The 57,671-nt window shown below is 46.4% G+C and carries 59 protein-coding genes (1 of these 59 only partly in view); 33 read left to right on the forward strand and 26 right to left on the reverse strand.

Annotation, left to right across the window (positions count from 1 at the left end; translation table 11 throughout):
* Positions 1–309, reverse strand: partial view of an oxygen-dependent tRNA uridine(34) hydroxylase TrhO gene (gene trhO / locus P403_RS0106990; RefSeq protein WP_084157649.1) — the beginning only. It extends 609 nt beyond the left edge of the window; only the first 309 of its 918 coding nucleotides appear in the window; it begins with the start codon at positions 307–309; its stop codon lies off the left edge, out of view.
* Between the two features lie 239 nt (positions 310–548).
* On the opposite strand from trhO, the gene P403_RS0106995 reads away from it, so the two are divergent.
* Both P403_RS0106995 and P403_RS0107000 read left to right on the forward strand, forming a co-directional pair.
* Entirely contained in the window at positions 549–1,193 is a 645-nt protein-coding gene (locus P403_RS0106995) for a TVP38/TMEM64 family protein (RefSeq protein ID WP_029331981.1), read from the forward strand.
* 633 nt (positions 1,194–1,826) lie between these two features.
* Positions 1,827–2,681: a sulfite exporter TauE/SafE family protein gene (locus P403_RS0107000; protein ID WP_029331982.1), complete on the forward strand. Its 855-nt coding sequence runs from the start codon at positions 1,827–1,829 to the stop codon at positions 2,679–2,681.
* 416 nt (positions 2,682–3,097) lie between these two features.
* On the opposite strand, the gene P403_RS0107005 is transcribed toward P403_RS0107000, so the two are convergent.
* Positions 3,098–4,474 (reverse strand): alanine/glycine:cation symporter family protein, encoded by a 1,377-nt coding sequence (locus P403_RS0107005; RefSeq protein ID WP_029331983.1) that lies wholly within the window; start codon positions 4,472–4,474, stop codon positions 3,098–3,100.
* Between the two features lie 174 nt (positions 4,475–4,648).
* On the opposite strand from P403_RS0107005, the gene P403_RS0107010 reads away from it, so the two are divergent.
* A complete protein-coding gene (locus P403_RS0107010; RefSeq protein ID WP_029331984.1) occupies positions 4,649–5,866 on the forward strand; it encodes a PucR family transcriptional regulator in 1,218 nt (405 codons plus the stop codon).
* A 131-nt stretch (positions 5,867–5,997) separates the two neighbouring features.
* Positions 5,998–7,122: an alanine dehydrogenase gene (ald, locus tag P403_RS0107015; RefSeq protein ID WP_029331985.1), complete on the forward strand. Its 1,125-nt coding sequence runs from the start codon at positions 5,998–6,000 to the stop codon at positions 7,120–7,122.
* Positions 7,123–7,233: 111 nt separating this feature from the next.
* Here ald and P403_RS0107020 read toward each other — a convergent pair whose 3' ends face one another.
* The gene (locus tag P403_RS0107020; RefSeq protein ID WP_029331986.1) at positions 7,234–7,881 is read right to left on the reverse strand and encodes a diacylglycerol/polyprenol kinase family protein; all 648 of its coding nucleotides are present in this window, start codon (positions 7,879–7,881) and stop codon (positions 7,234–7,236) included.
* 117 nt (positions 7,882–7,998) lie between these two features.
* On the opposite strand from P403_RS0107020, the gene P403_RS0107025 reads away from it, so the two are divergent.
* Entirely contained in the window at positions 7,999–8,619 is a 621-nt protein-coding gene (locus P403_RS0107025) for a DUF1836 domain-containing protein (protein ID WP_029331988.1), read from the forward strand.
* A 43-nt stretch (positions 8,620–8,662) separates the two neighbouring features.
* Here the strand turns inward: P403_RS0107025 and P403_RS0107030 are convergent, their stop codons facing one another.
* Together P403_RS0107030 and P403_RS0107035 are read right to left on the reverse strand one after the other, a co-directional pair.
* On the reverse strand, positions 8,663–9,139 hold the full coding sequence (locus tag P403_RS0107030; protein ID WP_029331989.1) for an LURP-one-related family protein: 477 nt from the start codon (positions 9,137–9,139) through the stop codon (positions 8,663–8,665).
* 171 nt (positions 9,140–9,310) lie between these two features.
* A complete protein-coding gene (locus P403_RS0107035; protein WP_029331990.1) occupies positions 9,311–9,835 on the reverse strand; it encodes a restriction endonuclease in 525 nt (174 codons plus the stop codon).
* Between the two features lie 191 nt (positions 9,836–10,026).
* Between P403_RS0107035 and P403_RS0107040 the strand changes: the two genes are divergently transcribed.
* Genes P403_RS0107040 through P403_RS0107050 form a run of 3 tightly spaced genes read left to right on the forward strand, consistent with a single transcriptional unit; the run spans position 10,027 to position 13,984 of the window.
* Positions 10,027–12,165 (forward strand): PAS domain-containing sensor histidine kinase, encoded by a 2,139-nt coding sequence (locus tag P403_RS0107040; RefSeq protein ID WP_029331991.1) that lies wholly within the window; start codon positions 10,027–10,029, stop codon positions 12,163–12,165.
* Positions 12,162–13,247: an SDR family oxidoreductase gene (locus P403_RS0107045; RefSeq protein WP_029331994.1), complete on the forward strand. Its 1,086-nt coding sequence runs from the start codon at positions 12,162–12,164 to the stop codon at positions 13,245–13,247. Before P403_RS0107040 ends, P403_RS0107045 begins: the two co-directional genes overlap by 4 nt.
* The gene (locus tag P403_RS0107050) at positions 13,244–13,984 is read left to right on the forward strand and encodes a sugar nucleotide-binding protein (protein ID WP_029331996.1); all 741 of its coding nucleotides are present in this window, start codon (positions 13,244–13,246) and stop codon (positions 13,982–13,984) included. Before P403_RS0107045 ends, P403_RS0107050 begins: the two co-directional genes overlap by 4 nt.
* A 75-nt stretch (positions 13,985–14,059) precedes the next feature.
* On the opposite strand, the gene P403_RS0107055 is transcribed toward P403_RS0107050, so the two are convergent.
* A complete protein-coding gene (locus P403_RS0107055) occupies positions 14,060–15,451 on the reverse strand; it encodes a TrkH family potassium uptake protein (RefSeq protein WP_029331997.1) in 1,392 nt (463 codons plus the stop codon).
* A gap of 160 nt (positions 15,452–15,611) precedes the next feature.
* Between P403_RS0107055 and P403_RS0107060 the strand changes: the two genes are divergently transcribed.
* From P403_RS0107060 to P403_RS0107070, 3 genes are all read left to right on the forward strand, one after another.
* Positions 15,612–15,851 carry a hypothetical protein gene (locus P403_RS0107060; RefSeq protein WP_029331998.1) on the forward strand — a complete coding sequence of 80 codons (240 nt, stop codon included), beginning with the start codon at positions 15,612–15,614 and terminating at the stop codon, positions 15,849–15,851.
* A 100-nt stretch (positions 15,852–15,951) separates the two neighbouring features.
* A complete protein-coding gene (gene motA, locus P403_RS0107065) occupies positions 15,952–16,737 on the forward strand; it encodes a flagellar motor stator protein MotA (RefSeq protein WP_029331999.1) in 786 nt (261 codons plus the stop codon).
* Entirely contained in the window at positions 16,712–17,485 is a 774-nt protein-coding gene (locus P403_RS0107070; RefSeq protein ID WP_029332000.1) for a flagellar motor protein MotB, read from the forward strand. The genes motA and P403_RS0107070 overlap by 26 nt, the downstream gene beginning before the upstream one ends.
* Positions 17,486–18,136: 651 nt before the next feature.
* Here the strand turns inward: P403_RS0107070 and P403_RS0107080 are convergent.
* The 6 genes from P403_RS0107080 to P403_RS0107105 form a co-directional block, all read right to left on the reverse strand.
* Positions 18,137–18,670 carry a DUF420 domain-containing protein gene (locus P403_RS0107080; protein WP_029332003.1) on the reverse strand — a complete coding sequence of 178 codons (534 nt, stop codon included), beginning with the start codon at positions 18,668–18,670 and terminating at the stop codon, positions 18,137–18,139.
* A 3-nt stretch (positions 18,671–18,673) separates the two neighbouring features.
* Positions 18,674–20,101 carry a dihydrolipoyl dehydrogenase family protein gene (locus P403_RS0107085; RefSeq protein WP_029332004.1) on the reverse strand — a complete coding sequence of 476 codons (1,428 nt, stop codon included), beginning with the start codon at positions 20,099–20,101 and terminating at the stop codon, positions 18,674–18,676.
* Positions 20,098–20,478: a DUF1499 domain-containing protein gene (locus tag P403_RS0107090; protein WP_029332005.1), complete on the reverse strand. Its 381-nt coding sequence runs from the start codon at positions 20,476–20,478 to the stop codon at positions 20,098–20,100. Before P403_RS0107090 ends, P403_RS0107085 begins: the two co-directional genes overlap by 4 nt.
* 98 nt (positions 20,479–20,576) lie before the next feature.
* Positions 20,577–21,962 carry a sensor histidine kinase gene (locus P403_RS0107095; RefSeq protein ID WP_029332006.1) on the reverse strand — a complete coding sequence of 462 codons (1,386 nt, stop codon included), beginning with the start codon at positions 21,960–21,962 and terminating at the stop codon, positions 20,577–20,579.
* Positions 21,959–22,651, reverse strand: a complete 693-nt coding sequence (locus P403_RS0107100) for a response regulator transcription factor (RefSeq protein WP_029332007.1) — start codon at positions 22,649–22,651, stop codon at positions 21,959–21,961. Before P403_RS0107100 ends, P403_RS0107095 begins: the two co-directional genes overlap by 4 nt.
* 23 nt (positions 22,652–22,674) lie before the next feature.
* Entirely contained in the window at positions 22,675–23,937 is a 1,263-nt protein-coding gene (locus P403_RS0107105) for a hypothetical protein (protein ID WP_029332008.1), read from the reverse strand.
* A gap of 126 nt (positions 23,938–24,063) precedes the next feature.
* Between P403_RS0107105 and P403_RS0107110 the strand changes: the two genes are divergently transcribed.
* Positions 24,064–24,870, forward strand: a complete 807-nt coding sequence (locus P403_RS0107110; protein ID WP_029332009.1) for a Cof-type HAD-IIB family hydrolase — start codon at positions 24,064–24,066, stop codon at positions 24,868–24,870.
* 157 nt (positions 24,871–25,027) lie between these two features.
* Here the strand turns inward: P403_RS0107110 and P403_RS0107115 are convergent, their stop codons facing one another.
* Positions 25,028–25,687: a uracil-DNA glycosylase gene (locus tag P403_RS0107115; RefSeq protein WP_029332011.1), complete on the reverse strand. Its 660-nt coding sequence runs from the start codon at positions 25,685–25,687 to the stop codon at positions 25,028–25,030.
* Between the two features lie 81 nt (positions 25,688–25,768).
* On the opposite strand from P403_RS0107115, the gene P403_RS0107120 reads away from it, so the two are divergent.
* On the forward strand, positions 25,769–26,491 hold the full coding sequence (locus tag P403_RS0107120) for a WecB/TagA/CpsF family glycosyltransferase (RefSeq protein WP_029332012.1): 723 nt from the start codon (positions 25,769–25,771) through the stop codon (positions 26,489–26,491).
* Positions 26,492–26,541: 50 nt separating this feature from the next.
* Here the strand turns inward: P403_RS0107120 and P403_RS0107125 are convergent, their stop codons facing one another.
* A complete protein-coding gene (locus tag P403_RS0107125; protein ID WP_029332013.1) occupies positions 26,542–27,174 on the reverse strand; it encodes an NAD(P)H-dependent oxidoreductase in 633 nt (210 codons plus the stop codon).
* A gap of 171 nt (positions 27,175–27,345) precedes the next feature.
* Positions 27,346–27,804, reverse strand: a complete 459-nt coding sequence (locus P403_RS0107130; RefSeq protein WP_029332014.1) for a MarR family winged helix-turn-helix transcriptional regulator — start codon at positions 27,802–27,804, stop codon at positions 27,346–27,348.
* Between the two features lie 170 nt (positions 27,805–27,974).
* Between P403_RS0107130 and P403_RS0107135 the strand changes: the two genes are divergently transcribed.
* A complete protein-coding gene (locus P403_RS0107135) occupies positions 27,975–28,229 on the forward strand; it encodes a hypothetical protein (RefSeq protein ID WP_029332016.1) in 255 nt (84 codons plus the stop codon).
* Positions 28,230–28,247: 18 nt separating this feature from the next.
* Complete coding sequence (locus P403_RS0107140) at positions 28,248–29,219, forward strand: LacI family DNA-binding transcriptional regulator (RefSeq protein WP_029332017.1); 972 nt, start codon at positions 28,248–28,250, stop codon at positions 29,217–29,219.
* A 60-nt stretch (positions 29,220–29,279) separates the two neighbouring features.
* On the opposite strand, the gene P403_RS0107145 is transcribed toward P403_RS0107140, so the two are convergent.
* From P403_RS0107145 to cbpA, 5 genes are all read right to left on the reverse strand, one after another.
* Positions 29,280–29,942 (reverse strand): C40 family peptidase, encoded by a 663-nt coding sequence (locus tag P403_RS0107145; RefSeq protein WP_051667324.1) that lies wholly within the window; start codon positions 29,940–29,942, stop codon positions 29,280–29,282.
* Positions 29,943–30,173: 231 nt separating this feature from the next.
* Positions 30,174–33,317 (reverse strand): efflux RND transporter permease subunit, encoded by a 3,144-nt coding sequence (locus P403_RS0107150; protein WP_029332019.1) that lies wholly within the window; start codon positions 33,315–33,317, stop codon positions 30,174–30,176.
* 38 nt (positions 33,318–33,355) lie between these two features.
* The gene (locus tag P403_RS0107155) at positions 33,356–33,916 is read right to left on the reverse strand and encodes a TetR/AcrR family transcriptional regulator (RefSeq protein ID WP_029332020.1); all 561 of its coding nucleotides are present in this window, start codon (positions 33,914–33,916) and stop codon (positions 33,356–33,358) included.
* Between the two features lie 174 nt (positions 33,917–34,090).
* Positions 34,091–34,855 carry a pyrroline-5-carboxylate reductase family protein gene (locus tag P403_RS0107160; RefSeq protein ID WP_029332021.1) on the reverse strand — a complete coding sequence of 255 codons (765 nt, stop codon included), beginning with the start codon at positions 34,853–34,855 and terminating at the stop codon, positions 34,091–34,093.
* A 64-nt stretch (positions 34,856–34,919) separates the two neighbouring features.
* Positions 34,920–35,558, reverse strand: a complete 639-nt coding sequence (gene cbpA, locus P403_RS0107165; protein WP_029332022.1) for a cyclic di-AMP binding protein CbpA — start codon at positions 35,556–35,558, stop codon at positions 34,920–34,922.
* Positions 35,559–35,893: 335 nt separating this feature from the next.
* Between cbpA and P403_RS0107170 the strand changes: the two genes are divergently transcribed.
* The 9 genes from P403_RS0107170 to queF all read left to right on the forward strand — a co-directional run bounded on the left by P403_RS0107170 (position 35,894) and on the right by queF (position 42,147).
* Entirely contained in the window at positions 35,894–36,511 is a 618-nt protein-coding gene (locus P403_RS0107170) for a DUF47 domain-containing protein (protein WP_029332023.1), read from the forward strand.
* A gap of 16 nt (positions 36,512–36,527) precedes the next feature.
* Entirely contained in the window at positions 36,528–37,532 is a 1,005-nt protein-coding gene (locus P403_RS0107175) for an inorganic phosphate transporter (RefSeq protein WP_029332024.1), read from the forward strand.
* A 132-nt stretch (positions 37,533–37,664) separates the two neighbouring features.
* Positions 37,665–38,480: a bifunctional hydroxymethylpyrimidine kinase/phosphomethylpyrimidine kinase gene (locus tag P403_RS0107180; protein ID WP_029332026.1), complete on the forward strand. Its 816-nt coding sequence runs from the start codon at positions 37,665–37,667 to the stop codon at positions 38,478–38,480.
* 64 nt (positions 38,481–38,544) lie between these two features.
* A complete protein-coding gene (locus tag P403_RS0107185) occupies positions 38,545–38,910 on the forward strand; it encodes a YojF family protein (RefSeq protein ID WP_029332027.1) in 366 nt (121 codons plus the stop codon).
* Positions 38,910–39,566, forward strand: a complete 657-nt coding sequence (gene bshB2, locus P403_RS0107190; RefSeq protein ID WP_029332029.1) for a bacillithiol biosynthesis deacetylase BshB2 — start codon at positions 38,910–38,912, stop codon at positions 39,564–39,566. Before P403_RS0107185 ends, bshB2 begins: the two co-directional genes overlap by 1 nt.
* Before the next feature lie 256 nt (positions 39,567–39,822).
* Positions 39,823–40,491, forward strand: coding sequence for a 7-cyano-7-deazaguanine synthase QueC (queC, locus tag P403_RS0107195; RefSeq protein ID WP_029332030.1), 669 nt, complete (start codon positions 39,823–39,825; stop codon positions 40,489–40,491).
* Complete coding sequence (gene queD / locus P403_RS0107200) at positions 40,475–40,930, forward strand: 6-carboxytetrahydropterin synthase QueD (protein WP_029332031.1); 456 nt, start codon at positions 40,475–40,477, stop codon at positions 40,928–40,930. The genes queC and queD overlap by 17 nt, the downstream gene beginning before the upstream one ends.
* Positions 40,927–41,643, forward strand: coding sequence for a 7-carboxy-7-deazaguanine synthase QueE (gene queE, locus P403_RS0107205; protein WP_034801026.1), 717 nt, complete (start codon positions 40,927–40,929; stop codon positions 41,641–41,643). The genes queD and queE overlap by 4 nt, the downstream gene beginning before the upstream one ends.
* Before the next feature lie 15 nt (positions 41,644–41,658).
* Positions 41,659–42,147: a preQ(1) synthase gene (gene queF, locus P403_RS0107210; RefSeq protein ID WP_029332033.1), complete on the forward strand. Its 489-nt coding sequence runs from the start codon at positions 41,659–41,661 to the stop codon at positions 42,145–42,147.
* Between the two features lie 90 nt (positions 42,148–42,237).
* Here queF and P403_RS0107215 read toward each other — a convergent pair whose 3' ends face one another.
* The gene (locus tag P403_RS0107215) at positions 42,238–42,522 is read right to left on the reverse strand and encodes a helix-turn-helix domain-containing protein (protein WP_029332034.1); all 285 of its coding nucleotides are present in this window, start codon (positions 42,520–42,522) and stop codon (positions 42,238–42,240) included.
* A gap of 257 nt (positions 42,523–42,779) precedes the next feature.
* Between P403_RS0107215 and P403_RS0107220 the strand changes: the two genes are divergently transcribed.
* The 5 genes from P403_RS0107220 (at position 42,780) to P403_RS0107240 (ending at position 48,807) form a co-directional block, all read left to right on the forward strand.
* On the forward strand, positions 42,780–44,435 hold the full coding sequence (locus P403_RS0107220) for a PTS transporter subunit IIBC (RefSeq protein ID WP_029332035.1): 1,656 nt from the start codon (positions 42,780–42,782) through the stop codon (positions 44,433–44,435).
* A gap of 92 nt (positions 44,436–44,527) precedes the next feature.
* A complete protein-coding gene (locus P403_RS0107225; protein ID WP_029332036.1) occupies positions 44,528–45,331 on the forward strand; it encodes an endonuclease/exonuclease/phosphatase family protein in 804 nt (267 codons plus the stop codon).
* A 175-nt stretch (positions 45,332–45,506) separates the two neighbouring features.
* Positions 45,507–46,919, forward strand: a complete 1,413-nt coding sequence (locus P403_RS0107230) for a sucrose-specific PTS transporter subunit IIBC (protein WP_029332037.1) — start codon at positions 45,507–45,509, stop codon at positions 46,917–46,919.
* A 113-nt stretch (positions 46,920–47,032) separates the two neighbouring features.
* Positions 47,033–47,869 (forward strand): PRD domain-containing protein, encoded by an 837-nt coding sequence (locus tag P403_RS0107235; RefSeq protein ID WP_268748762.1) that lies wholly within the window; start codon positions 47,033–47,035, stop codon positions 47,867–47,869.
* Between the two features lie 2 nt (positions 47,870–47,871).
* Positions 47,872–48,807 (forward strand): carbohydrate kinase family protein, encoded by a 936-nt coding sequence (locus P403_RS0107240; protein ID WP_034801030.1) that lies wholly within the window; start codon positions 47,872–47,874, stop codon positions 48,805–48,807.
* A 54-nt stretch (positions 48,808–48,861) separates the two neighbouring features.
* Here P403_RS0107240 and P403_RS0107245 read toward each other — a convergent pair whose 3' ends face one another.
* Positions 48,862–49,557 carry an alpha/beta hydrolase gene (locus tag P403_RS0107245; RefSeq protein WP_029332041.1) on the reverse strand — a complete coding sequence of 232 codons (696 nt, stop codon included), beginning with the start codon at positions 49,555–49,557 and terminating at the stop codon, positions 48,862–48,864.
* A gap of 161 nt (positions 49,558–49,718) precedes the next feature.
* On the opposite strand from P403_RS0107245, the gene P403_RS0107250 reads away from it, so the two are divergent.
* On the forward strand, positions 49,719–50,990 hold the full coding sequence (locus P403_RS0107250; protein ID WP_029332042.1) for a purine/pyrimidine permease: 1,272 nt from the start codon (positions 49,719–49,721) through the stop codon (positions 50,988–50,990).
* Positions 50,991–51,050: 60 nt separating this feature from the next.
* Here the strand turns inward: P403_RS0107250 and P403_RS0107255 are convergent, their stop codons facing one another.
* From P403_RS0107255 to P403_RS0107270, 4 genes are all read right to left on the reverse strand, one after another.
* The gene (locus tag P403_RS0107255) at positions 51,051–52,544 is read right to left on the reverse strand and encodes a peptide MFS transporter (protein ID WP_029332043.1); all 1,494 of its coding nucleotides are present in this window, start codon (positions 52,542–52,544) and stop codon (positions 51,051–51,053) included.
* A 231-nt stretch (positions 52,545–52,775) separates the two neighbouring features.
* The gene (locus P403_RS0107260; protein ID WP_029332044.1) at positions 52,776–53,411 is read right to left on the reverse strand and encodes an NAD-dependent epimerase/dehydratase family protein; all 636 of its coding nucleotides are present in this window, start codon (positions 53,409–53,411) and stop codon (positions 52,776–52,778) included.
* 14 nt (positions 53,412–53,425) lie between these two features.
* On the reverse strand, positions 53,426–54,634 hold the full coding sequence (locus P403_RS0107265; protein ID WP_029332045.1) for a glutathionylspermidine synthase family protein: 1,209 nt from the start codon (positions 54,632–54,634) through the stop codon (positions 53,426–53,428).
* Positions 54,631–54,960 (reverse strand): hypothetical protein, encoded by a 330-nt coding sequence (locus P403_RS0107270; protein WP_029332046.1) that lies wholly within the window; start codon positions 54,958–54,960, stop codon positions 54,631–54,633. Before P403_RS0107270 ends, P403_RS0107265 begins: the two co-directional genes overlap by 4 nt.
* Positions 54,961–55,104: 144 nt before the next feature.
* On the opposite strand from P403_RS0107270, the gene P403_RS0107275 reads away from it, so the two are divergent.
* The 3 genes from P403_RS0107275 (at position 55,105) to P403_RS0107285 (ending at position 57,404) form a co-directional block, all read left to right on the forward strand.
* On the forward strand, positions 55,105–55,551 hold the full coding sequence (locus tag P403_RS0107275) for a hypothetical protein (RefSeq protein WP_029332047.1): 447 nt from the start codon (positions 55,105–55,107) through the stop codon (positions 55,549–55,551).
* Between the two features lie 87 nt (positions 55,552–55,638).
* On the forward strand, positions 55,639–55,812 hold the full coding sequence (locus P403_RS16660; RefSeq protein WP_012371785.1) for a hypothetical protein: 174 nt from the start codon (positions 55,639–55,641) through the stop codon (positions 55,810–55,812).
* 35 nt (positions 55,813–55,847) lie between these two features.
* Positions 55,848–57,404: an ABC-F family ATP-binding cassette domain-containing protein gene (locus tag P403_RS0107285; protein WP_029332048.1), complete on the forward strand. Its 1,557-nt coding sequence runs from the start codon at positions 55,848–55,850 to the stop codon at positions 57,402–57,404.
* Positions 57,405–57,671 lie beyond the last annotated feature (267 nt).

Raw genomic sequence — 57,671 nt, forward strand, 5'->3', positions numbered from 1 at the left:
CTCATCTTCAAAACGCCATGTGACGAGCTCTTTTTTGTAACGGACGAAGATTTTTTTGAAGGTATGCTCTTCGACTTCATCGATTTTAAATTCAATGTCGCTAAAGCGCGGATCCGCTAGTAAATCTTGCATGTACTGTTCTGTTTGTTCGACCGTTCCAGAAAGTGTTCCGTTGATGCCTTCTGGTGCAATCAAGATTCTTCCTTTGATTCCGAGTTCCTTGCAGTAGGCAAGGTGCTCTTTTGTTACCTGTTCCGCATTTTCAATCGGAACATACTTATAAAATAATAGTACGCGATAAGGTTTCATAATCCTCATTGGCCCCCATGTCAGTTTTTTGCAGTAAAACGAACGTTGGCGAACGAAGCGTCATAGCTAATAGCTAGCTGGGAACGCCTGCAAAACGCACCCATTTAAGTATAATACCAACTCCGATTCAATTGTACAATCGACAAATCCATGACACTTACATCGTAATTCAATTCCCTTTCTGATGAGGAAAGAGGTAAAATAGAAATCAGCAGTTTATTTTGTAAGGAGGATTCCGAATGCTCCAAACTATCCGTCAATGGATTGAGCACATGATTGTATTTCTACAAGATCTTCCGGGTGGAGCTTCGACCGGATTGATTGCACCCTTCTTAGAATCACTATTCCCATTCCTCCCACTCGTCCTGATCATCTCCGCGAACGCGGCGACCTATGGTTTTTGGATGGGAGTGCTCGTATCTTGGGTCGGCAGCATGTTAGGTTCACTCGTCGTGTTTGCTTGTATCCGCTATTTGTTTCGTCGTCCAGTCACCCGGTGGCTTGAAAATCATAAGGCAGCACAACACTGGATTGAACGTGTCCGTCACATGAGTCCGATTTCACTCGGATTTTTCTTCTCGCTCCCGTTCATGCCGGCCTTTATCATTACATCCATCTCGGCGATGATTCAGTTATCACTCCGTACTTATTTAATCGCAGCTGGCGCCGGACGCCTGATTGTCGTCATTTTGTTTTCTTTGATTGGCAAAGAGTGGTCAAGTTTTTTAGAAAGACCTGTTCGTCTACTGTTTCTTTTCCTAATCCTACTTGCGATTTGGGGAATCAGTCGCGGTATGGAAGAATGGATTAAACGCCGGGCACTCGCACGTCGTACGAAAAACTTACGTGAACTAGAAAATGTAATTGAAGGTAAGCAAAAATAGACAATTCTCTCAAAAACACATGACTTACCCATGTGTTTAACTTATTTCACTATCCGGATGGAAGATCGCTTACATGTGATGTTCCATCTTTTTTTGGTTATGCCACCCTTCTTTAAGAATCAGATGTTATTTTAGTTCAGGATAGAACGATACTTGAACTACGCCTAAATCGACTTACGATTGAGGCTAGGTCTTTTGAATCATTTTCATTTGCTATAATTATATAAAAATACCGTTCAAACATTAGACATTATTGATAACGCTTACATTTAATTGGTAAGACCAATATTAGAATAATGTTCACGTTTCGACTCAATAAAATAGGATGGATTTTCCAACTTCTTCATTCCTATAATGAATCTATATTTACGATTCATCGACTCCCTAAGACGAGTACTCCTCTCGTCAGCAAGTCCGAGCATCGTCTCTCTTGCACCCTCGTTCAATGTCACCGGTATCATTGAGCGTACGTAATTTTTGGACCGGAATCGATGGAGCGGCACCTGTCACTCCATCAACAGAATAATCCCCTTAACGGCTCCTTCAACCCCCTTGAAGGAGCCGTTCCCTTTTACTTTCCGCTCAGCCCTTGCGATACTTAACATACTATGGATTGTGAAGGGATGGACCTGCATGGAATTTTATTATTTTTTACCGCTTGGATTTTTTATTGGCATTATCTCTGGCTTCTTCGGAATCGGGGGCGGAATCATTTTGACGCCCCTCTTGTTGATTCTTGGATTTACCCCGAGTGTCGCCATCGCGACAAGCCTCATGTTGACACTTGGTTCGACCGTCTCCGGAACACTCTCTCATCTTCGTCTAAAAAACGTTGTTTGGCGTGATAGCCTCGTCATCGGTGGTGTCGGGATTATCGGTTCGACGATCGCAACGCCCCTCGTCCTTCGACTCGAAGAAGTCAACGGGGCACACCTCGTCATCTCGATTGTTTACATTGCTTTATTACTCTATTTCGCGAATAAGTTCCTTCGTCCAAAGTCCACGAACGGTTCGCAAGGCGGATGGCGTAATCGTTACGTCGCTCTCGCATTTACCGGTCTGTTCGCCGGTTTCGTATCGTCGCTACTCGGTGTCAGTGGGGGCTTCATCATTACGCCACTACTCGTCGGAATCGTCGGTTATGAACTAAAAAGAGCGGTCGGGACAAGTATCGCTTCTGCCTTATTGATTGTCCTATCTGGACTTGTCAATTATACGGTGGCGAGTACGGATGTCGATTTGCTCGTCGGTGTCATGTTGATTATCGGCGCCTTACTCGGTGCACCGATCGGCGCCAAACAATTGGGACACTTCGAAAGTCCGTTCGTCAAAAAGTATTTAGGAATCTTTTACTTAACGGTCGCGACAAGTGTGCTACTTGAAGTGTTAGGCTTTAATACAGCTTCGTTAATCGTCTTAGTGACCCTTAGCGTCGTCTTCTTAGTGACGTTACTTGTATATAGCCGTAAACGTTCAACATCCTCTTAACTGTTTCTCATACCAATAGCCGTCCCCCGTAAAAAAGGGGACGGCTATCTCGGCGTGTAGACAAACTCTTACGAAGTGTACATATGCGGTATCGAGAGGCAATCCGTTCGCGGTTTTAAAGCGATTCGAGACGGATTGTGCTCTAAACCGCCTGCATGCGCGGATTTCTGTCACGATATCACCTAAAAAGCGTCACGTTTCGTTGACTCCTACGGGGAAAAGTGCGTTTTTAACGCGACTTGCTAGAGGCAGGCAAGACCCTGCTCGTTGTCCGCTAGGATCAAGGAGCAACGGCTTGCGCCTCGCCCGAGGAAAGCAACGAAAAAAGACGCTTTCTCTCCCGACAGCACGTTGTCTACAGTCTGTAATAGCCGTCCCCCGTAAAAAAGGAGACGGCTATTTTTTTCTATTTCTTGTTAAGCAACTTTTCGAATCATACCGGCTTCGTACTCTTTTGTATGATCAATGACGATTTTCGATAATAATAACATCCCGATTAAATTCGGAATCATCATCAGACCGTTCGCAATATCAGCGACCAGCCACAACAATTCTAAATTTGCGATTGCTCCATAACAGGCTGCTACTGCAAAGATGACTTGGTAGAGGCGATTGAATTTCGTCGCACCACTTAAATATTCAAGACATTTCTCACCGTAGACATACCACCCGATGATCGTCGAATACCCAAAGAAGAAAACCGAGAAGGCAACCGTCCATTGACCCAGTGGTCCAAGTACACTAGCAAATGCGGCCGATGTAAGTGCCGCTCCTGTCAATGAGCCGTCATGTGCGACACCCGATAACGTCCCTCCCGTCGGATCCCAAAATCCAGTCGTCATTAAAACGAGTGCCGTCATCGTACAAACGATCAATGTCACGATAAACGTACTCGTCATCGAAATCAATCCTTGTTCTGCAGGTCGTTCACTTTTAGCAGACCCGGCAATTAAAGCAGCCGTTCCCAGTCCGGCTTCGTTCGTAAAAATACCACGTGCGACACCGACCTGCATGGCAACCATGATGGAAACACCCGCAAATGCGCCGACTGGTGCCAGCGGCTGAAACGCATATTGTACAATCAGCCCTAACGCGGGAATGATTTGGTTCGCTTGAAGAACTAAAATAATGAGTGCCGCCACGATGTAGAGCAAACTCATCACAGGTACAAAAATCGTCGAGATTGAACTGACACGCTCAAGCCCACCACGAATCGAGAAATAGACTGCGACGGCTAGTACAACTCCAAAAGCAAGTAACGGGATGTGAAACGTCTGCTTCAATACCGTCGACATCGCATTCGCCTGGACCGTATTTCCGACGCCAAAAGAAGCAATCAAACCAAACAAGGCAAACGCAACCGCTAACGGCTTAAAACTTTTTCCAAGACCTTTCTCGATGTAGTACATCGATCCACTGACAATTTCACCACGATCGTTTCGCTGACGAAATAAAATCGCAAGCAAGCTTTCCGCATACTTCGTCGCCATCCCGACGAGACCAATCACCCACATCCAAAAGATTGCACCTGGGCCGCCCATCGTCAAAGCGACGGCAATTCCAGCGATGTTTCCATTCCCGATCGTCGCAGCAAGTGACGTCATCAGCATTTGAAAGCTACTGATTTCCCCTTCACCATGCCCCGTTTTCGTCAATGCGAGTTGAAACGCTTGTTTTAATCGGCGAAACTGTAATCCTCGAAGACGAACCGTAAAATATAAGCCCGTCCCGACCAATAACACCATGCTCGGGATTCCCCAAATCCATGATGAAATCATGTGTAACACTTCCATCGCACTCCAAATCCTCTCTATCTCTATCTCTATCTCTATCTCAGTTGACTCTGCCGCTCACCTTAGCATATTTTTGTTTATTCCTACAATATGAATCGATTGTTTTTGTGGTTATACACAAACGGTTGTATACTAAAGATAAGGAATACGATAGAGAAAGAAGGAACTTCATTTATGTTAGAAGCAACGTACCATTCCCTCGATGATTTAGCAGAAGCGATCGGCCTCGCACTCAATGCACCGATAACGATTGAAGACCGCAATCATCGTCTGCTTGCCTACAGTACGCATACGACTGATACAGATCCTGCCCGTGTCGCTACCATCATCGGCCGCCGTGTCCCGGAATCCGTCATCGATCAACTTTGGAAAGATGAGGTCATCCAAAGCTTAGCGGCTCAAGATGACCCACTCGTCATCACTGCCCGGACGAGCGTTGGTTTGAATGACCGCGTCGCCATTGCCATTAAACAAGATATGGAGATTCTCGGTTACATTTGGTCAATCGCTCGCAACACCCCCTTCACTGCTTCAGAGCTAGGCGATTTAAAGAAAGGTGCCATGCTTGCACAACGACAGTTGCTTGCAATCGACATGCAAAAAAAACGGCAAGAAGAACAGACGGAGCAATTCTTTTTTGAGTTACTCCACGAAGAGTTACCTGAAAGTGAAATCCTAAAGACGTTCTCAAAGCTTCATCTCGCTCCGCCGGGAATCAGTCGCTTAATGGTCATCCGTTTCCCGGAAGCCATTACGCCGCGTCTGGCCGATCGCCTCCGTTATTTATTGACGATTCAACAGACGGTACGTCCGCTGCTTTATGCATACGACACGACAGATTTTATTTTGTGGATCAGCACAAACGATCGCGACATTCAGCATGAACGCATTCAGTTCGATGCTTTTATCCAGTCATTCCGCCAACTACTCGCCGAACGTTTTTCTTATACAGAATTTGTTGTATCGAGCAGTGAAGTTTTCACCGGCGTGCAGTCGATTCCAGAACGTTACGAAGAAGCCGGTATCGTCTTACGTCTCAAAGACGCCTATCCTTTCGAACTTCAAAATGTGACGCGATACGAGCGACTCGGACTATTCCAGTTATTGCCTATCTTTTCAGAACGCCTACGGAGACGGACGGTTCGACTGGAAGAAATCGAACGTCTTCGCGCTTACGACTTGAAACACACAGCTTCTTTATGCGAAACGCTCGAGTGGTTTTTGCATTACGACGGAAACGTCAAACAAGTCGCCGCCCACCTTCACGTCCATCCGAATACGATCTTATACCGCATGCGGCGCATCGAAGAAGAAGCCGGCATTCGGATGGAATCATTACCTGAACGTTCGTTACTTTATCTTTACTTGAAAGCCGACCGTTACCTTTTGTGATTTCTCACAAACAATCCTCTTATTTTTTGAAAACACCGATAAAGTCGTACGCTTTCATTTCTCGTATACTGAGGGAGAAGTAAGTAGTTAAAGGGTTATTGGTTGTTCATTTGCGAAAGGGGATCGCTCTTATGATCATTGGAGTATTAAAAGAAATTAAAAACAACGAAAACCGTGTTGCGTTAACACCTGCCGGGGTAGCAGCGTTAACGATTCATGGACATCAAGTCATCGTCGAAACATCTGCTGGTATGGGGAGCGGCTTTACAAACGAGGAGTATCTCGAAGTTGGTGCACAAATCATCGAAACAGCGGCAGAAGTTTGGGCGACTGCTGAGCTTGCGTTGAAGGTCAAAGAACCAATTGCTTCAGAATATCAATACTTCCGTCCCGACTTAACCTTGTTCACGTATCTACACCTGGCAGCTGAACCAGAACTCACACGGGCACTCGTCGACTCGAAGATTACGGCAATCGCTTATGAAACGGTCGAAAAAAATCGGACATTGCCACTTCTGACACCAATGAGTGAAGTTGCTGGTCGGATGGCTTCACAAATCGGTGCACAGTTCCTTGAAAAACCGCATGGTGGAATGGGGATTCTACTTGCAGGTGTTCCAGGTGTCCGTCGCGGAAAAGTCACAGTCATCGGCGGTGGTGTCGTTGGGACGAACGCAGCGAAACTCGCAGTCGGTCTTGGTGCTGACGTGACGATCATCGACGTCAGTCCTGAGCGCCTTCGTCAACTTGATGATATTTTTGGTAACTCAATCAACACGTTGATTTCGAATCCGTATACGATTGCAGAAGCCGTCGCCGAAAGTGACCTCGTCATTGGTGCCGTCTTGATTCCAGGAGCGAAAGCACCGAAGCTCGTGACAGCAGAGATGGTTGAACGAATGAAACCAGGTTCTGTCATCGTCGATGTCGCAATCGACCAAGGTGGAATTTTCGAAACCGTTGACCGCATTTCGACACATGATAATCCAACGTATGAAAAATTCGGTGTCGTTCACTATGCCGTCGCGAATATGCCGGGTGCTGTTCCACGGACGTCGACACTCGCGCTTACGAACGCAACACTTCCTTACGTCCTCGAACTCGCGAACAAAGGAACACACCGTGCACTTGCTGAAAATGCTTCGCTTGAAAAGGGTCTCAACGTCGCGCAAGGGTTTGTCACGTACGAAGCTGTCGCACGCGATCTCGGTTACACGTATAAATCCGTTGAAGAGGTATTGCACCTTCACGCTTAATGGAAAACAGCAAAAAAGCAGCGAATTTCTTCTTTATAGAAGAAATTCGCTGCTTTTTGTTTTTACCTGAATCGCGCGGCGTCTTACCGGTGAAGCAAGTAGTAAGATCTATTAAAGCGCAAACGCAACGAGTGCACCGATTGAAAGCGGGATGAAAATATTATCTAAATCGCGATAGGATACGGCTTCAATCAAGGCAGCAATATTCGCAAGTAAAAAACCATAACTGATTGCGATCCAAGCCGGTAATGCATATATAAGAAACGTGGAAGTCAGGACGAGGAACGAGAATAAAAACATCGCAATGCTTCCTTCAAATGATCGTTTTATCGCCCCACGTGTGTAAAACGTCTTCCCGTAGCGTCGCCCTACTAAAGCAGCCATTCCGTCGCCCCACGCGAGCACCATGCTGCCGGCGACAAGTGCCATTGGTTCTCGTTCAAAAAAGAGTCCGACTAGAATCAGTAAAGAAATCGGGTAGTACACCGTCCCATAAGATATGCGTTCCACTTGATTCATTTGACCCGTCCCGCGTTTTAAAGTCAGCAAATTAACGACCGTGAAAAATAGTAACGGGACGATTGCGACATACCAATGTTCGAGCCAAGCGAGTGCTAAAAAGACCCAATGTCCGACTGCGATATGAATCCACTTCCGAACCGTTTCCGGCTCTGCTTCGACGCGTCGACCAATCGCTTCCAACAAGAACAAGATGAGACCAATGATGATGATGGTTCCAACAGCAGCAACCCATTCCATATGAATCCTCCTTCTTTTGCTCCATTCTATTGTACTTTGTCTGATTGCCGTTTGCTCTTTCGAACCTTCATTTGATAACATAAGGTCAAATGACGTCCGAGAGAGGAAGTATTCTGAATGTATGATGCTCAAGCCGTGCAAACGTTATCTAACTGCCTATCACATTTAAAAGAAGGAAAAGGGATTGGCACACTCGTTTCCGAGGATGAAGCGGATCTTCCGAAAGTCATCCAGCGCCTCAAACAATTTGATGCGACGAAAAATGGTTTATCGATTAACGAAATCGTCCATCTCGCGAATGCCTTGATTGGAGAACATATGTCTGCGACGACGATTCAAAATTGGACGAAGCGTGAAGTCCGCGACATCATCGGTGTTCCGCACCGCGGGAAAAAATACTCGATTAATCAGGCAGCGATCATCTACTTACTTGATGACTTAAAGCATCTCTTTTCCTTAGAAGAAACACGTGAATTATTAACGATCGTTTTTAAGAACCCGAATATCGATGAAGATGATTTAATTAGTCCGCTCGACTTTTATCTCGTCTATACACAGCATGCAGAGACGAGTGGACCGATTGAACTGACGGAGAAGCGTCTGAGACGCTCGTTAGAGCGTATCCATGCCTATCGCCCTGAAACGGTCCACGTCTTACAGCTCTGTCTGTACGCCCGTCGTATTTCGCACCTGACGCATGAAGCAAAACAGCGTCTCGAGCAAGTTTTACAATCTTGAAGTAAAAAGATGCCCTCCAGAATAAACTGAAGGACATCTTTTTTTATACAGCTGTAAGTGATTTATAGTTGACGGAGTTCGTCAAGCTTTTTAAGACGGACAGCAGTTCGTACATCGAGAGTTTGTCGGCATCTTTTACGAGACGATATTCATCGCCGTCTTGCAGCAATTCTGCGACGACTTCGCCTGCCGCACTTCGGACTGAGAATTTCCCTTTTGTCAGGTCGAAGGAAATGACATACGTGCCTCGCTCGTACACGTTATATTCACATTTCTTCGAGAAGAGTGAAAACTTCTCACGCATTTGACCTACCTCTTGACCATCATGGTTCATCACGACCCATTTCTTACATGTCGGGATGAACTTTCCAAACGCTACCCCTCTACCTTCACCATTCATTACTTGAACACGACCTGTCTCGTCGTGTTGAACCGCACCAATCATTTGGTGTGCTTCATCATAAATCGCGGCATGACCTTGCGAAAAAACGCAACCCTGCACATAGACAACTTTGCGCAACAGAAATTCTCCTCTCACTGCTAAAAAGTGCTGGTATTTCGTCCCCAGTATATTTAGACATCCTGAATAGTTTAACTTTCTTTATCTCTATGATATTTCGTTAACGAAAATGATTATTGCACCGTTTGAACAAATTGACAACCCCCTTTTGTCGACAATCATTCGACAACATCAGCGAAAGCCAATTTCTCGTGCAAACTCGAGCAATTCTTCTCGATCAATCAAGCGTACCCGATTCGGCTCCGCCAAGCGAAGTGCGGCGTCCGTATACGTCGAATTCGTCACGACCCATCCTTCATCCATGTCGTAAAAAGGTACTGCCGCGGCGACCTGTTGGACCGCTTCTAACCCGACCGGTCCACCATAACGTTTTGCTTGAATCGCTATTCTATACCCTTGTGCGTCTTCAATCAATAAATCCGCCCCAAAATCTCTTGAGGCCGGTGTCAGTTCAACACGATAACCGGCACCTTCAAATAGTTCGACGAGCCACTCTTCAAACTCTCTGCCTTCCATGCGGTCAATTCGATTCGCAAGTGAAGGGGTAAAGAAGGAAAGTAATAAAAAAACGATACATCCTACTATACTGATTCCGACAATTAAAAGTTCCCAGGAACTCGAAAAAAAATAAGTTCCGGCGACTCCGAGCACCGCGAACAGTAGTGCGATTATTCTGCGTTTCGTACGTGTTTGCATGACTTGATTCTCCCTCACTCTGAGTTGACTCGCATTCAATCGGTTTCTTTAAAATTAATATACTAAATTCTCTTTCGGTTTGCTTCCTCGAAAGGAACGAACAACGCAGATGGAGAATAAGTGTTGAGAGCAGATTACGTTTTTTAATAATCACCATGTACCGGACTTTATTTTTTGAAAGGAGGTCGCTTATGACTGAACACTCATCTACATCCGCAGAAGCACTTATCCGTGCGACCTTACGTGCCGTCTCAGAACCGCTCGCTTTAGTTGATCGGATGGGCCGAATTGACTTTGTGAATGATACCTTTCACGCCCAATTCCCTACCCACTCCAATGCCGAGTCACTGTTTTCACTTTTCTCACTCGACGAACCGTCTCTTCCATTATCTGTTTCGGTCCACTTCCGGGCAATCCCTTACGAACTCATCATCTCACCGATTGCGCAGACTTCCCTTTTCGTCGTTTCCGTTAAGTCGCTCGCGATCGACCGCTTACTCGAATCGACATTAGATGCTGCCCTACTCGTCACAGACGCAGACTTCCATATTACCTCGTTTAATGAAACAGCGAGTACCTTGTTCGGTTACGAAGAACACGAGCTAATCGGAAGATGTCCTTATGACTTACACGATCACGCAGAGTTTGATGAGCGGAAGCGACACTTGGAGCAGTTGAATTTAAAAGACTTGTCTCCAGCCGATGTCTTATTATTGCACGGACGTGATGCGGAAAACGAATGGGTGTATCACCGGAAAGACGGCTCGATCTTCTATGGTCGGTTGTATATGACCCGTTTAGCAGACGGACAATTTTTCTTGTTCATCGTTGATATGAGTGCCCAAAAACAAATTGAGTCACATCTGACGAAAAGTGAACGCCGTTTCCGTCTATTTTCCGAATCAATCGTCGAAGCGGTCATCTTCCACGACCGTGGTACCATTCTCGACGCGAACCGAGCAGCTGAAGTGATTTTCCGTACAAAACTTGAGCAGATCAAGGGACGCAATGCCCTTGATTTCATCCATCCTGACTTTCATGAAGAAGTCAGCCGGCGTATCGAACTTCACCGCAATGATCCGTACGAGGTCACCGGGCAACGGGCAGACGGAACACCTGTCGAAATTGAAATTTTCCCGCGTGAAATCATGTACGAAAAAACACGGATGCGTGTCACCGTCATTCGGGATATCAGTGAGCGTAAAAAAATCGAGAGCATGTTAGAACGTGAAAAAAATGCCATCATGCGTCAACGCGATATCACCCAATCGATTCTGCAAGCTTCAAACGAAGGGTTTTTACTGACAGAAGAAGATGGTAGCTTCATCTTCATGAACGTCAAAGCCCGAAAACTGCTCGATGTTCCAGGGATTGCACCAAGCAAGATTCAAGAGCGGATCAGTATGATTCCGAATCTCGATCTCGCGACCCGCTATGAGATGCTACAACAAGTCGAAGAACTCCTTGCCGGCAAGCATTCTGAACTGTCATTTCGGTTTACGCTACAACGTCCGAATGAATCCAATCATCTTTACTTCGAGTTTTATGCGACTTCAATTAAGAAGGAACGTAGTCGCATCTCCCGTCATGGTTTTTTATTCGTCTTCCGCGACCGGACAGAGGAGCAAAAAATGGACCAAGTCAAAGATGAACTCATCAGTACCGTATCGCATGAGCTCCGAACACCCCTCTCATCGATCCTCGGTTATTTGGAGTTGTTGCGCTATCGTCAGCTCACACCTGAAAAAACACAACGCTATGTCGAAATCATGCACGAAGAAGCCAAGCGGTTAACGACGCTCCTCAATGAATTTTTAGACATTCAACGGATGGAAGGCGGCAAACAACCGTACGATTTTAAATCATTCTCTTTACGTCAACTGCTCCTCGATACAACGGACGCTTTTGGTGAAACGGCCGAAACCCATCACATCGTGCTTGATGTAAAGGAAGATCCTGTCATGATTGTTGCCGATGAAAATAAAATTAAACAAGTCGTTTTGAACTTACTCTCGAATGCAATCAAATATTCACCATTTGCCGACCACGTCACGGTCAGTCTACACACACAAGGGGAGCAAGCCATCATTACTGTGACCGATCATGGTCTCGGAATTCCTCAAAATGCGTTCGATAAGCTCTTCACGAAATTTTATCGTGTCGATAATTCAGCCGTCCGTAAAATTGGCGGAACCGGTCTCGGTCTTGCAATCTGTAAAGAAATCATCGAATCACATGGTGGGGCGATTTCCGTCGAGTCGGAGCTCCATCAAGGGTCGACTTTCACGGTTGTACTCGATTTAGATTCAAGAAAGGATTATGCAAAATGAAACGGACTTATTTCATGACAGGATTCCCCGGATTCCTTGCTACCAAATTAATTGAACGTCTCGCTCTTGTGCCGGAGCAAATTGACCGGTTTTATTTGCTCCATCTACCGAGCGAACGAACAAGTGCCTTAGCAAAAAAGGAATCGTTACTCGAACACACGCGTCTTAAAGAAGCACAACTCGTTTTATTAGAAGGTGATATCACAACACCCGGATTAGGATTGAACACAGAGATGAAGCAACGACTGTCGACTGAAGTGACGCATCTCTTTCACCTGGCAGCTCTGTATGACTTGGCGACGCCGTTTGATATCGCTTTTCGAATTAACGTCATCGGAACATCGAACGTGACGCAGTTTGCTCATACGTTGCATTATCTTGAACGCTATGTTTACTTCAGTACTGCCTATGTATCCGGGCTCCGGACCGGGACTGTTCTTGAAGGAGAACTTCGTCATGCTGCCGCGTTTAAAAATGCCTATGAAGAGACGAAGTATTTAGCCGAAGTTCGCTTGCACGAAGAAATCGGTACGCTTCCCTATACAATCATTCGTCCGGGAATCGTCGTCGGGCATTCCGAGACGGGTGAGACCCCTAAGTGGGACGGTGTCTATTTCGTCTTAAACGCGCTGCGTCTGCTAAACAACGTTGCTCCGCTCCCGTATGCCGGCAGAGCCAATGCCCTCGTCAATCTCGTCCCATACGATTACGTCATCGCTGCGACGACTTATTTAAGTCATGCACCAAGCGGCGTCCGTCAAACGTATCACCTGACCGATCCGTTTCCACATGGTGCCCGTACGATTTATGAGATGTTACACAGCGCCTACTACAATTGCGCTCCGCGCGGCATCGTTCCGTTTCGCCTCGTGACGTCCCTGTTGACCCCGCGCATCGCTACGCGCTTACAGATGCAACGGCAGACGCTTGATTACTTCGTTCACCCTGTTCACTACGATACGACGAACACACTTCGTGATTTAGACGGGACTGGTATTGTGTGTCCTGATCTTGCTGAGTTTCTTCCACGACTTGTCGATTACTATAAAATTCAATATCCCGAAATGGAGAAAACACAATGAATGCTCTTGTTACCGGTATGAACGGTACAGTCGCACCTGTACTCGCAGACGTCTTACGCATGCATCAGTATGAAGTTACTGCTTGGGATCGATCGGTTGTCTCGACGACTGATCCCGCAATCATGGAAGCTTTTATTGATCAGGTCCAACCTGATCTACTCTTACACATCGGAATGGGTTCTGCTGAATTTGCAGAATCGTTGGCACGGCTATCTTTTGAGCGTAACATTCCCTTTCTCTTTACGAGCACGGCTTCTGTCTACGCAAATCATCAACAGGGACCGCATGATCCATCTGTCCTTCCGGAAGCAGACGATGACTACGGTTTTTATAAACGAACATGCGAACGACTTATCCAAGCAGTCAATCCTGATGCCTACATCGTCCGGATTGGCTGGCAAATCGGTCAGGTTGCCGGATCAAATAATATGATTGATTATTTAGAACGGCATGCCTCAACGGGTCCCATTCCGGCAAGTAAAAACTGGTATCCCGCTTGCTCCTTTTTGGAAGATACGGCGCAAACGCTCTATACAATCTTGACGACTCAAACACCTGGCCTTTATCTTGCCAATGGAAATTCGACCCATTCCTTCTTTGAAATCGCTACAGCATTAAATGTATCCCACGGTTCGAAATGGAAAATCGAAGAAGATAATACAATCCAGCGTGATGATCGAATGAAGGATACTCGGGTGACCATTGCCCCAATCTCAGATCGATTATCATTTATGTAAAAAAAGTGCCTCGCCATTCGATGCGTTATCGAACGGTGAGGCACTTTTCAGGAGACATCTGCTACTGACAGTCAATCAACCAATCAGCATATTTTCTTTCGGGTAACGAATCAAGCGATTGTGTTGCGTTGCGACCGTGAAGAGAATCGTCAAGGAACCGACACGTCCAAGCAACATCATGAACATGATTAGTCCTTTTCCAAAATCATTCAACTCTGATGTCACATTTAATGAAAGTCCGACCGTCCCGAATGCGGAGACCGTTTCAAAGAAGAGACCCGTAAACGAGATATTCGGTTGCGACAGTGCCAAGAGTGTTGTGATGACACCAATGAATAAAATACTGAAAATAGCGATTGCATAGGCTTTCGACACGGCCTGCGCCTGGATGGTCCGGCGCATCAGGACCGTTTCTCGCTGCCCACGTAGATACGTCCAGACATTTTTTAAGATGACGGCTGCTGTCGTGACTTTAATGCCCGACCCCGTCGACGCCGATCCCGCTCCGATATACATCAGAACCATCATTAAGCCGATTGAAAGTGGCACCATCGTCGTCAAGTCAATTGTCTGGAACCCTGCCGTTCGGGTCGTCACCACTTGGAAGAAGACAATATGTAGTGCTTGAAAGAACGAATAATTTTGAAGGGAACCGAGATGCGAGACCCACTCATATACCATCATCGCAACGGTCCCAAGACCATTGACGACAAGTAGTGACAAAATCATTAATTTCGAGTGTAATGAAATTTTCTTGAAGCTTCGTTTGGCTGAAACGTCCGCAATGACCGTGAACCCTAATCCCCCAATCATCAATAGAGCAGAAATCGTAAAAATGAATGTCGTATCTTGTTGGAAGGACGTCAAACTGTCTCCCCATAAGGCAAAACCGGCATTATTAAAGGCGGAGACCGCATGGAACAGACCATAATACAGTGATTTTGAGAGCGTATATTTGTATTGGATGAACAGATCGAGAGCAAGTAAGATCATCCCGATCAACTCCAGGATGACGGTCGTCAAGAGAATGTTCCGTACGAGTCGAATCGTTCCTCCCGGACTATCTAAGTTGAACATCTCTTGAATGATGATTCGCTGACGAATCCCGATTTTTCGACCTGTGACACTAAGTAGAACAAGTGCAATCGTCATGAATCCGAGACCACCGATTTGAATTAAAATCATTAAAATCAGTTGCCCCCACAAATTGTAGGACTCTGCGATGTTAATCGGCGAAAGTCCCGTCACCGTCGCAGCCGATGTCGCGACGAACAGACAATCAATTAAGGCAACGTTGCTATCGCTTTGCTGAAACCAGGGGATCCACAACAATAATCCTCCGAGCAAGATCGTCAATGTGAATCCAGTCGCGATGAAACGGGCTGGTTTATCAAATAATTGATGATACGTTCGTTCTCCAAAATCTCCAAATTTCGCTAAGCGTGTATGTCTTTTATGCGAAAACATGCGTTGACTCCTCCTAGATGAGATTACTCAATTGCATCTATCATACTCTCTCGAAAACATTAGTTCTATCGAAATTTGTAATCAACTAAACGTTTTCGTATTTTTTTGGTAAAATAGATAAAAGCAGACGTGTTAACTTTAAAGGAGGTTGAGGGAAACAGTGGACCCTAGGACGGCTGACCATTCGATTGAGGATGTCTCGAGAAGGCTAGAACGCCAATCACAATGGATGCCCGCACAGTTATATTATCAATTCGAGGAATTATTATCGTTACATCTGGAGCAACCGATTCTAAATGAATTGTATAATGTATTAAAAAAATACGACGTATTAACCGATATAGAGCGTGACGAACGAAACGAAAGCATTCAGTTGCTGATCGACGAAAACGGCGCTTAATTCTCGGTTTTTGGATTTCCGAGCAGAAGATGCGTCTTCTGCTCTTTTTATTTTTTCGTTCACGACCCTAACAACATGTGGAAAGGTGGCACAATCAACAATGGATATCGTGTCGATAATCGGTATTATTCTTGGACTCATCACGCTCGTCGGAGGAATGATTTTAAAAGGTGCTCCTCCAATCGCCTTACTGAACCCTGCAGCACTCGTCATCATTTTCGCAGGTACAGCAGCAGCCATCATGATTTCCTTCCCGAAGGAACGGCTCAAATTGATTCCAGCCCTGTTTAAAGTCATCTTCTTTGAACAAAATTTAATGACAAAACAAAATCTCATGCTTCAATTTTTGACACTATCGACGCAAGCACGTAAAGAAGGTCTCTTATCGCTCGAAACAGCGATTGAAGAAGTCGACAACGCGTTCATGAAACGTGGTGTCATGATGGTCATTGATGGTCAACCTTCTGAATATGTGGAAGATGTCATGACACGCGACCTCGAAAACATGACAGAACGTCACCATGCGAACGCGAATATTTTTACACAAGCTGGTACATATGCCCCGACCCTTGGTGTTTTAGGGGCCGTCATCGGTCTAGTCGCCGCCCTATCCGATCTGTCGGATATCGAGAAGCTCGGACACGCGATTTCGGGTGCTTTCATCGCCACCTTGTTCGGGATTTTCACCGGGTATGTTTTATGGTTTCCATTCGCGACGAAACTCAAGCAAAAATCTGCAAATGAAATTCAACTTTATGAAATGATCATTGAAGGTATTCTTTCGATTCAAAATGGCGAATCTCCGAAAAACTTGGAGGATAAGTTACTCGTTTACCTGACACCGAAGGAGCGTGCGACCTATGAAGCGGAAAAAGAAGCCGCATGATGAACACATCTCAGAAGGTTGGCTCATTCCGTATGCCGATCTTTTGACTCTATTACTGGCACTTTTTATCGTTCTTTTTGCTTCGAGTAATGTCGATGCCGTCAAACTAAAAGCGATGTCTCAATCCTTCAGTTCCGTCTTCAATGGTGGCTCCGGTATGATTACCAATAGCTCGCTCGCGACTTCACAAGAAGAAGAGGACGAAAAAAAGACGGATGCTCGGACGAAAGCTCAAAGTTTTGAAATCTCAGAGCTCGAAAAAATTAAAGCGCAGGCATCCGACTACATCAAAAAAGAAAAGCTAGAAAAAGATATTAAAGTCGAAATCACGAATGAAGGTCTCGTCTTCACGATTCGAGATCGTGCTCTCTTTTCTCCTGCGCAAGCTGAAGTCAAAGGTGACGCCATCCAAATTGCTCAAGGGATGAGTAACTTACTCGTCAAATCTGGACAACGTCAAATTCAAGTGTCTGGTCATACAGATAACATCCCCATTCGTACGGCACAATACCCGTCGAACTGGGAACTCAGTACGGAACGCGCCATCAGTTTCATGCGTGCGTTGCAAAAAAATCCAAAGTTAGAACCAAAACGTTTCACCGTCACAGGATACGGCGAATACCAACCCATCGCTTCGAATCAAACAGAAAGTGGACGGAGTCAAAACCGGCGCGTCGAAGTCCTCGTCCGCCCGTTACTTGATATCAAAGCAGCGAATTTACTAGATGAAACAACGGTCAAACCGTAAGAAACAACTAATTTCGAAGATGAAGATACACACGAAGGGATTGCCATCTAACATCGATGCGCAATCCCTTTAGACTGTAAAAACCTTTTGATGAAGCATGAACATGCTGCAGGAACACTGTCAGTTTGCTTCCCTGTCTCGCCTCGTCTTCCAAGCGCAATCGTCCGCGCCGCTACAGCAAAGCTGCAGGGTCGCGACCGATTGCTTTTTGCGGTTCTTAAGCGATTCGAGACGGATTACGCTCTAAATCGTCTGCAGCCCGGTTTGTCGTCACGGTATTGCCTAAAAAGCGTCACGTTTCGTTGACTCCTACGGGAAAAAAGTGTGTTTTTAACGCACTTTTAGAGGCAGGCAAGACCCTGCTTCTTGTCCGTTAGGATCAAGGAGCAACGGCTTGCGCCTCGCCCGAGGAAAGCAACGAAAAAAGACGCTTGATCTCCCGATGGCACGTTGTCTACAGCCTGAGTGCGTTTTTAACGCGACTTGCCAGAGGCAGGCGAGACCCTGCTCGTTGTCCGTTAGAATCAAGGAGCAATGGCTTCGCCTCGTCTTCAAAGAAGCAACTCACATTGCACTAAGTGAGGTACAAAAAAGTGAGTCCACAAACACAGACAAGCTGTGTGCAGACCCACTTAAATCGAACATTCATTTTTAGTAATATGGACGAATCATGATGTAAACAATGACACCCGTCAGACTGACATACAACCAAAGCGGCATCGTAAAGCGTGTCCATTTTTTATGTTTCTCGAAATTTTGATTGAGCGCATGCGCGAGCGACATCAAAACAAGCGGGACGATGACCGCTGCCAAAATGATATGCGAAATCAAAATAAAGAAATAGACCGGGCGAACGAATCCTTCGCCACCAAACTTCGTCGACTCACTCACGGCGTGATACGTCACGTAAGAAATTAAAAAGAGTGTCGTCGTCGTCATGGCACCACCGATGAAGCGACGGTGATTGATCCGGTTTCCGCGACGAATCGAAATCCATGCTCCAAGTAGGAGCATGAACGTAAAACTGTTAAAAATCGCATTGAAAAACGGTAACAACGTCCAATCAAAGCCATCACTCACCTGAAGCGGTGGCGCGAAAAAAAGTAAGGCAACAAGTAAGTTGATGACGAGCGTCAAAATAATGACGACCGGCACGAAATTACGCCGTTTAGCAGGTTCTTGCATGAATCATTCTCCTTGTTTCCAGTCAAAGTATCGTTTCAACCATTTCGGCAATGGACCGTCGAAGAGACGCTCACGCCAGTAAAGATCAGCCGCACGTTGCACAGCCGCACCACGAATCGGATACGGGTGGACGACACGTGACAATTGACCGACTTTATCTTTACGAGCCATCGCATAAACGACTTCTTGCATCCACTCGCCAGCTTGCTCCCCAATCGCATGAGCACCAATTAGTTTACCACGTTTGTTCGCAATCAATTTGACGCGTCCTTCTGTCCGACCATTGATGACGAAACGATCGACTTCATCGAGGCCTGTTTGATAAACCTTGATTTCGTCATATTTTTCGCGTGCTTCTTCTTCGGTCAATCCAAGATGGAACAGCTCAGGCGTCGTGAATGTGACCCACGGGACGGCACGGTAATCGGGCTTCGTCCGTAAACCGAACAAGGCGTTCGTAACGACCGTCTTCCCTTCAAGACCCGCGACGTGTGTGAATGGTAACGATTGAATCGTATCACCGACAGCAAAGATGTGCCGTTGACTCGTCCGAAGTGATGCGTCGACTTGCACGTACCCTTTTTGCACATCAACCCCGGCGCGATCGAGGCGTAAGGCTTCAATCCGCGGTTTACGTCCGACAGCGACGAGTACGGCATCCGTTTCGATGACACGTGATTCTCCATCCGTTTCGACCGTGACTTCAATCCCGCCCGATGCTTTTCGAACTTGCGTCACCGTCGTGTTCAGATGCAACACAAGCTCTTGCTCAATTTGGCGTTGCAAGACTTCAACCATCCCTTTATCTTCTTTCGGCATCAGTGATTTCGCACCTTCAATGACCGTCACTTCTGTTCCGAGATGCGCGTAGGCTTGTGACAGTTCCATCCCGATTGCGCCGCCCCCGATGACGAGCAGACGTTCTGGACGCTCCGTCTGTTCAAAAATCGTTTCGTTCGTCAAATATGGAACCGTATCAAGACCATCGATTGGCGGAATGATTGGTTGTGAGCCTGTCGAGATCGCAAATTTCTCCCCGACAACGAGTTGTCCTGCTACCTCGACTTCGTTTGCACTGAGGAAGCTTGCTTCACCGATATAGACATCTACGCCTAAGTCTTCGAACCGTTTTGTTCCGTCATGGGATTGAATGATGTTTCGTGCCCGGTCGACGCTCGCTTTCGTTTTCGAGTAGACCGCGTCACCATTTAATGTGACATTATATTTTTCAGCAGTCTGCTTCATGACATAGACATCATGTGCTGCTTCAATTAACGCTTTTGACGGGACACACCCGTAGTGTAAACAATCTCCACCGAGATGCGTATGACGTTCAATCAAAGCGACGTGCGCACCAAGACTTGCAGCACCAGCTGCAATAGTCATGCCTGCTGCTCCACCACCGATAACGACGAGTTGATAACTTTTCATTGTGAGTCCTCCTTCTGATAACGGTTAGCGATGTCTTCCATCCGCTTTCGGTTGACGCCCCAGTCGGAGTAACCGACGCGTGAGGCAGACCGGAAATGGACGAGATGCGTCGACTGATCCAAATAAAATTCGACATCATCCTTGAAGTGGAAAAATTTACTTGAGAAGACAGCATGGATATAGTCTGGTGTTTCTTTCACGATTTTAACTCGGTCGAGACTTTGTAAAATCCGCATGATTTGGAATTTCGAATCTTTCATCGTACCTTTGAACGGTAATGGGTCCATCTTTAACGCTTGTTGATCCGTTTGTGTCGATACCGCGTTCGGCTTTCCGTTTAGCGGACTTAATGCTCCATTTGAGACGCCAAGTGCCATGTCTGATTCCTCCGTTTCATTTCTTGAAAAAAATAAATACTATTCCCATTTTACTTTACCAGTTCGATTTCGAAAGCGCTTCTCATTCGACTCCCCCGTTATGCTTTCGTCACCGGAAGCAAGATTGTCGCGATAGCACCACCTTCTGGTTGATTATCGATAAATAGTTTTCCTTCATGTGCTTCAACGAGTTCACGGCAAATCGATAGACCCAGCCCGGTCCCACCTTTTCCTTTTTGAACTTGATAAAATTTTTCTGTGACATGACGTAAATGTTCCTTCGGGATTCCTGGTCCTTCGTCACTAAAGGACAAAAAGAGCACACGTTCTGAACGGACGAGACGGATTGTAATTTCGCCACCTACGGGCGAAAAACGAATCGCATTATCTAAGAGGTTCAAGAAGACTTGTTTCAGTCGATTTTCGTCATAGAGGCCGATGACTTGTGCTGGTAACTTCCGCACGATGGTGACTTCTTTTTCTTCGACCTTTTGACGCAGTTGGGCCGTGACGGCTTCGATGATTGCCGTCAAGTTGACTTCCTGACGGTATAAGACGAGGCGACTCGTCTCAAGCTTCGAAAAGTCGAGTAACTGTTCCACGAGTGAAATCAGTCGTTCCGTCTCCGAGTGGATGATGCCCATACCGAGTGAAGCTTCTTCCGGTAGACGCTCTTTCTCTGCGAGCAATGTCTCACTCCATCCTTTGATTGAAGTCAGCGGTGTCCGTAACTCATGTGATATCCCAGAAATAAATTCATCCTTCAACGTTTCTTGTTGCTTGATTTGTTGTCCCATGTAATTGATCGTCCGCGCAAGTTCTCCCAGTTCGAACGTATAGGCCTCACTGACTTTGACGTCGTAATGTTGCTTCGCGATTTGATCTGACGCCCCGATGACTTCTTGAATCGGTCGGACGATCGAGGAGACGAGTCGGGAAGAATAAATATAGGCGAGCCCCCAAATGAGGATTCCGAGCAGAAGGATTGCCAAACAAATCTCCATCACTCGCTGATCAATCCGGTTGAGCGACGTCGTATAACGTAATGCCCCTGTCGTCTGTCCGAACGAGACGACCGGTTCTGTCACTTCGAGCAGATGTTCATTCGTTGCAGCATTATCATAACGCTTCGTTATTGTTTCCCCAGCTTGGAGTTGTGTAATCTCTTCGTTCACTAATTTTCGTTTTGAGATGAAGCCGGTCGACGAATAGCGGGGTACGCCCTTCGCATCCAGCACCTCAATCTCAGCATCTTCATACGCATAGGAATCAAGGACGTCATGAATCGTCGCGTCTGAATCCAAGTAGTCATAGGCCAAGCCACTATTTGCGAAGAGGACAGCGCTTGCATTCGCATGCCGCTTCAAGACGTCTGTCGCCGTCACATAATAATAGTTATAAGTCACGAACGATAAAATTCCGATGACGAGCAACACGGTCACCGTAATAATCGTCATGAACCGCATCAATATCTGTCGTTTCATTTTTCGTTACGCCACTTGTAGCCGTGTCCCCACAACGTTTCGATAAACTGTGGTTCAGCCGGGTTTTCTTCAATTTTTTGACGAAGACGACGAATGTTGACATCGACGGTTTTTCGATCGCCGAAATAGTTTTCTCCCCAGACAGCATCAAGCAGTTCATCCCGTGACATGACTTGATCTTCATTTTTGATGAAATGACAAAGTAAATCGTACTCTGTCGGCGTCACTTCAACGTCGATGCCTCCTTTTTGGACACGTTTCGCGCCCAGATCAATCCGGAATGGTCCTGAAATCAACTCGCGTGGTTGCTTCCGACGACGTAACGTCTCGACGCGTCGTAACAACGATTGAATACGTGCCAGTAATTCGGCCGGGCTAAACGGTTTCGCGATGTAATCGTCCGCCCCGACACTAAGCCCCATGACCTTGTCTTCCTCACGCGTCCGCGCTGTTAACATGATGATTCCAACGACTTCATCTTGCGCCCGTGCTTGCTCACATACAGCAAATCCATCGACTTCAGGCATCATGATATCGAGTAACATGATATCGAATGTCTCTTGTTTAAATTGTTCTAACGCCTCTCGACCATTCTCCGCTTCAATCACTTCATACCCTGCCCGTTTTAAATTAATGACGATGAAACTTCGAATTGCGTGTTCATCCTCAGCCACTAATATTTTTGTCATGTTCGCTTCCTCCTACTTCGACTCTATTCGACGAGCGTTACGTTCGCTGCGTACTCTTCATATGGTTTTGTGACATCCACGACGTAAACATAGTCAATGCCTTCTTTGATTTTCTTTTTTTGTGGACTGGCAATGTATTGATTTTTCGGAATCACTTCGATTTCGAAATCAATCCCGTTCGTCTCCTGATTGATGAAGCGGATTCGATTATCTTTTTTATCAATCGTCTCTCGCGTCGCCCAGCGTGCCGGGAAGCGCATGACGAAATTGTATTCTAAATCGATGTATTGTTCTTCTCGGAGTTCAAATCCCGATTCGAGAAACGGGGCCACGTCCAAGCCGTTCCATGTGTAATAGGCCGTGATACGTGGTTTATCCTCACCAATAGGACCACTGCTGTTTTTTGGTGTGTACTGGTGTGCAAACTCTACGATTCCATCTTTATCGACGTCTTTCGGGTACGTATACATCGGTTCGACGATTTCTGCTTGATTGCCGAATGTATGCTGCACAAGCCGACCTTCGTCCAGTTGAAACAGCGCCACATGCATCGCGGCGTCACGTGTAAAGGAAATAAGCAGTCCTCTTTTTTTAGACACATCAATCGAATCAACTTCAAACAAATCATGATCCGCGAACAAATCACCCTCTTTTGTCACCAAAGACACCGCTTGGCGGTCAGATGGATTTAATACATCTTTGTAGTACATCACTTTTGCCGGTCGCCCTTTTTTCAAAAGAAGCATATCTTGTTGCTGATCTTGATTTAAGTCAGCAATCGTGACTCGATCGTATGTATCTACCTTCGTAATGTCTGCCGTTGGTTGAAGGAGATTTTTCAAGAGATAAACCGTATTCGTTTCAAGGTTCGATATACCAATCACGAATTGATTAGACGTTTTCATCGGATTCAACACAACATGCAGTTGGTCGATTGCCTTTCCTTCTGCAATCGGTCGTCGTACCTTTAATGACCAACTCTCTTGTTTACGCTCGTGAATCAATAAATGGATGTTGAAGTTTCCATTTACTTCAGTCCGATAGAAGGTGACTGCTTCTTGCAGACCATCCTGATTCAAGTCAATCAATTCATATAACCGTGAGATCGACTGATTTCGGGGGGCGATGATTTCTGCTCGTTCTGGAAGATCCTGTTCAATTTTTTCCTTTAACGCAGTCTCCCATTTCGGTAAGGCTGGATGTTGTAGTAAGGTCGCAGGGTGCGGCAGGCTCAGCCCACATCCGGCTAAATATAGGGTTGATAAAATAATGGCAACATATCTCATAGTGGTTGAATCCTTTCCATTCGTGCTCTAATCAAACTGTATCACACTCTTCCTAAGGAGAGTATATTGTCGAATAGGAGGCAACTTGATACGATAGAACAGATAATTGAAAGGGGCTTACACTGAATGGCTTACGAAATGATTGTGCTCGACCTTGATGATACATTGTTGACGAGCGACCATACGATTTCCAAAAAAACGAAACAGGCACTACTCGACGTACAACGTCGCGGAAAAAAAGTCGTCCTCGCGAGCGGACGACCTACTTATGCGATGACTGATTTAGCGAAGGAACTTGAACTCGAACGTTACGGAAGTTTCATCCTTAGTTTCAACGGTGCATCCATCATCAACTGTCAGACAAACGAATCACTGTTTTCGAGTACACTCAGCCCGGAAACGGTTCATGGGCTTTACGATTTAAGTCGTCGTGAAGGCATCTATATCCATACGTACGTCGGTCACGAAATTTTTACGGAGACACCGAACGAGTATACGACGCTCGAAGGTCAATTGACGGGGATGGACGTCATCACGGTACCGGACTTTAAAGCTGCCGTAACAGAGCCGGTCGTCAAATGTCTGATGCTTGCTGAAGAACAACGCTTAGCGGAAGTCGAACAACAACTTCAAGTCGAACTTGCGGGTCAACTCGCAGTCGCACGTTCTAAACCCTTCTTCCTTGAGTTCACAGAAGCTGGTGTGACGAAAGGCACGAGTTTGGAACTTCTCGCTCGTCACCTCGGTATTAAACAAGCAGACGTCATCGCCTGCGGGGACGGCAACAACGACTTATCGATGATTGAATGGGCAGGTCTCGGTGTCGCGATGGCAAATGCTGCCGATACCGTCAAAGAGCGCGCTCAGCATATGACGGCTTCAAACGATGAAGACGGCATCGCACTCGTCATCGAACAATTCATGATGGATTGAGTTTTCAGATGAAGATGCGATAACTACAAAAAAGCCGAATGCCTTCCCGCACTCAAAAGGGGGAAATCATTCGGCTTTTTTTAGTGAACCTCCTACCCAGAACAGAACTTCCTGTTCGTTTATCAACCGTCTAATCCTGGTTAGGATGTTTACCGGTTCATGAGATACACCAATCAATCGGTTGGCGCCCTTGTTCTTCAAGCCACTGATTGACACGCGAGTAAGGCCGACTTCCAAAAAAACCACGGTTCGCCGATAACGGGCTCGGATGGACCGACTCCACTATCAGATGACGCGAGGTATCAATTAATACTTTCTTACTTTTTGCATGATTTCCCCAAAGAATAAACGCAATCGGTTCCTCCTGTGCACTGAGTACTTCGATCACTCGGTCAGTAAAGGCCTCCCAGCCCTTTTTAGCATGAGATCCGGCCTTCCCATCTTCGACCGTCAACGATGTATTCAAGAGGAACACCCCTTGATCCGACCACTTTTCGAGATTTCCAGTCGTTGGTTGCGTGCATCCTAAATCGGTTACAAGTTCTTTATACATGTTTCGTAGCGACGGTGGAATCTTGACCCCGTCGTTCACGGAAAAGCTTAATCCGTTCGCTTGATTAGGTCCATGATAAGGATCCTGTCCTAAAATGACACATCGAACGGCTGACGGTGCGACCGCATCAAACGCATGAAAAATCCGATCCTTCTCCGGATAAACCGTTGTCTCTTGATAGGCCGATTGAACGAACGACCAAAGTTGTTGAAAATATTCTTTTTCTTTTTCTTCTTTTAAAATCGTTTGCCAAGCAGGATGCATACAACTCCACTCCTTTTTCGGTCTTAGGACCCTGTTTGTTTAGATGGGTTCTGCTATGATGGAAAATGAGGTGGATTAACAATGATTCAAACAACAGAACTCTTCGGGTTACCGTTCGTCAATGCCACACCATCGACATGGTATACCCATATTAAAACAGTCTTACACGACAATGAAAAAGCTTTTCTTGTGACGGCGAATCCTGAGCTCGTTCTCCGCTCTTTACGTGATTCGGAATACAACGCCATCTTGAAAAAAGCGACGTTCATCACACCTGACGGCATCGGTGTGACTGCCGCCAGTAAACGTCTAGGCAACCCGTTGCAGGCGACGCTTCCCGGAATTGAAACGGCACGGGAATTATTGCGAACGGCTGACAATTTACACAAACGTGTTTTCTTACTCGGAGGTCGCCCGGAAGTGATGAAATCGTTGATTAAACAATTATCGATTCGGTTTCCGAACATCCAGTTCGTCGGGACGTTTCATGGATTCGGGAAGGATCAGGAAGCTGCTGACGCCATTCGTTCTGCACAGGCTGACTTAATCCTTGTCGCGCTCGGGGCACCCAAGCAGGAGCAATGGATTGCTTCCGTTTATGATCTCGTCGATCGCGGCATCTTCATCGGGGTCGGTGGTGCCTTTGATGTTTGGTCCGGTCATAGCAAACGAGCCCCTAAACTGTTCCGCAAACTAAAACTAGAATGGCTCTATCGTATTTCGACACACCCTCGCGGTTTCGAGAAACTGAAGGACCTCGTTTTGTTTGCGTCGCTTGTTCTACGTAAAAAATCACACATCTAATCAAAAAAAATCCCTTTGTCCAGTCATTCGGACGAAGGGATTTTTTTAACTTACGCGTTGACCGTTGAGAACGCACGACCTAGTTCTTTCGCTTTTGCGATTGCTTCTTCTTTGATTTCTTCTGCTTTTTCTGGGTTCATCGCCATACCTTCGATGAAGAGCGCGTCGTATTCAGTCACACCTGTGAATGCGAGTGCTTGACGGAGATAATCGTCACCGAAGTTCAAACCAGAACCTGTGTAAACGCCGCCTGTTGCTTGGATGTGGAGTGCTTTTTTACCTTCCATCAATCCTTTTGGACCTTCAGCTGTGTAGGCAAATGTTTTTCCAGCAAGAAGAACGCTGTCGATGTACATTTTGAGACGTGCCGGGAATGAGAAGTTCCACATTGGTGTAACGAAAACATATTCGTCAGCTGCCATGAACTGCTCGAGGTGTTTCGTCATTGTACCGACTTTAGCGATTTCGACTTCTGAAAGCTCTTCGCCTGTCGCGAATTTGCCCCATGCGCTCAAGACATCTGTATCGATTTCTTGGACATCTTCGCTGTAGAGGTTAAGCACTTCTACTTCTGCATTTGGATTTGCTGCTTTATAGCTTTCAAGGAACGCTTCACCTGTTTGAAGGCTGAATGAATGTTCCGTAGATTTCGGGTTTACAGTTACATAAAGTAATTTAGTCATTTTTATTTCCCCTTTTTATTTAAAGTAATTTCTGTAACTAAACATACCAACATCACTTTCATTTGTCAATTCGTTTGATTTCAAAGTATTAACTCTATGAAAAGACAAACAAAAAAGATGAAATCTCACCTTTCAGTGACATTCCATCAAGATTGAATGGATCAGCTGACATTACGCTTTTTCAGAATGCGTATAATTATCTGCCCGGTACCCGATTCGTTTAAGTTGATCAATCAATTGTTCTTTTTCGCTAACCGTCAAGTCGCTGAATAAGTCGGTCAAAAATGCTTCATGTTTCGGGAACGTTTCTTCCATCAACGCTTGACCTTCCTCAGTCAATGTACCAAATGTGACGCGACGGTCTGTCGGGCAAGATTTTCGTGCTAGTAGTCCACGATTTTCAAGTTTATCTACTACGTAAGTGACACTTCCACTCGTCAATAAAATCTTGTCGCCGATTTGCTGGAGCGGTGTATCGCCTTTATGATACAACAACTCAAGCACGCCAAACTCTGAAGGATTCAATTGATGGGTCTTGATGTCTGCTTTTACTTGTTCCGTCACAGCATGCATCGTTCGCGATAAGACTACGAGCAATTTTAGTGCTAGTTTCGAATCTGTCGCTTCCATTTTACGTTCGCCCCTCTTTATCTTGATTCGCAAATAATCATAGTCCTCTTTTTTACATTGGTCAATTGCGGTCGAAATTCTCATGACTTCTTCTTCTTGAAATTGTTCTTGCCGTGGAACGCGTTCCATAGTCTATCGTCATGGTATACACTACTAAGGAGGTCTTCTATATGTCGCTTCATACACGATTAAAACGTCTCTACAAATGGAACGTCGCCTTCGAACTTGCGATTGAGCAACTCGGGACGCCGACCGGTTATTACCTTTGCAAACATACCTTGATTGAACAATATCCTCATTTAACACCGACTGAAAAAATGAAGCTCCTCGAAAGAATTACGGAGCAAATCGAACGCTCTGATTCGTCGTCCGGACCAATCACGAAGCAACACTGGTTTCAACTCGAACAACAACTATCTAGTTAAGGATAGGAGGGATTTTGAATGACGAACATTCGTGACTTGGCTCACGAAGCAAACGTTTCCGTGACGACGGTCTCACGCGTCCTCAACGATCATCCTTATGTCGCTGAAGAAAAGCGGCGTGCCGTCAAAGAAGCCATTTTAAAGCTTGGCTACATCAGAAATCAAACAGCCGTCCATCTCTCGACTGGACGGACGAAAACGATTGGCGTCATGTTACCCTTCGTCGACCATCCCTACCATGCCGCGATTCTTCAAGGAATCGCTAAAAGTGCCTTTGAGGACGCCTATCGTTTTTTAACGTGGCAAACGAACTATTTTGAAGAACATGAACGAACTGTTTTACGCGCGCTTGCGCAACGTGAAGTCGATGGCTTAATCATCGTCTCACACAGTCTTGCAGTCTCTGAAATTCTTTCGTACGAACAATACGGTCCAATTGTCTTTTGCGAGTTGCATGAATATGTCTCATCCGTCTATATCAATCATTACACTGCGTTTTGTAAAGGCTTGACAGCACTCCAGCAACTCGGTCACCACCGGATCGGCATTTGTCTTGGACGGGCTGATAGTACGAATAGTCGCGCCCGCAAGCAGGCTTATCATGACCTCGTTGAACCTAATTCGAATGATTGGGTGTACGAGCAAACGTTGACGATTGAAGATGGCACCCGTGTCGCGGAACATTGGCTCAGTCAGAAACAGCGCCCTTCTGCTATCATGACGACGAGTGACCACGTCGCTGCTGGACTGATCATCGCGCTCAGAAAACGAGGGTACCGTATCCCGGAGGACCTATCTGTTATCGGGTTCGATGGCAGCGACCTCGCAGAAGTGCTCGATTTGACAACGATCGCGATCCCTTATGCGTTAATTGGTCAACAAGCTTTTTCGCTCGTAACGCGTGATGTCATGAATCAACCGTTACAAATCGAAATCCCGGCAACCCTTCAGATGGGGAATACTGCGGCACAGCTTCCCTCTGCCGATTGATGAGGAGAACTAAAAAACCCCGTTTCTTGTATCGTACAAGAGCGGGGTTTTGTCCTGTTCTTATAAAGTTCCTGCCGCGACGTAACGCGATCCCCAATACCCACCGCGGAATGATTCTTTAACGACTTGACCATAATACGAGTTAGCATTGATCATCGTCGAACCATCGACTGCAATACCGACGTGCTGGATGCCACTGCCATGCGTGAAGAACACGAGATCTCCTGCTGCGGGTGCCGTCCGTTTCGTTGCTGCATATTGCGAGGCTGCCGTACGTGGTAAAGATTTACCGAGCGCACGGTAAACGTAACTTGTAAATCCAGAACAGTCAAAGCTCGTCGGACCCGTTGCGCCAAAGACATATGGACGTCCTTTTAAACCTTCAGCGACAGATACAATCGTCGCACCTGTTTTTGAGAGTCCCGCTGTTGCTTTTTTATTGTAGCTCTTCGTGTACATCGCAGCGATGTACGCTGTCTTACCTTGATAACGCAACCGATACCAGTTGTTTGAGGTTTTGCTCGTGACAGTGACTGACTGGCCGAGCTTCAGCTGACCGAGTTTCTTCCCACTGACAGCGGCTTTCGAACGGATATTCAACACATCGACTGAAACGACTACTTTTTTTGCCGATGCTGCTTTAGTTGCTTGTGGGACGGCACTCCAACTGCTCACGACTAATGTCACGAGTATAAATAAACGGATCCAGAGCGATGCTTTCATCTTTTACTAATCCCCTTCTAAGTAAAGTTATCGGTTATGTAAAACGAATTAAATTGTCAGATAATTTCTGTTTTTATCCTATCATTTTGATTCCGTCGTTCGTGTTACAGTTTCTTGACAGGAACGCTTTCGCGTAATACTTTTGTAATAAAACAAAAAAACAGGTCATAGAACGGCTTTATGAAGCCATTCTATAATTCCTGTTTCAGAGAGGTTTTTGTTTGAAATCAATTAATCGGTTGACTTCTTTTTCCGAAAACGTGCTAAGAACTCATAGACAATCGGGACGATGAGAAGTGTCAGTAACGTCGAACTCGTTAATCCACCAATGACCGTGACCCCAAGTCCTTTCGAAATCAACGCGCCTCCTTCTAGACCGAGGGCGAGTGGTGACAAGGCACCAATTGTTGCGAGTGCCGTCATCAAGATAGGACGAAGTCGTGTGCCGGCTGCATCGAGCAGGGCCTCACGTGTCGCTAGACCTTCATTCTCTTTATGAATGACACGGTCAATCAAGACGATGGCATTCGTGACAACGATTCCGATCAACATCAAGGCTCCGATTAGTGATGAAACCGAGATCGTTTCGCCAGTAATCAAGAGGGCGAGTAAACCACCGATGATCGCGAACGGAAGTGAGAACAAGATGACGAGTGGCGTCAATGCTCCACCGAATGTCACGACAAGAACGAGATAGACGATCGCGACTGCTGCTGCCATCGCAAGACCAAGTTGTGTGAACGATTCTTGAATCTGCTCCGTCACCCCACCGACTTTGTAAGAAACACCTGTCGGAAGGTCAATTGTTTTGACTGCATCGTCAATTGCTTGTGATGCTTCCGTCGCTTTATCTGTTTTCAGTTCTGCTGTCACGGTTGTGACGAGTTTCCCGTCTCGTTCATTTAACGAGTCCGGTGTCGTACCTTTTTTGACAGAGACGAAATCAGATAACTTTTTAACACCGAGCGGCGTCGTGATATCGGCTTCTTCTAAATCATTGATCGAGTCGTACGTCGTTTGTTCGTTCGGTACGATGACGTCTAATTCTTTGCCATCTACTTTTATAGTAGAAAGTGGTTTTTCGACACCTTGCACGTTAGCGATTCCTTGCGCGAGCTGAGCTGTCGACACACCGAACTCGGCAGCTTTTTGTTGGTCGACTTCAAACGTGTACTGCGTATATGAATCTTTTAAGTCGGTCGTTACTTTACGAACGTATTTTGATTCACCTTCGATTGCTTTAACGAATTTCGGTGTGATTGTTTCTAGATCTTCGATTGAATTCGCGAAGACTGAATACGAAACACCAGATGAACCGGCACCACCACTGAAGTCTTGTTCTTTCCATTCTCCAGTCGGGATGGCTTCATTCAAGTCGTTCACTGCTTGTTGCTTCACGTCTGCGAAGTCCTCTGTATCTGGATCATACTGGGCGATGAAGACCGCTTGTTTCGTATTTCCCGGATTAAGTGGATTTTCGCCTCCGACCGTGAACTGGAGATTGTCGATATTCTTTTGTTTATCGAAATAAGCTTCCGCTTGATCCGCTGCCTCGAGCGAGTCATCAAGTGTTTGACCTGGTTTTGGATTATACGTCACATAAAACGTTTTTTCACCCTCTTGATTCAAGAAGTTGACCCCAATCGTTGGTACGAGGGCAAAACTTCCGACAAGCATCAAGACCGCGAGACCAAAGACAACTAACTTATGGTTCAAGGACCAGTTCAATACACCACGGTACCAGTTCGCTAATTTCCCACCATCTTCTTTTTCCGGTTTCGGCGCTTTCCCACGTTTGAACAGTGAATCAGCAAACATCGGTACGACCGTTACGGCAACAATCAGCGATGCGAATAATGCAAAGACAACTGTCAATGCGAACGGCAGGAACAATTCACCAACAAATCCTGTTACGAACCCGAGTGGTAAGAAAACAGCAATCGTCACGATTGTTGATGATGCGACCGGAATGAATACTTCACGTGTTGCATCGATGATTAAGGCTTTACCTTTAAGTTTTTCGCCGGGATCCGTTAAGCGACGGTAAATATTTTCGATGACGACAATCGAATCATCGACGACACGACCGATTGCGACCGTCATCGCACCAAGTGTCATGATGTTCAACGAGATGTCCATCTGTTTCAAGACAAGAATCGCCATCAGTAACGACAACGGAATCGAAATGACTGCGATGATCGTCGATTTAAAGTTGCGTAAGAATAAAAGGATGATGATGATCGCAAATAATGCACCAATCAAGGCTTTACTGATCATCGTTGAGACAGACTCTTCAATCGGTTTTCCTTGGTCGAGTGTGACTGACGTTTTGACCGACCCGTTTTCTTTTTCAAAATCTTGAATCGTTTCTTTGACGGCAGTGACGACGTCGACGGTATTCGCATCCTGTGATTTTGTCACTTGAATTCCGATTGAACGTTCACCGTTTGACCGCGAAATCGATTCTTCGATTCCTTTATCTTCCACTTTTGCGAGCTCAGACAATTTAACAGTCGGGACTTGTGTTGGTGTTGGCGCTTGCCCTTCTGTTGGTGTTTGCCCTTCTGTTGGCACTTGAGGCGTCGTCGGAGCTTGCGAAGGAGCTGCCGGTGTATCGCTCGCTGCCTGTTGCGGCGTATAAGGCAAACGTAGATTTTTTAATTCTGTGACCGTCGTAGCTTTTCCATCAAGCACAACAGCTTGCTCTTTGTCACCAAGCTCGTATAAGCCGAGTGCTAAACGCGAATCATTCGCTTGAATCAGTTGCTTGACGTTATCTTCTGTCAATCCATATTGCTGTAGCTTTTCATCATCGAATCGAATTTCAATCCGACGAATCTCTTGCCCAGCAATTTGAACCGTTTGAGCGCCTTCGATTCCTTCAAGTTTCGGTTGAAGTTCTGTCTCAACGAGCTTCGTCAACTCGGAGAGTGAACGTTTTTCATCTGATACTGCGAAACCGACAACGGGGAAAGCATCGAATGAAATCCGTGAGACATTTGGTTCTTGCGCGCCTTCTGGTAATTCAACATTCGCTAATGCTTCTTTAACTTGTTGTTCTGCTTCATCCATATCCGTACTGAAGCTGTAGTCGATTTGTAGATTTGAGGCGTTTTGGAAAGATGTCGATCGAACTGTTTCGACACCACTTAAATTTTCGACCTTACTTTCGAGTTCTCGACTGACTTCATCGAGGACTTGTTCCGGCGTCGCCCCTGGATAAATCGTCGTTACCGAAACAGTCGGTGTCGTAATGTCTGGTAGCGTTTCGAGTTTCATCGTCGTTCCTGCATAAATCCCAGCGACGGTGATGATGATCGTCAGCAACCAAAGAGCAAATTTATTATTCACTGAAAATTGAATGATACGCTTCATGGTAATTATTCGCCTTCTCTCTGTTTTTTATTTCATGTTTACTCTTTATCAGCTTGGTCGATTTCGCGCGCTCGCTTTAATAGACGCCCGACCAATTGTTGACGCTCTGCTTTTGACGGCTGAGCGAACTTAAAGTGCTCCGACATTTTCAATCCATCTAATACGAATCGAATCATCATCGCTTCGACCGGATCCGCACTGTCCATCAATTGACGAAAGAATTGGTTTACTTGTTTTTTCCGTTCTTCGACGAATTCTTCATTCTCTTTCAAAAATGATAATAAAAATAAGACGGTATCGATATCCAAGTGAAACTCTTCCTCATGATTCGCTTGTAGCGTGACAAACGCTTCCATCTGACCTAAACCTTGATCCAGATATTCTTGATACTGCTTAAACTGACGGGCTTCTTGTTCTTCAATCACACCCATCAGCAACTCTTCTTTCGAAGCGAAATGGTACAATAAGCCACCCTTAGAAACATTCGCTTGTTTCGCAACTTCTTCTAACGTCAATTGCGGAAACCCACGGCTCATCATGATTTGAACAGTCGCGTCAGTGATTCGCCGTCTCGTTTCTAACGCTTTCGCACTAACCATATGTTACCTCCTTCCTTTTACTATACCGTCCAGACGGTTTCTTTCTTCACTATACGAATTTTCATTCTCGAATGCAACATTCAATATATGTTTCACGTGAAACGTTTTCAATTTTTACGAAAAAAGGCATATTCTCGTCTGAACCGTGACGGAATATGCCTAAAGTCGTTCGATTTACGCTTCGCGTGCACTCTCACTTAATGCCGCTCGCATTATTTTCTTTAATTCATGCGTACGTAACACTTGAACACCACGATCAGTCGGTCCGTTTGGTGCTGCGACGTCGTCAATCAAGGCATCGGTCGGACGTGCATCCTGAAGTAGCAACTCTGCCGATCCTTTCATCGCTTGGGCAATGATACGACGCGCTTGTTGTGCTTCAAATCCGGCTTCCGTCAAAACAGGAGTCATCGCACCTACGATTTCATAGAAGAAAGCCGGACTGCAGCCCGCTGCAGCCATTAAGAACGGCATAGTCGTTTCATCCGTTTCCACTACCTCGCCGACGCGTAGAAAAAGTTCCGTCGCTAATTGTTTTTGTTCCATCGCTACTTGATGACCGAACCAAAGCCCTGTCATCCCTGTCCGAAAAGCGACCGGTGTATTCGGCATCGCACAGACTGCACCGCAACCTGATATCTGTTCAATTTCATCCGGTTTGATATGTGCTGCCACAGAAACAAGCAGTTGATTCGTCCACTCATGACGCTTTACGTATTCTAGTACGCCCTCAGGTTGCATGGCTAAAACGACGATATCGAATGACTCGATACTCTCCTCTTCGATGATTTGAACACCATGTTCATTAGCGAGCTCTGATAAACGTTTACGATCTGCACGATTCGTCATCGTAATTGAGTCGGGCGCAATTCCTGAATCAATCCATCCTCTGACCAACGATTCACTCATCGATCCTGCACCAACCATTAAAATGTTCATAACGTTCCTCCCACAACAAAAAAGGACCTGTTGTGCCAGGTCCTTTTCGTATTTTCCTTTTCAATTATACACGAAGTTCCAAGTCTTCGACAGCAACGACCCGAAGCCCTTTTTCGTTCAATTTCTTCACGATCTTATTTTTTGTTTTTTCATCACAATCAAGCGGAAGGGTAATGAGAACACGACGCATGACACTACTTTTGGCGTCAAGTGTCATGAGACTAGCAACCGTCGAGTATTTGTTAACGATTTTTGCAATCTTTTCAATGGCTCCTTTTTGTTCACTCAGCGCGACCGTCAACACGTAGCTTCCTGAATCACGATTCCATGCCTCTTCCAACATCCCAAGCATTTTCCCGTGCGGTAAAATACCAAAGAATTGACCGTCGTCATTTAGTACGGCAATGTATGGTAATTCTTTGATTGAGAAGAAGACTTCAAAGAAATTGCTTGCTGTATAGATGAACTTTGACGTGTTCTTAATGAGTGTCATGACATTGTCATCTAAACTGCCACCATTCATCCCATGGCGATAAATATGCATCTTATAGATATTCCCTTTAAATTCTTGACCTGATTGGTCGAGTACAGGTACGCAACGATATCCTGTATCTTCTAACGTCTTTAACGCTTCACGAAGCGTTGCCGTCTCTGAAATTTTGATACATTGGTGTTTTGGTATACATAAACTTTGCACGAGCATACAAAACGTCCTCCTCTATTTCACTTTGTGTTGTAGCCTACTTCTTCATCTTTTGTACTTATTCGTTCTGTTATCCATTTTTCCTGCTTTTCTTCTATTCCCTACTATTACAATAACAAAAACACAGGTGAAACCCACTGAATACAAGTAAAATAGTAGTAAACAATGTTTATTCAGATTATTTATTAATTTATCAACCCTATTAATTTTAAGTTTTATTAAGTTTTCGTAAACGCGATACATAGTTGTATTCTTTTACAATAACGTCTGATACAATCGAACTCGTGAAGTTACTTCACTATTCTATTCTTGTTCTTAATATGGAGGCAGAAGAAATGTTTAGTAAAAAACAAGATCCATTCGCAGTGAAATTATCCGAGATTGCCGGACACTTGCAACAGACGTCACAGTTTTTCGTTGATTTCAAAATCAATGGTATTGCAGACGTTAAAGAATTCGCGCATAAAGTCAAAGACTTTGAAACGGCTGGTGACGACTTGATGCACCAACTGATCATCGACTTGAACAATGCGTTCATCACACCGATTGATCGCGAAGACTTGCTTGCACTCGCGAACTCACTGGATGATGTACTCGATGGATTTGAAGAATGTTCCGCGATTTTTGAGATTTATAACATCGTCCGTGCCGACGAACATATGATTAAATTCGTCGATGAGATTCATATCGCCGTCAACGAACTCGCTTTAGCGATGGACCTTCTTGTCGCACGTAAGCTTCAACCGATGCGTGAACATGTCATCAAAGTAAAAGAACAAGAAACGATTTGTGATGACTTACGTCGTAAATCAATCAAAGCATTGTTCGCGACTGAAACTGATCCAATTAAAATCATTCAATATAAAGAAATCTATGAATCGCTCGAATCAATCGCCGATTACTGCCAAGACGCAGCAAACGTCATTGAAACGATCATCATGAAAAACGCATAAGTGAGGAGCTAACGAGATGGATAGTCTGTTTATCATCACCGCTATAATCGTGATTCTCGCACTTGGCTTCGATTTCATTAATGGTTTCCACGATACGGCGAACTCGATTGCGACTTCGGTGTCGACTCGTGCATTGAAACCACGTCACGCCATCATTCTTGCTGCGACGATGAACTTTTTAGGGGCAATCACATTTACTGGAGTCGCTAAGACGATTTCCGGAGACATTGTTGACCCATCGACACTAGAACACGGAAGTTATGTCGTCATCGCTGCTCTCCTCTCTGCGATTGCTTGGAATCTATTGACGTGGTACTTCGGTATTCCGTCCAGTTCTTCGCATACGTTGATTGGTTCGATTGCCGGTGCTGCCATTGCTTCAGTCGGATTCGGTGGAATCGAGACAAAAGGCTTCTTAAAAATCGTCCAAGCCTTATTGATTTCGCCAATCCTTGCTTTTACGCTCGGTTTTCTCGTCTACGGCATTTTTAAAGTAGTTTTCAAAAAAGGGAATTTGGCGAAGACGAATCGTCGCTTCCGTCATATGCAGATTGCGACTGCAGCCCTTCAATCGTATACACACGGAACGAATGATGCGCAAAAAGCGATGGGGATCATCACCCTCGCCTTGATTTCTTCTGGTTTCCAGACTGATCATGATGTGGCCCTTTGGGTAAAACTCTCTTGTGCCATCGCGATGGGACTCGGGACATCTGTCGGTGGATGGCGGATCATCAAAACAGTTGGTGGTCAAATCATGAAGATTCGTCCTGTCAACGGCGTAGCGGCTGACTTAACGTCTGCTGCGATCATCTTTGGTGCGACGGCGATCCATCTTCCTGTATCAACAACGCATGTGATTTCATCTGCCATCATGGGTGTCGGAACATCACACCGCAAAAAAGGCGTTAAATGGGGTACGGCTAAACGAATGCTGATTACATGGGTCATCACGTTACCGATTTCGATGGCATTCGCCGCTCTGATTTATACGATTCTTGATTTTCTTTTCATTAAATAATCTCATCCCCCACTCGTTCATTTGAGGTGGGGGTTTTGCTTACACTTCATAAGTTGCCGCAGTTGTCGCCTTGTCTATAATTCGCTATGATAATGGAAAGAAGTAGCGCTAATTTATTAGGAGGAATTCCAAATGACAAAACGTAAAGCATTAACGATTGCTGGTTCTGACACGAGTGGTGGAGCTGGTATTCAAGCAGACTTAAAAACGTTCCAAGAGCTTGAAGTCTATGGCATGAACGCGCTGACGGTCATCGTCGCGCAAGACCCTGACCAAGCTTGGCACCATGCGGTCTATCCAATCGATGCAGAACTCGTCCGGACACAAATCCATACGGTCCTCGGAGGAATCGGTGTTGATGCAATGAAGACGGGGATGCTTCCGACTGTCGAAATCATCGAAGTCATTGCTGAAAAAATTAAAGCATCAGGCGTTAAAAACGTCGTCATCGATCCGGTCATGGTCTGTAAGGGTGAAGATGAAGTCCTCAATCCGGATACAGCGAATGCCTTACGCGACATTTTGACACCGCTCGCGACAGTCGTCACACCAAACGTTTTCGAAGCGGGACAATTGTCTGGTCTTGGAAAAACACCTTCGACGATTGACGAGATGAAACTTGCAGCAGCACGGATTCACGAAAAAGGTGCACAATATGTCCTCGTTAAAGGTGGCAGCAAGATTGATCACCCCCGAGCAGTTGACGTGCTTTATGATGGAAAAGAGTTTATCCTAATTGAGGATGAACGCATTGAGACACCATATACGCACGGGGCAGGATGTACGTATTCTGCAGCGATTACAGCAGAACTCGCTAAAGGCGCTTCAGTCGAAGAAGCCGTTCGAACTGCTAAATCGTTTATCACAGCGGCGATTCGTAACTCATTCCGTTTGAATGAATACGTCGGCCCGACTGATCATGCTGCACATCGTACAGTTAAGTCTTAACACGTTCAGGAAGTCCGCGCAGTGATTCGCGGGCTTCTTTCTGTATTCGAAGGGAGAGATACCATTGCAAACACTTGATTTAAAGGTCGTCCAACAGTACATTGACGATCATGCGAACACACCACTTTACGTCCACGTCGAAACAACGAACGGTGCGTATGCGACGCACCAAGATCCGACGTTCCATAGTGCGGGGATGTTCTTCCGCAACGCGGAAATCACATACGAACGCGGTTTGATCACAGGAAACGGTCCATACCGGATTGGTCTTAAACTTGCCCACGGATGGTTGTACGGTGAAGGATTAACCGATTATGAATTCGCGGGAGAACAACTCTTGATCGCAGGACATGATATCGAAGGTCGCCTCGCGATTGCTTTTGAGCTCAGCCCGACACCATTCGCCCAAGGCGCAGAGGAGGTAGAATGATGGCTTATAATGAACACGATCACCTGCTCGTCATCTTCCCTCACCCGGACGATGAAGCATTCAGCTCAGCCGGGACAATCATCGAGCATGCAACGAACCGCGGACCTGTTACGTACGCCTGTTTGACGCTCGGCGAAATGGGACGCAACATGGGACGTCCTGTCTTTACGAACCGGGAACAACTCGCGACGATTCGTAAACGTGAATTGATCGCAGCAGCTGAAAAAATGCAGATTACCGATCTTCAAATGTGGGGACTACGGGATAAGACAGTCGAATTCGAAGATGAAGCAGCACTCGCTGAACGGATTGGACAGTTGATTGAAAAAACACGTCCTACACGCGTCATTTCATTTTATCCGGGCTATGCCGTCCACCCGGACCACGAAGCAACAGCACGTGCTGTCGTTCGTGCCCTTCGCGCAATCGCTGAAGCCGATCGTCCTGAATTTCTTGCCGTCGCTTTTGCGAACAACACAAAAGACGAGCTTGGCGAAGGGACGTTCATTCATGACGTCAGTGCATATACGGATCAAAAAGTTGCTGCCCTTGAAGCCCACGCTTCTCAAACAGGTGGACTGATGAAGGTCATCTCGGAAGACTCGAACATCCGGGATCTCCTTGTTAAAGAACGCTATTACCACTATCCATTATGATGAAGAACCTCGAAACGACTCGGATGTCGTTCGAGGTTTTTTTTGCAGATTAAATGATTTGCAGGACACAAGACGCTGACTCTGCGCGCTTTTCCCTGCAGGCGTCACAGGAGGCTGAATCTTTTGAAGCCCGCAACGATTGACATGAGAAACAGTCGACTTTTCTTTGCCCGTCTGCTAGTGTGAATAGTTGAGACTGTGTCTCCGGAGTTCGTAACCTCCTCCGTCACAAAAACTAGGAATGGAAGTGTAAACTATGAAAAATGAACGTGCTCTTGTCGTCTTCAGCGGCGGCCAAGACTCGACGACTTGTCTGTTTCAGGCACTCGCGAACTATTCCGAAGTCGAAGTCGTTACCTTCAACTACGGACAGCGTCATGCCGAAGAACTCGAAGTCGCGCGAACGATCGCAGCGGAACTTGGTGTCAAACACCATGAGCTCGATCTGTCACTCCTCAGTCAACTCACAAGCAATTCGTTGACCGATCACACTCAACAAATCACGACGAACGAAGATGGACTCCCTTCTACATTCGTAGATGGCCGAAACCACCTGTTCTTATCTTTCGCAGCCGTCCTTGCTAAGGGACGTGGCATCCGCCATATCATCACGGGTGTATGCGAAACCGATTTCTCCGGATACCCGGATTGTCGTGACTCCTTCATCAAGTCACTCAACGTGACACTCAACCTCGCGATGGATTATCCATTCGTCATTCACACGCCACTGATGTGGCTCGATAAAAAAGAAACATGGGCGCTGGCCGATTCGCTAGATGCTTTTGATTTCGTCCGTGAACGGACACTGACGTGTTACAACAGCATTATCGGAGATGGTTGCGGCGACTGCCCAGCTTGTGAATTACGGAAAAAAGGCTTAGACGCCTACATCGAGGAGGGAACTACCCATGAAATTCAACTATGAAGCACCTGAAACTGTCGAGCGCCCGACCGGCGACTCGCTCATCTATACAAAATCACGCGTCATGATCGTCAAAAAATTGACGTTTGATGCTGCCCATCACCTGTATGACTACGATGGAAAATGTCGTGCCTTACACGGGCATACGTATCACGTCGATCTCGGAATCAGCGGATTCCTGGACCACCGCGGGATGACACTTGACTTTGGTGACCTGAAAAAGATCTTCAAAGAACATCTCGAACCGTTGCTCGATCACCGTTATTTAAACGAATCGCTTCCCTATATGAATACGACGGCAGAAAACATGTCGGCCTGGATTTTTGAAACGCTCGGACAGCATTTACCGGACGAACGCGGTCTCCGTGTCGAATTCGTCAAGTTATATGAGACACCGACTGCATTCGCTGAAGTCCGTCGCGAATGGATGAATGAAGCATGAGCCAACTGAAAAAAATACCAAAGATTCCCGTTCTTGAAATTTTTGGTCCAACGTTCCAAGGAGAAGGTCGTTCGATTGGACAAAAAACAATGTTCGTCCGGACAGGCGGATGTGACTATTCATGCGCTTGGTGTGATTCTGCCTTTACCTGGGACGGATCAGAAAAACCAGATCTTTTGACGGCAGAAGATATCCTGACGCGTCTCGATGCGCTCGGTTCGTATGGGCACGTGACGATTTCCGGGGGGAATCCGTTGCTCCACGCATCGATTGGTACGCTCGTCGACGCCTTGAAGGCACGTGGTATCACGATGTCCGTCGAAACACAAGGTTCGTATTGGCAAAACTGGTTACTCGATATCGAAGACGTCACCATCAGTCCGAAGCCGCCGTCAAGCGGCATGACGGTCGATTACGATCGGCTCGACGTATTCTTTAAACGACTCCCTGAACTACAACGCGCTGTCAAAATCGTCATCTTCGACGAAGCGGACCTCGACTTCGCAGCAGCGATTTCTGAACGATATGCGTTAAAAACACTGTATCTATCACTCGGTAATCCGGATCCGGCGGAAGAAGGCACGATTGCTCCGCGGATGTTGTCCGACTTAAAAACTTTATGGGAACGCGTCGCGCAAGATGAACGCTTTAACCATGCCCGTGTTCTACCACAACTGCACGCCCTCGTTTTCGCGAACGACCGTGGCGTTTAAAAAGGAGTCCTATTCATGCGTCCAGAAGATTTAAACGACTTATCTTTGCTCGGTCAAAAGGCCGTCCCTTATATTTTTGAATATCAACCGGAAGTGCTCGAAGCGTTCCCGAACCGTCACCCGGAGAACGACTACTTCGTTAAGTTCAATGCGCCGGAATTCACGAGCCTTTGCCCGATCACGAATCAACCGGACTTTGCGACCATTTATATTTCGTACATTCCTGACGAAAAACTCGTTGAGTCGAAATCACTGAAGCTATATCTCTTCAGCTATCGTAATCATGGCGACTTCCATGAGAACTGCATCAATGTCATCGGAAAAGACCTCGTCAAACTGATGGAGCCACGCTACCTCGAAGTCTGGGGGAAATTCACACCACGCGGCGGGATTTCGATCGATCCGTACTATAACTACGGAAAACCCGGCACGAAATATGAACGAATGGCAGAACACCGTTTGTTCAACCATGATCTTTATCCGGAAACGGTCGATAACCGTTAATCCGAAAACCATCAAAAAAAGCCGAATTCCTGACGTGATCATTTCACGGGAATTTGGCTTTTCTTCTATCTAATCGACTGTGTATGAACGTCAGCTCGACGGTAAATCCACGATTTTTTGTCGTTCTGCCTGAGCATGAATCGCTTCTGCTGACCAAATATGTCGTAAGAGATGTTCATAAGGGACGCCTAACGCTTTTGCTAACCGATCAATCATTGAAGTAGAAGGATGGGCGAGGCTTGCTTCGATTCGCTGAATCATCTCTGCTGTCGTCTCCGTCATCGTCGCAAGTCTTTCTTGGTCGATGTTTTGTCGCTCACGTAATGTTTGGATGCGTTCTCCATAATTCGTAAGTGGTGTCATCGCTTGATTCATGATTTTTCTTGTCTCCTTTTTCGTCTCCGGACTACTTCCCACCGATGCTGCTTTTAGTTTATTCCCGATTTTCATTTTCGAAACACATCTCGAAAAAAAGATTTTCAATTAATGAAACATAATTTCACTAATTTATTAAAAAAAGACTAGCTTTTTAAAAAAATATCGCTTACAATTTTAAATGCAAACGGTTGCATTAATCGCTTACATATTTGCACGATATACAGACAAAAAGACTGCTTGAGGAGTGGAGAAACATGCGGAAAACGATCTCGTTCGACTTTTGGCAAAAGCTTGGGAAGGCTTTAATGGTTGTTATTGCAGTTATGCCAGCTGCCGGAATCATGATTTCAATCGGAAAATTAATCGGAATGTACGGCGGCGACATCACAATCGTGCAAACGATTGCAAGAATCGTCGAAGACCTCGGCTGGGCAATCATTACGAATCTACACGTCCTCTTCGCCGTCGCCATCGGTGGCTCATGGGCTAAAGAACGTGCTGGTGGTGCCTTTGCCGCATTGCTCGCGTTTATTTTAGTCAACCGCGTGACCGGTGCGATCTTCGGTGTCAATGCAACGATGCTCGCTGATCCGAAAGCAACGGTTAGTTCGTTACTCGGATCTGACTTAATCGTAAAAGATTATTTCACTTCTGTACTCGGTGCACCTGCTCTTAATATGGGGGTTTTCGTCGGAATCATTTCTGGTTTCCTTGGCGCCGTTCTTTTTAATAAATTCTATAACTTCAGCAAATTACCGGATGCACTCGCCTTTTTCAACGGGAAACGGTTCGTCCCGTTCGTCGTCATCGGTGGTTCGGTCGTCGCGGCGTTTGTTTTATCACTCGTCTGGCCGTTCGTGCAAGGACTCTTAAATGATTTCGGTCGCTGGATCGCGACGTCACGCGACTCTGCCCCAATCATCGCCCCATTCGTTTACGGGACACTCGAACGTCTCTTACTGCCATTCGGTCTACACCATATGTTGACCGTGCCGATGAACTATACGGAACTCGGTGGAACGTATAAAATTCTGACGGGTGCTGCACAAGGCTCGACAGTGGCCGGGCAAGATCCGCTTTGGCTCGCCTGGGTGACCGATCTCGTCAACTTAAAACAGGCCGGTAACACACAAGGCTACAACGACTTACTCAATAGCGTCGTGCCCGCTCGCTTCAAAGAAGGACAAGTCGTCACGTCACTCGCTTCGTTGATTGGTGTCGCAGTCGCGATGTATATGTCGGTCGACGAAGATAAAAAGAAAGCGTACAAACCGGTCTTCTTGTCTGCTGGTCTCGCTGTGTTCTTGACAGGTGTTACGGAGCCAATCGAATTCATGTTCATGTTCATCGCACCTGTCCTGTACGTCGTCTATGCTGTCTTGACGGGTGTCGCGTTCGCACTTGCTGACGTCATGCATCTTCGGATCCATGCCTTCGGGGCGATTGAACTCTTGACGCGGATTCCATTGATCGCGAAAGCAGGTCTGATCGGAGATTTGCTACGTTTCATCGGAGTCTGTGTGTTCTTCTTCTTCCTCAACTTCTTTACGTTCCGCTTTGTCATCAAGAAGTTTAACTACGCGACACCAGGTCGTAACGGAAACTACCTCGATGACATCGTCGTCAAAGAGGACGGGACAAGTGAAGTCGCTGCAACTGTCGTCGCTGACGGTTCGCAAGCAACACGCATCATCGAACTGCTCGGTGGTCAACAAAACATCGAAGACGTCGATGCCTGCATGACACGTTTACGCGTCACGGTCAAAGATCCAAGCCTCGTCGCGAAAGAACAAGACTGGAAAGCGAACGGCGCACTTGGTCTTATCCTAAAAAATAACGGCGTGCAAGCCATCTATGGTCCGAAAGCGGATGTCTTGAAATCTGATATCCAAGACCGAATTGGCGCATAAACCAGACGAATTAGGGTAAATAAAAAAAGGTGGAGCTCATCCGTGAGTTTCACCTTTCTTTATTCAGAATCAACACTCAGGAGGAACGACAGATGCGCCTACTCACACTCAATTGCCATTCCTGGCAAGAAGAACACCAGCTTGAAAAAATCAATCAAATTGTCGCTCAAATCATCCAACAGGATTATGATGTCGTCGCCTTACAAGAAGTAAGCCAATTAATGGATACACCAATTGTTTATGGTGCAATCCGTGAAGATAATTTCGTCTACATGATTCAACAAGCACTTAAAGAACGTGGGCATGACTATGAATTCGTTTGGGACTTCTCACATATCGGATACGATGCGTACGAAGAGGGACTCGCCCTCTTGACGAAACATCCGATTTTGAAATCTGATTCGTACTATGTCAGCCGAAGCCAAGATACGATGGACTGGAAGTCACGCAAAATCGTCCGGGCGACGATTGATATCGATGGAACCCAAATTACGTTCAACTCTTGTCACCTCGGTTGGTGGGAAGATGCCGCAGAACCATTCAGCGAGCAGTTTAATCATTTGATTGCCCGGATGGATCCGCTTGAATGGACTCTCTTCTTAGGCGACTTCAACAATGATGCCTTCGAGCGGGAGAGCGGTTACGACTACATGGTCGAACGGGGTCTCCATGACCTGTTCCTCCTAGCGGAAGAGACGGTTGGTGTCGAGACCGTCGAAGGTAAGATTGACGGTTGGGAAGAGAACCAACACGGCTTACGGATTGATTTAGTGCTCTCGAATCGCAAAATTGATGTCGCGCGGGTCGGTGTGACGTTTGACGGAGTACTGGCGCCAATCGTTTCCGATCACTTTGGCATCGAAGTCGATATTGCGATTCAAAAAGATCCATTTTGACTGTTGACAACGCTTTCTTTTTTGTTTTATGATAAAGCCAACAAGCAAATAGTGCGGATTGTGACAGTACGGCTGGCAAGACCGATGCAACACCTAGAACGTTTAGGTGTTGTTCGGTCTTGCCTTTTTTTGTGGGCTGACCAGTCGCACACCTTTCCTAAAAGGAGGAATTCAAATGGATTACAAACAAACAGCTGCGCAGGTCCTTACCCTTGTCGGTGGTCGTGAAAATATTATCACAGCAGCGCATTGTGCGACACGTCTCCGTCTCGTCCTTCATGACGAATCGAAGGTCGATCAAGCGGCACTCGAAGATCTTGACGGCGTCAGTGGTGCTTTCTCGAGTTCAGGTCAATATCAAATCATCTTCGGGACCGGGACCGTCAATAAAGTCTTCACTGAGTTCGCTCCCCTCGCTGGCGTCAATGTCAATGGTGAAGAATCAGTCGACGTGAAGAAAGCCGCTTCCCAAAAATTAAATCCGTTCGCACGCCTTGCCCGGTCGCTTTCAAACGTCTTCGTACCATTGATTCCGGCAATCGTCGCCGCTGGTCTCTTAATGGGCTTACTCGGAATGATTAAAGCCTTCGGTTGGGTCGACGGAGCTTCACCGATTGTCCAGCTGCTCGATATGTTCTCGTCTTCCGCTTTCATCATCTTGCCGATTTTGATCGGTTTCTCAGCCGCGCGTGAATTCGGTGCTAATCCATATCTCGGTGCGGTCATCGGTGGAATCATGACGCACCCTTCACTCCTCAACCCTTGGACACTCGGGAACAGTGAACCGGAAGTGATGCATTTCCTCGGGATGAACATCGAACTGATTGGTTATCAGGGTACGGTCTTCCCTGTCCTCTTAACCGTTTGGGTCATGGCGAAGATTGAACAGCAAGTTCGTAAACGGACACCGGAAACACTTGATTTGTTAGTCACACCGTTCGTGACGATTCTCGTCACAGGATTCCTTGCCCTCATCGTCATCGGACCACTTGGTACATTGCTCGGTAAAGGAATTTCATTCGTACTCGTCTTCTTCTATGAACAATTCTCGGTCGTCGCCGGTCTCTTATTCGGTGGTCTTTACTCAACGATTGTCATCACAGGAATGCACCATAGTTTCCATGCGATTGAAGCGGGACTTATTGCTGATAAGAGCATCGGGAAGAACTTCCTGTTACCGATCTGGTCGATGGCGAACGTCGCTCAAGGCGGCGCCGGTCTCGCTGTTTACTTCATGACGAAAAACGTCAAATTAAAAACGCTCGCTTTACCATCTGCCTTCTCGGCGTTTCTCGGTATTACGGAACCAATCATCTACGGGGTCAACTTACGTCTTGGTAAACCGTTCATCGGTGGTGCGATTGGTGGCGCAATCGGCGGTGGCTACGTCGTCTTGACGCAAGTCGCTGCAAACGCTTATGGTTTGACGGGCATACCGATGATTGCAATCGTCGCTCCACTTGGAGCTTCGAACTTGATCAACTACCTTGTCGGTTTTGCGATTGCTGTCGCGACAGCGTTCATCGCGACGGTCATCCTCATGCGTCTTGATGCACGAAAACAAAAACAAACCGATTTAGCCGCTTAAGTAAAAAAGACATGCGACCCTCTCGAGTATACTCGTCGGGTCGCATTTGTCGGTTTTGTTCTGAGCGCCGTTACCCGTATAATAAAAGGTAGAAGGGAGGAGTCAGACTGATTATTCATAAAGTACTCAACAACAATGCCATCGTCACAAAAGAACAAGGACAAGAACGGATCATCATGGGACCGGGAATCGCTTTCGGTAAAAAGAAAAAAGATCCCGTCGATCCTTCCAAAATCGAAAAGATGTTCATTCCCTCGTTCGAAAATGCTGAACTGTTTAAAGAAATCTTAACGACGACCCCATTAGAAATCATTGATTTGTCCGAACAAATCATTTCTTATGCGGAAGGCGAACTTCAGACACCCTTTCATGATTATATCCACGTCAGTCTGACGGATCACCTTGCCCACGCCGTTCGCCTAGCACGTGAAAATCTTGTCGTCCACAATCGGCTCGCGGAAGAAATTCGCTTGTTATATACAGCCGAGTACAAAATCGGTGAATGGGCGGTTACACAAATCGAACGGACCCTCGCGGTTGCTTTACCGAAGGAAGAAGCGGCAAACATCGCACTTCACCTCTTTAACGCCCGCCAACAGCACCCGAACATGGCGACGGCATTACAAACCGCTACACTGTTGAACGAATTACGGGAACAAATCGAGAGCTTCTTCGGCCAAACGATTGAGACGACCTCCATGACGTATTACCGGTTCTTCACGCATATGAAACTTGTCCTCGCCCGGATTGAACAAGGACAGACACTGCACGATATGGATGATGTCATCTTATCCGCCGTCAAAACACGGTACGCGGACGCATTTCATTGTGCCGAAAGTATGGCCGCTTGGCTCGAACAGGAGTTAAAAACGACCGTCCCCGACTCGGAAGTCGGCTATATGGCCCTTCATGTCGAACGGATTCGACCGGATTTAGAAAGGAGCGAATGATGATGAAAATTTTTAGTCTTGGAGAAGCATTAATTGATTTGATTCCACTTGATGACAGCAATACGACGTTCCAAAAAAATCCCGGCGGTGCTCCCGCCAATGTCGCCGTCGGCCTCGCCCGTCTTGGCGTCGACAGCTATTTTCTCGGTGCTGTCGGGGATGACTCGATGGGGCATTTCCTGAAGGATACACTGCACCACTATGGGGTTAAAACGGATCATATCGTTCTTGACGCAACGAATAAAACGGGGCTTGTCCTCGTCACGAATGCTGAAAATGGCGAACGGTCGTTTGAATTCATCAACACGTATCGTGCCGATATGAGTTTTCATGAACAAGATATCCCCGAGGTGTTGGCAGAAGCTGATTTACTTCATATCGGTTCAATTTCCTTAATCTCCGGTGATGCCGTCGCAGCAACACGTCGTGCCATCGCGCTCGCAAAAGAGCATGGTGTCCCGATTTCTTACGATCCGAACCTCCGTGAATCCCTATGGTCGAATCTCGATGTCGCCCGGACGACGATTCAATCCGTCCTGCCTGACGCGCAAATCGTTAAGTTGGCAGAAGAGGAACTGACCTTCTTGACCGGCCAAACGGACTTGGATGAAGGGGCAGCTGAACTACTCGCTGAATACCCGATTCAATTGCTCGCCGTCACACGGGGAAGTGAGGGGTCCTTACTCTATACGAATCGGGCAATGGCGGAAATCAACGCGATTTCGGTGGATGCCGTCGATACGACTGGAGCCGGGGACGCCTTTATGTCTGGTTTGCTACACCAGTGTGCGACGCGGTCGTTTGCATTCGATTGGGATGAAGATGAACTGCAGGACATCGGGCGGTTTGCCGCGATTTCCGGCGGCCTCGCCGCGTCCGTCAAAGGGGCGATGGCTGCTTTACCGACACTCGACGAGGTGTCACGTCGTCTAGATTGAATTACAAAAAAACTGTCTGCCTAGCCATATTACGCTGCTAGACGGACAGTTTTTTCATTTAGATGAAATGAATGACTCAATCGCTTCAATCGCCTCATCTTGTTGTGCTTTTGGTGTTAATGGACTCGTGTTGTCACCCTTTTGTGCCCCGTACATCCCAAAGTTCGCATGATTGCCCTCTTCGATGAAATGGAATGTCGCGTCCGATCGAAGATTTTTTTTACTTGCTTCGATGTCCGCTACAGGTAAGACGCCATCACGTCCGCCATAGACCGTCAAGGACGGTGTATCGATGGCATCAATCGGATAGGACGCGAGAAAGATGATACCTTTAATCTTCGAACGCTCTTCAAGGACCGTCGAAGCGGCACTTCCACCTAACGAATGTCCCATCACATACCATCGTTTGATTTTCGGATGTGCATCGATGATCGGTAAGGCCGCATTTGCGTCAAGCAACGCGATATTAAACGGTAATTTTGGTATGACGACGAAATGTCCGTCCTTCGCTAACTGACTCCCGATATAACTGTAGGCACCCGGATCGACCTTCGCCCCTTGATAGAACACAAATCCGACTTCACTCTCCGGATCACCAAACTGATAATCTTTCCCGTCCTGTTGTTCGACATATGTTTTTGCTTCTTTTGACGGATCATAATCAAATTGTGCCCAAACCATAAAGGCTCCGATGACGAGTCCGATGAGTATGATGAAACTGATGCTGATTCGCTTGAGCCACTTTTTCATATTCATTCCTCCCTCTTAACTCCTACCCCACCTGATGTGAAAAATCACATATGAAAATTATTTTCTAAATTTTCAGTCAATGTAAGCGTATCTATCGCTTTTTCAATAATTGGTTTAAGATGAAACGAGTATCGTTTCTTTTGAAAGGGGAATCATCTGTTTTGCCACGTACCGTAGTCTCCACGATTCAGTGGTTTTTGTTTATCATCTGTACTAACATCGCCCCGCCACTCGCCATTGCCGCATCGTTTGAACTATCGAGCGCGGACACATTGGCTTTCCTATCTCGTTGTCTGTTCGTTTTTGCGATTTTAAGTTTATTCCAAGTGTTCCTCGGTCACCGTCTACCGATCATGGAAGGGCCGGCCGGGATTTGGTGGGGTGTCTTCGCCCTCTATTCCTCGATCGGGATTACGTTGTACGGAAGTTACTCGAACACACTCCAATCGCTTGGTTTCCTTCTTATTTTAAGTGGTATCATCTGCATCATTTTGACAGTAACGGGTATTTTACGCCGACTCGTCCCGTTGTTTACACCACAAGTCATCGGCGTTTACATGCTCCTGCTCTCTGCCCAACTGTCAGGCTCCGTCATGAAGGGACTACTTAACCTGGAAAACGGTAAGATCCAAGTGTTACCGGCCGTCATTTCCGTATTGACCGTCATCATCTCACTTTATCTCGAACGTAGCGATCGGTTGCGCCAGTATGCCTTACTCATCACGCTGCTCGTCGGTTGGAGCATGTTTGCCTTAATCGGACGTGCCGAGATGCCGAGCTTCGATGGTCCATTCTTTACACTTCCTGACTTATTCCCGTTCGGCGGCATTCATCTGGACTGGACATTACTCCCGACAGCCTTAATCATCTCTTTACTATTGATGACGAACGTGCTCGCGAACATCAAAGTCATCGAGCGCATCATCAGTGCGAAACGTGGCGAACACGTCAAAGGGCAAGTCGGAACAGCCGGTGTCACGGCTGGTGTCGGACAGATTTTTGCCGGGATGTTCGGTACAGTCGGCCCCGTCGCGATTTCTGGAACAGCCGGATTCATCGCTTCGACGGATAACACGGATCGTAAATCGTTTGCGATCGCGAACGTCATTTGCTTATTCTTAAGTATCGTCACGCCATTCGTCGGGTTGATTGCAAAAATTCCGGTTGCCGTCGGTTATGCGATGGTCGCACCGATTGTTGCCGGGATGGCCATCATCGGTGTCACAGAAGCAGCACGCGACTTGAATCGGCAAACAGCAATGATCACGGTCGGGTTACCCGTCCTCGTCGGAATCGGTGCCCTACTCTTACCGAAAGGTGCGACAGCCGATCTCCCTCCACTCGTCACGACACTGATGTCGAACGGACTGGTGCTCGGGACGCTCGTTGCCCTGTTCGCAGAATCTTTACGCCATATTCGAACAAATGATTAACAAAAAGACAGGTAACTCGGAAAAAATCCGAGTTACCTGTCTTTTTTTGTGAAATCGACCTTAGCGAATACCACGCATATACTTTTGGAGTTTTGGTGCAAATGCGAACAAGAGAAGTCCAAGTGCAATCGCGACGACACCGGTGATTCCGAAGTATGCGACTTCTGTTTCTTTCCCGTAGTATTTAACGATCTGTGCATTGACGGCCTGTCCCGTTGCATTCGTTAAGAACCAAAGACTCATTGTCTGTGCCGAGAAAGCAGCGGGTGCCAGTTTCGTCGTTGCCGATAAACCGACTGGTGATAGTAATAACTCACCCATCACGACGAGGAAGAAACTGAGTGCGAGCCAGAGCGGACTAACGATTGTGTCTGTACCAAACAATAGTCCAGGTAACATCATGACGATGAACGAAAGTCCTGCGAAAATCAGACCAAACGAGAATTTTTGCATCGTCGTCGGCTGACGATCACCGAGTCGAACCCAAAAGCTTGCAAAGACTGGTGCAAGCACGATGATGAACAATGGATTCAATGACTGGAAGAAAGCCGGTTGAATCTCAAAACCTAAGAAAGATAAATTTGTCCGTTCAGCTGCAAAGATTGATAAGACATATGACCCTTGCTCCTGAATCGCCCAGAAAACAGCTGCTGCGATAAAGAGTGGGATGTAGGCGAATAAGCGCGAACGCTCATCATCTGTAATTTTCGGACTGCGTAACATGAACGTGAAATACGCAATCGGAATCAAGATTCCGAGGAACGTCACCATCAACGTAAAGCGGTCAATCGTTAGTAAACCTGTCAATGCGGCAATCGTTCCGAGAACTGCTAGCGCAATGACGACAACTGTCGCAATTTTAAAGAAACGTTTCCGTTCCTCGCCTTCTAGCGGGTTCAAGACGTATGTTCCGGCTTGACCTAAATTCTTTTTCTTCGTCAGGATGAATACGACTAGACCAGCGAACATCCCGACCGCAGCGAGTGCAAAACCAGCATGGTATCCTGCTGAATCTGAAACTTTACCGACGACGAGTGGTGCTAAAAATGCGCCGGCGTTGATTCCCATATAGAAGATACTGAATCCAGCATCACGGCGGTTATCCGTTTTACTGTACAAATCTCCGACGATGTTTGATACGTTCGGCTTCAAGAACCCTGTCCCAATGACGATTAAGCCCATCGAGATGAATAATGCCGTGATTCCGGCCGGTAGAGCTAACACAATATGTCCGAGCATGATGAGAATACCACCATAAAAGACGGTCCGTGATGTCCCTAACAGACGGTCGGAGACCCATCCTCCGATGATTCCCGACATGTAGACGAGTGAACCATATACGGCCATGATGGAAGCAGCAGTCGTTTTGTCAATTCCGAGTCCACCGTTCGCAACAGAGTCGTACATGTAGAATATAAGGATGGCGCGCATCCCGTAGTAGGAGAATCGTTCCCAGAACTCTGTGAAGAAGAGTGTGAACAATCCTTTCGGGTTTCCGAAGAACCCTTTTTGCGGAACAGTCTTGTAGACCTGATCGCGATCAAAATCTGCCATAATGAAGGCTCCTTTCGTCTACCATTGTATTCGTGCATAATCTAAAATCTTTTTTCCCGCTTTCCCCAAATGATAAGCGTCTCGTAACAGATAAAAGATTTACACGATTTTAACTGAATTGTCTCACTTTTTTTTATATAAGAGACAGCACCTTACCATTCAACCGTAAATCATTTGACTAGTCAAATATTAATTTCAAGCAAAAAAAAGAGCGAAACGGAATCCGTTCGCTCATTTTTGCATGTCTTTTGATTCAACGATGGTAATACCCGGGGGCGCATGAAGTGTTTGCTCTATCATCGCTTTCGCTACTTTACCCGCTTCAATCGGTGCATAAGGACTCCGTTTCAATAATGGGCGAAGAATGGTCGAGACACGAGCCGCCGCCTGTTCGCCAAACCGGAACTCTTCTCGCTCCCCTAACAAGAGCGATGGACGGAAAATCAATAAAGCTTCGTAGCCAAGAACCCGTAGTCCGTTCTCCGTGTCCCCTTTGACACGATTGTAGAACGTTTTTGCATTCGGGTGTGCCCCGAGCGCTGAAATGAGCGCAAAGCGTGTCGCGCCTAAATCAAGCAGCTCCCGCCCGACTTCGATCGGATATGTGTAATCGACTTGCCGGAATGCCTCTTGCGATCCTGCTTGTTTAATCGTCGTTCCGAGCGCACAGTAGACGTGATCAACTGTCGGCAACTCGATTTCCGTCACGCGATCAAAATCAATCACCCATTCTTCCAGCTTTTGATGAAAACGGTTCATGGGTCGACGAACGAGCACATGAACTTCCTCATACGCATCATTCGCTAATAATTGATCGACTAACTCTTGTCCAACTAAACCGCTTGCTCCTAAAATGGCTGCTTTCATCTTGACTCCTCCTCTCAATCTTGCAATCGTCCAATCGGTAAAAAGTAAGAACGATTTCCGGTGATTCGCTCGCCTGCTCGGACAGCAATCGCACTTGCCCGACCACCGAGGACGAACACGCCAAACATATAGGCCACTTCCACTCCATTACTAAGTACATGCGTCGGTAATGCCTGATACTGCTGATAAACCGATGCTTGGTCACTAAAGGAACGCTGTTCATTCGATAACAGGATACGACCATCTGCTTGATAGATTGTTACCGTATCGCCTTCTCTGCCAAAAACCGGTTTCTCGACAAAGGCATGCTGCTGTTCAAGAAATACATCTGGTTCAAGATACGTTGGTAAAAAATAACGTTCTATGATTTGATGATCACGTCCTGTTAAATAAGCGTGGTCTGCTTCATGTAGTGCCCAAATCACTGCAAGAACAGACTTTGCCTGCATCAGAAATGCCGATGGTGGATTGATGATCTCGAGCAATCCTTGTTCGACGAGTTGTAACAATAAGACGCCGAGTTCACGTCCCATGTCATCGCGATCGAGAAGCGCCATTTCAATCGGAAAGGTCTGACGGTATAAAATATCAATCCGTCGTCCGTTTTGGTCGTATAATCCATCTTCCGGTCGAATTTCAAGGGCGTCAAGCGGGCAATACACTGCCCCGTCCACGAACCCTTGTAAGTATTCTGTCGTCAGACGGTCCTCGATATTGTCCCCATGTGACGTAAAGACGATATGCGGGCGTTGCTTCGTTCGATGTGTCGCTGCTGCGACGGCGCGACGGACGCTTGTCGCTAATTCCGCCGATTCATCCGGGTTCACTGCCATCATGTGGCGTTTTTGCGCGATCTGGTCATTGACGTCAAACGATTCTTTAATGAACGTCGGCGTATCGGCATTCCACTCCATGACGGAAATCCGATCATCCGTCACGATGAAGTCGAGCCGACTGATAATTGATAAGGGGCGCATCGTCTCTAGACGGAGAAAGGGAAGTGCTTGTTTTGGATACCCGAGCTCAAGTAACGCATCGTCTTCCATCGTTCGTAGAATCGGTGCGACTTTCTCAAAAATCAGATACACGTCTCGGGCAGCTACCCGCAAGCGCTCCAGCGTCCGCGACGAAACCGTTAAAACGTCAGTCAACGCATAGATTTCACCATCCAACTCATCCCAAAACGACTCAATGTCACCATATAAATCCTCTCGTTCACTCATCCGCCAAAGAAACCAGACGACGATCCCGTCCCGAATCCTTTTGTCTTCGCATTATAACTTTTGACTGCGTTCGACTTCGGCGTATAGCCTTTCGTTCGCATCGCACTATGCATCAGGGCACGGGATGCAAAATAACTGCCTCCCCAGTAATAAAAACCAGAATGGGTCGATGTTGCATCATCACAATACCAGACGCCTTCTTCATTATCATATTCATAATCGTCACAATCCGGATCATCCGGACGTTCGGCTTGCGCATCGTCTGCACCGCAACCACTAAGTGTCGTTCCAATCAAAAGTGTCGCCGCAAGTGATGCTTGTTTCATCCATCTCACGATTCATACCCCTTTCTTAACAATTTGTTATTCTAAGTATACGCTTTTTCTCTTAAAAAAGTTTCCTTGTCGTACCGGAACTTTTTTCTGATCGTCCGAGTAGAACATATCATGCCGTTACAAGGAGGAATCACGATGTCACTTGCTTATTATGTCGAAGATCAAGATGAATATAAGTCGATTTATCAATACAGTCGTTTCGCAATCGAACCGGATGAAATCATCGCTCATCAATTATGTGAATTTCATATCATCGAAGGCCAACTGTATGAACTACGCTCCAACGAAATGGAGGGCGAGTACGATCAGCTGATCGTCGACCACGTCGAAGCCTCTCCGCTCGATGCAGAGGACCGGATTTATCCTCCTCATCAAATTCACATCGAGTTTCGCCGGTACATGCCAAGCAGTACATCACCACTTATCAAAACGATGACCGTCCCGAACCACGTCCAAGCGATGCGCTATTTAATTAAGGATAAGGTGGCTGTGCCAGAGCATGGAACCTTTGAACGTGACAGCTGCGAAATCGACATCGACCGGAATTGTTATGTTATTTATCTCGGTCAGGTTGTCCGTTAAAAGGATGAATTAAGTAGAGTTCGTTTTCAAAAAGCGTTTTTTTTGGCATACTATAAGATAAGAACGAATTAATCGAGGTGAACACACATGAGCGAACAACCAAAAAAATTATCACTTCAAGAAGCGATGATTGAACAATTGAAAGCAAAAAAACAATCACAAACAAAACGTCCGACTGGTCTTCGTGGAACGGAAACGAAACAAATGACGAGCCAGAAGACGAAAAAGACGAACAACCAGAAAAAACGTACAGGTGTCTAATCACAGCGTTGAATTCATGAAATAAGGGAGTAGTTATGAGTATTTTAACGGTATCAAACTTAAGCCATGGCTTTGGTGATCGTGCGATTTTCGAAGATGTCTCGTTCCGCCTGTTAAAGGGTGAACACATCGGCCTCGTCGGAGCAAACGGTGAAGGGAAATCGACCTTCATGAACATCATCACTTCTCAGCTCGAACCGGACGAAGGGAAAGTCGAATGGGCGAAACACGTCCGTGTCGGTTATCTCGATCAGCACGCCGTCCTCGCAAAAGGTTTATCGATCCGTGATGCGCTAAAAGGGGCATTCCAATACTTGTTCGATATCGAACAAGAAATCAATGACCTGTATGCGAAGATGGGTGAGGTCGAGCCCGAGGAACTCGAAAAGATGCTTGAGGAAGTCGGTGTCTTACAAGACATTTTAACGAACAATGATTTTTATACAATCGATGCAAAAGTCGAAGAAATCGCCCGCGGACTTGGTCTCGATGAAATCGGCTTAGACCGTGATGTCCATGAATTGAGTGGCGGTCAGCGTACAAAAATCTTACTTGCGAAGCTCTTACTTGAAAAACCAGATATCTTGTTACTCGATGAGCCGACCAACTACCTCGATGTGCAACACATCGAATGGTTGAAACGGTATCTCAACGATTACGAGAACGCGTTCATCTTGATTTCGCATGATATTCCATTCTTAAATAGCGTCATCAACTTGATTTATCATATGGAAAATCAAGGTTTGAGCCGTTACGTGGGTGACTATGATAATTTCTTGACAGTCCATGAAGCGAAAAAGAAACAATTGGAGTCTGCCTTTAAACGGCAACAACAAGAAATTTCTGAACTTAAAGATTTTGTCGCCCGTAACAAGGCACGTGTCTCGACACGAAACATGGCGATGTCCCGTCAGAAAAAACTCGACAAGATGGATGTCATCGAGCTTGCACAAGAACGTCCGCAACCGGAATTCCATTTCCAGACGGCTCGGACACCAAGCAAGCTGATGTTCGAAGCAAAAGGTCTTGTCATCGGATACGACGAACCGCTCTCGCGTCCGCTCGATTTAACGATCGAACGGGGGCAAAAGATTGCCTTGCATGGTGCGAACGGAATCGGTAAGTCGACATTACTGAAAAGTTTACTCGGTGAGATTCCCGCTGTTTCAGGGATGGTCGATCGTGGTGAAAACTTGCACATCGGCTATTTCGAACAAGAAATCAAAGAGAAAAATTCGAACACGTGTATCGAAGAAATTTGGGGGACGTTCCCATCCTTGACGCAACAACAAGTCCGGGCGATGCTCGCGAAATGTGGTTTGATGACAAAACACATCGAATCTAAAATCGAAGTGCTCAGCGGTGGAGAAAAGGCGAAAGTCCGTCTCTGTAAGCTGATGAACACGGAATCAAACATTCTGGTTCTCGATGAGCCGACGAACCACTTGGACGTCGAAGCGAAAGAGGAATTGAAACGGGCCTTGCAAGAATATAAAGGAACGGTCCTCTTGATTTCGCACGAACCTGAATTTTATGAAGCCGTCGCAACTGACTTATGGAACTGTGAATCATGGACGACGAAAGTCTTTTGATTGATTGTCTCTTACTGTTTTAAGAACGATGATTGGAGCCGCCCTGTTGATTGGGGCGGCTCTTTTTGTTTTGTATCGAAAAAGAGAATGGCGGTAATGCGGATTTTGTCAGGTCCTTTGGATGAACGGCGCAGTCGTACGGGATGCAAAGCTTCCTCCTTTCCGTTGCTTTCCTCAAGCGCATGATTTGTCAGGTCCTTTGGATGAACGGCGCAGTCGTAGGGGATTCAAAGCTTCTTCCTTTCCGTTGCTTTTCTCAAGCGCATG

The sequence above is a fragment of the Exiguobacterium oxidotolerans JCM 12280 genome (assembly GCF_000702625.1).
GTDB classification, from domain to species: Bacteria; Bacillota; Bacilli; order Exiguobacteriales; family Exiguobacteriaceae; genus Exiguobacterium_A; species Exiguobacterium_A oxidotolerans.

Excerpts from the sequence above, each read along its gene's own strand:
- P403_RS0107135 (WP_029332016.1), top strand. The coding sequence starts at position 27,975 with ATGTCGCTTCATACACGATTAAAACGTCTCTACAAATGGAACGTCGCC.
- P403_RS0107090 (WP_029332005.1), bottom strand. The coding sequence starts at position 20,478 with ATGGCACTTGGCGTCTCAAATGGAGCATTAAGTCCGCTAAACGGAAAG.
- P403_RS0107040 (WP_029331991.1), top strand. The coding sequence starts at position 10,027 with ATGACTGAACACTCATCTACATCCGCAGAAGCACTTATCCGTGCGACC.
- P403_RS0107115 (WP_029332011.1), bottom strand. The coding sequence starts at position 25,687 with ATGCATCCTGCTTGGCAAACGATTTTAAAAGAAGAAAAAGAAAAAGAA.
- queC (WP_029332030.1), top strand. The coding sequence starts at position 39,823 with ATGAAAAATGAACGTGCTCTTGTCGTCTTCAGCGGCGGCCAAGACTCG.
- P403_RS0107045 (WP_029331994.1), top strand. The coding sequence starts at position 12,162 with ATGAAACGGACTTATTTCATGACAGGATTCCCCGGATTCCTTGCTACC.
- P403_RS0107225 (WP_029332036.1), top strand. The coding sequence starts at position 44,528 with ATGCGCCTACTCACACTCAATTGCCATTCCTGGCAAGAAGAACACCAG.
- P403_RS0107130 (WP_029332014.1), bottom strand. The coding sequence starts at position 27,804 with ATGGAAGCGACAGATTCGAAACTAGCACTAAAATTGCTCGTAGTCTTA.
- P403_RS0107100 (WP_029332007.1), bottom strand. The coding sequence starts at position 22,651 with ATGACAAAAATATTAGTGGCTGAGGATGAACACGCAATTCGAAGTTTC.
- P403_RS0107240 (WP_034801030.1), top strand. The coding sequence starts at position 47,872 with ATGAAAATTTTTAGTCTTGGAGAAGCATTAATTGATTTGATTCCACTT.
- motA (WP_029331999.1), top strand. The coding sequence starts at position 15,952 with ATGGATATCGTGTCGATAATCGGTATTATTCTTGGACTCATCACGCTC.
- P403_RS0107155 (WP_029332020.1), bottom strand. The coding sequence starts at position 33,916 with ATGGTTAGTGCGAAAGCGTTAGAAACGAGACGGCGAATCACTGACGCG.
- P403_RS0107140 (WP_029332017.1), top strand. The coding sequence starts at position 28,248 with ATGACGAACATTCGTGACTTGGCTCACGAAGCAAACGTTTCCGTGACG.
- queF (WP_029332033.1), top strand. The coding sequence starts at position 41,659 with ATGCGTCCAGAAGATTTAAACGACTTATCTTTGCTCGGTCAAAAGGCC.
- P403_RS0107160 (WP_029332021.1), bottom strand. The coding sequence starts at position 34,855 with ATGAACATTTTAATGGTTGGTGCAGGATCGATGAGTGAATCGTTGGTC.
- P403_RS0106995 (WP_029331981.1), top strand. The coding sequence starts at position 549 with ATGCTCCAAACTATCCGTCAATGGATTGAGCACATGATTGTATTTCTA.
- P403_RS0107215 (WP_029332034.1), bottom strand. The coding sequence starts at position 42,522 with ATGAATCAAGCGATGACACCACTTACGAATTATGGAGAACGCATCCAA.
- P403_RS0107035 (WP_029331990.1), bottom strand. The coding sequence starts at position 9,835 with ATGCAAACACGTACGAAACGCAGAATAATCGCACTACTGTTCGCGGTG.
- P403_RS0107010 (WP_029331984.1), top strand. The coding sequence starts at position 4,649 with ATGTTAGAAGCAACGTACCATTCCCTCGATGATTTAGCAGAAGCGATC.
- P403_RS0107145 (WP_051667324.1), bottom strand. The coding sequence starts at position 29,942 with ATGAAAGCATCGCTCTGGATCCGTTTATTTATACTCGTGACATTAGTC.
- P403_RS0107170 (WP_029332023.1), top strand. The coding sequence starts at position 35,894 with ATGTTTAGTAAAAAACAAGATCCATTCGCAGTGAAATTATCCGAGATT.
- P403_RS0107260 (WP_029332044.1), bottom strand. The coding sequence starts at position 53,411 with ATGAAAGCAGCCATTTTAGGAGCAAGCGGTTTAGTTGGACAAGAGTTA.
- P403_RS0107220 (WP_029332035.1), top strand. The coding sequence starts at position 42,780 with ATGCGGAAAACGATCTCGTTCGACTTTTGGCAAAAGCTTGGGAAGGCT.
- P403_RS0107025 (WP_029331988.1), top strand. The coding sequence starts at position 7,999 with ATGTATGATGCTCAAGCCGTGCAAACGTTATCTAACTGCCTATCACAT.
- P403_RS0107265 (WP_029332045.1), bottom strand. The coding sequence starts at position 54,634 with ATGAGTGAACGAGAGGATTTATATGGTGACATTGAGTCGTTTTGGGAT.
- P403_RS0107050 (WP_029331996.1), top strand. The coding sequence starts at position 13,244 with ATGAATGCTCTTGTTACCGGTATGAACGGTACAGTCGCACCTGTACTC.
- P403_RS0107150 (WP_029332019.1), bottom strand. The coding sequence starts at position 33,317 with ATGAAGCGTATCATTCAATTTTCAGTGAATAATAAATTTGCTCTTTGG.
- P403_RS0107095 (WP_029332006.1), bottom strand. The coding sequence starts at position 21,962 with ATGAAACGACAGATATTGATGCGGTTCATGACGATTATTACGGTGACC.
- P403_RS0107080 (WP_029332003.1), bottom strand. The coding sequence starts at position 18,670 with ATGCAAGAACCTGCTAAACGGCGTAATTTCGTGCCGGTCGTCATTATT.
- P403_RS0107105 (WP_029332008.1), bottom strand. The coding sequence starts at position 23,937 with ATGAGATATGTTGCCATTATTTTATCAACCCTATATTTAGCCGGATGT.
- P403_RS0107070 (WP_029332000.1), top strand. The coding sequence starts at position 16,712 with ATGAAGCGGAAAAAGAAGCCGCATGATGAACACATCTCAGAAGGTTGG.
- P403_RS0107275 (WP_029332047.1), top strand. The coding sequence starts at position 55,105 with ATGTCACTTGCTTATTATGTCGAAGATCAAGATGAATATAAGTCGATT.
- P403_RS0107255 (WP_029332043.1), bottom strand. The coding sequence starts at position 52,544 with ATGGCAGATTTTGATCGCGATCAGGTCTACAAGACTGTTCCGCAAAAA.
- P403_RS0107180 (WP_029332026.1), top strand. The coding sequence starts at position 37,665 with ATGACAAAACGTAAAGCATTAACGATTGCTGGTTCTGACACGAGTGGT.
- queD (WP_029332031.1), top strand. The coding sequence starts at position 40,475 with ATGAAATTCAACTATGAAGCACCTGAAACTGTCGAGCGCCCGACCGGC.
- P403_RS0107245 (WP_029332041.1), bottom strand. The coding sequence starts at position 49,557 with ATGAAAAAGTGGCTCAAGCGAATCAGCATCAGTTTCATCATACTCATC.
- ald (WP_029331985.1), top strand. The coding sequence starts at position 5,998 with ATGATCATTGGAGTATTAAAAGAAATTAAAAACAACGAAAACCGTGTT.
- P403_RS0107270 (WP_029332046.1), bottom strand. The coding sequence starts at position 54,960 with ATGAAACAAGCATCACTTGCGGCGACACTTTTGATTGGAACGACACTT.
- P403_RS0107000 (WP_029331982.1), top strand. The coding sequence starts at position 1,827 with ATGGAATTTTATTATTTTTTACCGCTTGGATTTTTTATTGGCATTATC.
- bshB2 (WP_029332029.1), top strand. The coding sequence starts at position 38,910 with ATGGCTTATAATGAACACGATCACCTGCTCGTCATCTTCCCTCACCCG.
- P403_RS0107230 (WP_029332037.1), top strand. The coding sequence starts at position 45,507 with ATGGATTACAAACAAACAGCTGCGCAGGTCCTTACCCTTGTCGGTGGT.
- P403_RS0107055 (WP_029331997.1), bottom strand. The coding sequence starts at position 15,451 with ATGTTTTCGCATAAAAGACATACACGCTTAGCGAAATTTGGAGATTTT.
- cbpA (WP_029332022.1), bottom strand. The coding sequence starts at position 35,558 with ATGCTCGTGCAAAGTTTATGTATACCAAAACACCAATGTATCAAAATT.
- P403_RS0107125 (WP_029332013.1), bottom strand. The coding sequence starts at position 27,174 with ATGACTAAATTACTTTATGTAACTGTAAACCCGAAATCTACGGAACAT.
- P403_RS0107120 (WP_029332012.1), top strand. The coding sequence starts at position 25,769 with ATGATTCAAACAACAGAACTCTTCGGGTTACCGTTCGTCAATGCCACA.
- P403_RS0107175 (WP_029332024.1), top strand. The coding sequence starts at position 36,528 with ATGGATAGTCTGTTTATCATCACCGCTATAATCGTGATTCTCGCACTT.
- P403_RS0107005 (WP_029331983.1), bottom strand. The coding sequence starts at position 4,474 with ATGGAAGTGTTACACATGATTTCATCATGGATTTGGGGAATCCCGAGC.
- P403_RS0107085 (WP_029332004.1), bottom strand. The coding sequence starts at position 20,101 with ATGAAAAGTTATCAACTCGTCGTTATCGGTGGTGGAGCAGCAGGCATG.
- P403_RS0107020 (WP_029331986.1), bottom strand. The coding sequence starts at position 7,881 with ATGGAATGGGTTGCTGCTGTTGGAACCATCATCATCATTGGTCTCATC.
- P403_RS0107110 (WP_029332009.1), top strand. The coding sequence starts at position 24,064 with ATGGCTTACGAAATGATTGTGCTCGACCTTGATGATACATTGTTGACG.
- queE (WP_034801026.1), top strand. The coding sequence starts at position 40,927 with ATGAGCCAACTGAAAAAAATACCAAAGATTCCCGTTCTTGAAATTTTT.
- P403_RS0107285 (WP_029332048.1), top strand. The coding sequence starts at position 55,848 with ATGAGTATTTTAACGGTATCAAACTTAAGCCATGGCTTTGGTGATCGT.
- P403_RS16660 (WP_012371785.1), top strand. The coding sequence starts at position 55,639 with ATGAGCGAACAACCAAAAAAATTATCACTTCAAGAAGCGATGATTGAA.